Origin of the sequence: Bradyrhizobium sp. ORS 285 (assembly GCF_900176205.1) — a bacterium.
Classification (GTDB): Bacteria; Pseudomonadota; Alphaproteobacteria; order Rhizobiales; family Xanthobacteraceae; genus Bradyrhizobium.
Map to the genome: position 1 here is coordinate 4,587,080 of NZ_LT859959.1, position 57,671 is coordinate 4,644,750.

Consider the following 57,671-nt stretch of genomic DNA (forward strand, 5'->3'; position numbering starts at 1 on the left):
TCGGTCCCTACGCCGAAGGCCAGTACGTCGCCTTCGTGCCCTGGGAGACCCTGAAGCCGTATCTCAGCCCCGAAGGTCAGGCGATCTTCGCCGGCAGCCGGCCGAAGGGAGACGCCGAAGACAACTAGCTGGCCGCGCCGTCTGCATCCGCTATAACGGACGCATGTCTTCCCGCTCCTCCGCTCCGCCCGGAATCACGACCTTGGCCGACGACATCCGCGCCGGCAGCCGCGCGGCCCTCGCGCGCGCCATCACCCTGGTCGAGAGCCGGCGCGGAGATCATCAGGCATCCGCACGCGAGCTGGTGCAGGCGCTGCTGCCGCAAACGGGCAACGCGTTCCGCGTCGGCATCACCGGCTCGCCGGGCGTCGGGAAATCGACCACGATCGATGCGCTCGGCATGCATCTGATCGCGCAAGGCCACAAGGTCGCCGTGCTCGCGGTCGATCCCTCCTCGGCGCGCACTGGCGGTTCCATCCTCGGCGACAAGACGCGGATGGCGCGGCTGTCGCATCATGAGGACGCCTTCATCCGTCCCTCGCCTTCCTCGGGCACGCTCGGCGGCGTCGCCGCCAAGACGCGCGAGGCGATGCTGTTGTGCGAGGCCGCGGGCTTCGACGTCGTGCTGGTCGAGACGGTCGGCATCGGCCAGTCCGAGACCGCCGTCTGCGACATGACCGACTTCTTCCTCGCGCTGATGCTGCCGGGCGGAGGCGACGAGCTGCAGGGCATCAAGAAGGGCCTGGTCGAGCTCGCCGACATGATCGCGATCAACAAGGCCGACGGCGACAACGTCAAGCGCGCCAACATCACCGCGGCCGATTATCGCGGCGCGCTGCATCTGCTCTCCCCGCGCTCCGAGCACTGGCATCCGCCGGTCGTGACCTATTCAGCCATGGCCGGCACGGGGATCGCGGAGCTCTGGCAGAAGGTGCTCGATCATCGCAAGGCGATGATCGCCTCCGGCGAGTTCGCCGCGCGCCGCCGTGACCAGCAGGTGAAGTGGATGTGGACCATGCTGGAGCAGCGCCTGATGGCGCGGCTGCGCACCGATCCCTCCATTCGCGCGAAGGTGAAGAAGCTCGAGACAGAGGTTGCCGAGGGCCGCGTCGCGCCCGCACTTGCGGCCGAGCAGCTCGCGGAGATGCTGTCGTGACCGAGCAGCTCCGCATTCTCATCACTGGCTTCGGCCCGTTCCCCGGCGCGCCGTCCAACCCGACCATGCCGCTCGTCAGGCGGCTGGCCGAGCTGCGCCGGCCGGCATTGGCTGATGTCGAGATCAGCAGTCACATCTTCCATGTTACCTACGCCACCGTCGATCGCGAGCTGCCGCAGCTGATCGCCGAGCGGCGGCCGCAGGCGCTGTTGATGTTCGGGCTTGCAGGACGAACCTCCTATCTCCGCATCGAGACCCGCGCCCGCAACGCCGTCACCACCACCTTCCCCGACGCGGACCGCCACATCGCCCGCAAGGGCGTCATCATGCCGGGCGCGCATCCGATGTCGTTCGGCCCGCATATGACGCGCCTGCTGCGCGCCGCCCGCGCCACCGGCATCGACGCAAGGCCGTCGCGCGACGCCGGCAGCTATCTCTGCAACTACCTGAGCTGGCGCGCGATCGAGGCGACGCAGAGCGAAGGCGGCCCGCGCCTCGCCGCCTTCATCCACATTCCTCCGCTGCCGCGCGCGGGAACGGCGCTGCCCCTAGGCAGCCCGCGCATCACGCTGGAGGCGCTGGTCGAGGCCGGCGAGGCGATGCTGATGCAGCTGGTGAAGCTCGCGCGGAGGAAGGCTTAGTCGAGCTCGACTACGCCCATCGCTTCAATTCGGTTGAAGCAATCGGACTTGTGAGTTGGAGCCCAGGCCCGCGCATCGCTGTCGGTGCGCTCCCTCTCCCCGTCCTTCACGGGGAGAGGGTTGGGGTGAGGGGCAGCCACGCGCACCGGCCTTGCGGAAAGCCCCCCTCACCCGGACTGCATCTTCGATGCAATCCGACCTCTCCCCGCAATCGGCAGGGCTATCGCATATGGAGATGCGGAGTTCTCCCGACGGTCGATCCTGTCGATTAGTTACTCCGTCATGCCCGGGCTTGTCCCGGCCATCCACCTCGTTCTTAGCATGCCGGCCGACGTGGATGGCCGGGACAAGCCCGGCCATGACGATGTGGAAAGAGGCGAGCACAAAGCTGTCACCGTCATATGCGATAGCCCTGCCGCAAGCGGGGCGAGGTTGCACCGAGTAAAGATTTAACCCTACCCGTAACAAACAGCGCTTGCGGCGCCGCGCCCAAGCCAGCCGTCAGCGCTTTCGCGTTATCTGATCAGCGAGAGCTGACCCACGCGAGCCCGACATCATGGACGTCAATCGCCGTAACCTGATCGGCGCGACTGCGGCCGGTGCCGCCGGCGCCCTGGCGCTACCCAGCGAGCCGGCGAAGGCCACCCCGCTCATTGCTTCACTCGGCCGCGACGCCACGCAATATGGCGTCAAGCCCAACAGTCCCGACGACCAGACCCGCGCGCTCCAGCGCGCGATCGATGAAGCGGCGCGCGCGCAGGCCCCGTTGGCGCTGCCGCCTGGCACCTACCGCACCTCGATGCTGCGGCTCGCGAGGGGCAGCCAGCTGGTCGGCGTCCGCGGCGCCACCAAGCTGGTCTTCACCGGAGGCGGTCCATCACTGCTTTCGGCCGAAGGCGCCGACGGTCTCGGCGTCACCGGCCTGTCGCTCGACGGCGGCGGCATCGCCCTGCCCCAGCGCCGCGGCCTGCTGCACGTCGCCGCTGGCAACGATGTCCGGATCCTCGACTGCGAGATCATCCGCTCCGGCGGCAGCGGCATCTGGCTGGAGCAGGTCTCGGGCGATGTCAGCGGCAACGTCATCACCGACATCGCGGTCACCGCGGTGGTCTCCTTCGATGCGCTCGGACTGATCGTGTCGCGCAACACCATCCGCGGCACGCGCGACAACGGCATCGAGATCCTGCGCACCGCGATCGGCGATGACGGCACGATGGTGCTCGACAATCATATCGAAGACATCAAGGCCGGTCCCGGCGGCTCCGGCCAGTACGGCAATGCCATCAACGCCTTCCGCGCCGGCAACGTCATCGTCAGAGGCAACCGCATCAGGAATTGCGACTACTCGGCCGTGCGCGGCAACTCCGCCTCCAACATCCAGATCGTCGGCAACAGCGTCACCGACGTCCGCGAGGTCGCGCTGTATTCGGAGTTCTCGTTCGAAGGCGCGGTCATATCAGGCAATACGGTCGACGGCGCCGCCTTCGGCGTCTCCGTCTGCAACTTCAACGAAGGCGGACGCATCGCGGTTGTCCAGGGCAACATCATCCGCAACCTGATCCCGAAGCGCCCGATCGGCACCGCGCCCGACGACGATGCCGGGATCGGCATCTATGTCGAGGCGGATTCATCGGTGACCGGCAACGTCGTGGAGAACGCCCCCTCCTACGGCATCGTCGCCGGCTGGGGCCGTTATCTGCGCGACGTCGTCATTTCCGGCAATGTGGTCCGCAACGCGCTCGCCGGCATCGGCGTCTCGGTCGTGCCGGGCGCGGGCACGGCGCTCGTCAGCGGCAACATGATCTCCGGCACGCCGCGCGGCGCGGTGATCGGGCTCGATCACATCAAGCCGGTGACGTCAGATCTCACGCAGGACGGCGCGCAGCGGTTTGCGCAGCTGAACGTCAGCGGCAACGCCGTGGTTCGATGAGGCTTAATAGGCCACGGCCAGTGCCGGATAGCGGCGCTCGATGGCATCGAGATCGACCACCGGCTCATCATACTCGGCGTCAGACTCGTCCATGCCGATGCTCAAAGCCTGCTCCAGCGCGGACATGTCGATCCGCGCCGGCGCCATGGTCAGATCGGGTGCAACGTCGGCTTCCACGTCGTCGGGTTCGATGACGAAGTCGGGCTCCGGATCATCCGCTGAAAGTTCGATCTCGGGCTCGACGACGATCTCGGACTCCGCAAGCACGGTTTCGAGCGAGCGCGGCAGCGCAATCGGGCGATGCTCGACGATCGGCGTCGCGACCCGCGGCGTTTCCATCCTTTGCGTTTCGATCCTTGCCGTTTCGATCCTTGGCGTTTCGACGGGCCGCTGCTGGATGTGATGAAGCGTGATCGGCTCCGGCTCGGCGAGGCGCACGGGCGCCGGCGGCGCGGCCAGTTTCGCGGCCGGCCTTTGGCTCGCCACGATGCTCCCCGGCTCTGGCTCGGCGCGACGCACCGGAGCCGGCGGCACGGCCAGCGTCGCAGCCGGGCTTTGGCGCGGCACGATGCTCACCGGCTCGGGCTCGGCGCGGGACAGCCCCTTCCAGGTCTGCACCGCAGCCTTGGCGTGCCGGAGGTCGTCGAGGAATGCCTGCTCGGTGTAATAGCGCCGCCAGCGGCCGCTATCGAACAGCTCGGTGAGATGATCGAGACGCCGTTCGGCAAGCGCGCACCAGCGCGCAGCCAGTTCGCGGCTGCAAGCCACGTCCAGTCGATGTGTCATAGGGGAGCCCGAAAAAAGGGGACGGACGCACTCGGCACGAATCAACGCAACGTGACGTGAATATTTTGTGGAAAAGGTTAACAAAGTCTAGCTAACGCCATCTTCTTTGGCGGCCAAACCGTAGTCGTGCGGACCTTTTGTCCGTGGTTTCGCGGGCTCGGCCGCGTCGAAACAACGCTGGCGCGTCCGCCGAGATCATCGCGCAACCCGAAGCTGTAGCGTGGAGCGGCAGTGATCCGCTCGTCGCGGCGCTCACGCATCCCAAATGAACACATCCCAAAATGAAAGAGCCGTCCGGGGGGACAACCGGACGGCTCGAGCCATATGGGCGCTTGGGGTGGATGGGCGCTCGCGCCTGATATAGCCGTGGGGAGGGGATCACCGCTCCCACGTACCATCTGTCGTGACCGCCCTAGCGCGCGTTCAAAGTCACAGCGGGAATTTTGGAGCATTCACGAAAACGTTGACGCTACTGCTGCGCCGGCCGAAGGGGGTCCGCAGGCGGTGCGTCGGTTGTCATATTTGTCGACATGGCCGAGGTCGAGGCTGGGCGCAGCTCGCGTGCGGGCTCCGGCTCCCGTCCCTTGTCGCCGGGCGACCCGGCCGCCGGTGCGGCCGACATTGCGGGCCGATCCTGCGGAGACAGCACGGCCTGCACGGCTGCCAGCGCGTCCGCCTCCCCTGCCCCGAACAGATCATCCTGCCCGGGCGAGCCGAGATCGCGCGCGGTCCTGGTCAGCACCGTGCGCACCGTCTCCGGCTTCAGTGACGGATTGCGCTCCAGCACCAGCGCCGCAAGGCCGCTGACATAGGCTGCGGAGAATGAGGTGCCGGAGATGATCTGGTACTTGCCGTCCGGCGCCGGCAGGAAGATGTCGGCGCCAGGCGCGGCGAGCGCGATGTAGTTGCCGCGGTTCGATGCCGGCAGCAATTGATCCCTTGTGTCGGTGGCGCTGACGGCGATGACGTTCGGATTGGCAGCGGGATAGAGCGGCGGCGATTTCGCCCCGGCATTGCCGGCGGCGGCGACCATGACGACCTCCTTCGCCGCGACGGCTGCGATCGCGCGCTCGATCACGGCATCCTTCGGGCCGGCGAAGCTCATATTGATGATCTGCGCCCCATGCAGTGCCGCGTAGTCCAGCGCCTTCAGGATCACATAGGAGCTGCTCTCCGCGCCGCCGCCTTTCTTGCCCACGCCGAACGCACGGATGGCGATGATCCGCGCATAGGGCGCGCTGCCCATCAGCCGCTTGTGCGAGACGATCACGCCGGCGATGCCGGTGCCGTGCACATGCGGCCCCTCGTCGCCCCCGAGCGCATCATACGTATCGAACGACGCATCGGCGAATTCGGGATGCTTGAGGTCGACCGCGGAATCGATCACCGCGATGGTCACGTTGGAGCCCTGCGCCAACTTATGCGCCTCCGGCAGCCGCAGCTTCGCCAGCGCGTATTGCGCCGGATCACCCTCCGCAGGCGTCGCGCTCTGCTGCAGGGCATAGCGATAATTCGGCTGCACCGCGCGGACGCTGCGATCGGCCGCAAAGGCGCGGCTGACCGCCTCGACGGAGCGGCGGTCGGTGATCCTGAACAGGCCGATGGTCGCGCCGATCAAGGGAAAATTCTGCGAGCTGATGCGCTGCAGGCCATAGCGCCGCGCCAGAGCGTCGGCCTGGTCGGTGGACAGGCTGCCGTCGATCTCGGCGACCAGCTCATTGGCGATGCTGCGCGGATCGCTTGCGGCCGCGGCGGCGGGCTCGCGCCGCTGCGCTGACTTCGCCGACTTGCCCCTGCCCGACGTCCCGTTCGCCGACGCCGCCTTGTCCGATCCGCCCTCGGCAGTCGCCGACGAGCGCCTCGCGCATTCTCCCGAGGTCGTGCGGTCGGGCGGGCTACAGGATGTCTGCAGGTTCGGTGAGAAGCGCGCGGTCGGCAGCGCCGGCCGGATGGCAATGCCGGGGTTCGGCGCCGGCGCCCGCATCGCCGCGCCCGGATTGATGCTCGGCACCCGGCTCGGAATGTTGATCGTGGGCGAGCGCATCATCGCCTGCGCCGATGCGCTGAGATCGCCGCTCGCCATGCCGAGCAGCACGCCTGCGCTGAACGCAGCGAGATGTCTTGCGGACCGCAGCAACGCGCGCAGCGACATGGAGCCTCCGAACGAGCTCTCGGACGGCGCAGCCTATTGGGCAGCCACCGCGAGGCTGACGATCTTCTCCCGCGACAGCCGGCCGATCAGGCCGTCGGCGTCCGCCCGCGACAGCGGCTGGTTGCCGAGCTGCAGCTTGAACAGCCCGCCCTGGGCGCCTCCGACGATCGAGGCCTGATAGCTGTCGAGCAGCGCGGTGATGTCGGCCATGCGCGCATCCGGCGCGAACCGCACCAGCGCGTAGACCGGCGCGGTCGATCCAGCGACCTGCGGGCCGAGCCCGCGGATCAGCGGCGCAGCCGGGGCCGGGGCTTCGGCCATGCGCTGGCGGGCCACGCTGCTGTCAGGCGCCCGTTCGGCCAGAGCCGGCGCGGCCGCGCTGGGCGGCGGCGGTGCTGCTGCCATCGGCCTGCTCACAGGCGCAGGAGCGACACTCTTCTCTTGGACAGCTTTGTCCTCGGCGACCGAGGCGGTCTGATAAGTCGCGGTCTGCGAGCGCATCAGCACGGCGCCGATGATGCCGGCCTGCGCCACCACCAAGAGCGCACCAAGGCTGACGGTCCACACCAAGGTGCGCGGCGACAGGCTCTCGAAGAACGCCATGATGCGCGCGCCGGCGCCGGGCAGCGCCTTGGGCGCCTGCTCCGGCTCGGCCTCGATCGCGGCGAACAGCTTCTGCATCGCGCGCATCGACGGCGCGCCGAGGCTTTCGTTCAGCGCGATGGTCTCGGCGTATTCCTTCTGGATCTCGGCATATTGCAGGGCGAGATCGGCATCCTGCGCCAGCGCCTCCTCGACTCGGCGCATATCGCGCGCATTCAGCGTGCCGGCGGCGTACCACGGCAACAGCAGCTCGATGTCACCGGGCTCTTGCTCCAGCATCTTCTTGCTCAAAGCCATCATGGCCAGCCTCTTTCAATGCCGGCCGCCTTCAGGAGTTCGGCCAATTTCTTACGCGCATAGAACAGGCGCGTCTTGACGGTGTTTTCCGGAATTCCGACAATCTCGGCCACCTCCTCCACGGACTTCTCGTGGTAGTAGACGAGATCGACGATCTCCCGGTGGTCAGGCGAAAGCGCGGTCAGGCACTTGCGCAGGGCTTCCCCGGTATTCTTCTTCTGCAACGCCACTTCCGGATCGTCGGACGTATCCTCGATCGCGTTGGCGGCGTCGTCCTCGAGCTCAACGTCCTTGCGGCGCCGAAGTGCCGAGAGCGCCTTGAATCGCGTGATGGCCAGCAGCCAGGTGGAAACGGCAGAGCGGCCTTCGAACTTGCCGGCCTGACGCCACACGTCGAGAAAAACCTCGCTGATGAGGTCTTCCGCGGCCTGTTCGTCCCGCACGAGCCGCAGCCCGAAACGGTACACCCTGACATGGTGCCGTCCATACAGCACCTGCATGGCGAGCCGGTCGCCTTGAGCGATCCGGGCAATCAGGGTTTCGTCTGACGCCGCTGCTGTCACGCTCAATGGCCGTCTCGCAAGATTGGTCTGGAGGAATGAGATTGCGGTTCGAATACAACCGCAAAATTCTTGAAAATACCGGAAAGATACGTCCCCGCGTGTGAGCTGGCGCACAGACACGCACATTTTGCTGCATCGCCCGGGGCAATCGCGCCCGGCGGGGTCCCGCCTACCATGTCACGTCCCTGACCAACTGCGCCCGAAAGCCGTAAATTCCCTGCCGCGGCATGCCGCAGCGTCACGTCGTCCCAGTTCCCCTAGATACCAAAGTTAAAGGCTTTCCCACGTAGATTTTCAGTTGAACCGGAACAAATTGCGCGCGCATGGGCACCACGGCACCGCCTTATTCCATTCCCGACGTTGCCGATGCTGACGGCCCGCGATCGCCCCCGGCGCGCGAGCTGCGCGTTCGGCGCGCGGGCCGGCGCCGGCAGATCCTGGCGATGATCGCCGGCTGCTACCTCACCGACGCGATCATCCTGTTCATCTACGCCCAGGCCGGCACCGTGCCGACCACGATCGCCCCGTCCTATGCGGCAATCGGCGTGCTCACCGTCGCTCTGTGGACGGTGCTGTCGGAGAGCGGGTTCAACGACCGCTTCCATGATCACTATCTGGTCGTGCCGCAATCGATCGTCAGCATGATGATGACGGTCGCGTTCTGCTACATCGCGCCGGAAGTCAGCATCGTCTTCCTGTGCACGCTGTATCTGGTGGTCGGCTTCAGCTCGCTGCGCGCCACGCCGCGGCAGACTGCGATCTGCTGGACGTTCCTGGCGCTCGGGCTCGCCGGCCTGTTCCTGCTGACCGACAAGCCGCTCGGCATGCCCACCGGCAGCCCGCTGGAGCGGCTCGCGACGCTCCTGGTGTTCGTGCTGACCATTGCCGGCTGCATGTTCCTCGGCATCTTCTCCAGCGCCCTGCGCGAGACGCTGTATCAGCGCGGCCAGAAGCTGAAGGAAGCCTATCGCCGCATCGAGGAGCTCGCCGAGCTCGACGAGCTGACCGGCGCGCTGAACCGGCGCTCGATCATGCACGTGCTGGAGGAGGAGCTGGCACGCGCGCGGCAGGCCGGCCGGCCCTGCTCGGTCGTGCTGATCGATCTCGACTGGTTCAAGCGCATCAATGACGAGCACGGCCACCCGACCGGCGACGACGTGCTGCGCACCTTCGCCATCACCATGTTCGCCAACATCCGCGGCAGCGACCGTTTCGGCCGCTATGGCGGCGAGGAGTTTCTGCTGGTGCTGCCCGGCGCGCCGCAGGACCCGGCCTGCCGGCTGGCCGAGCGGCTGCGCCAGATCATCGCCGAGCTCGACTGGAGCGCGTTCTCGACCGGCCTCCAGGTCACCTTCTCGGCCGGCGTCGCCACTGCGCGCGGCGACGAGACCACGGAATCGCTGCTGTCGCGCGCCGACCGCGCGCTCTACGAGTCCAAGGCGCAGGGACGCAATCGCGTCACCCGCGCCTGAGCGGTCCGGCATGACGACGAAGCCCAAGCCCAATGAGAGCCTGCTGGACGAGCTGGAGGACACGCTCGCGCACGGCACGGTGGCGCGGCGGGTCGAGACCCTGCGCAAGGTGACCGACCTGTTCGTGGACGGCACGTCGGACTTTGCCGACGACCAGGTGGCCCTGTTCGATGACGTGTTCGAATGCCTGATCGACCACATCGAGACCTCGGCACGCGCCCTGCTCGCCAGCCGGCTCGCGCCGCTCGACCGCGCTCCGCCGCGGACCTTGCACCGGCTCGCCGATGACGACGCCATCGAGGTCGCCGGCCCCGTGCTGTCGAAATCCGAACGGCTCGACGAAGCCGCGCTGATCCGCACCGCCCAGACCAAGAGCCAGGCGCATCTGCTCGCCATCTCAATCCGCCGCGTGCTGAGCCGCGCCGTCACCGATATCCTGCTCCGGCGCGGCAATGACGCGGTCGTGCACAGCACGGTCAGCAATCCCGGCGCGGACCTCTCGGAGCGCAGCTTCGACGCGCTGGTCGATCGCGCGGCACTCGACGAGAACCTCGCCGCATGCCTTGCTTTGCGGCCCAACCTGCCCCGCCCTCTCTATCTGAAGCTCGTCGCAAAGGCCTCGGCCACGGTGCGCGCGCGGCTCGAAGCGGCCAACCCCAAGCTGGCGCCGGAAGTCTCCTCCGCCGTGCGCACCGCCGGCCGGCGGGCGCGGTCGAGCGCGGTGGCGCTGACAAGCCAGACCGAGATCGCGCATGCGCTGGTCCGCTCGCTGCACGCCGATGGCCGGCTCGACGACCGCCTGCTGGTTCAGTTCACCGAGCAGCGCAAGTTCGACGAAGCCAATGCCGCGGTCGCCGCCATGGCCAACGTGCCGGTCGCGGTCGCCGAGAGCATCATGATCGAGAGCCGCGCCGAGGGCGTGATGATCCTCGCCAAGGTCGCAGGCCTCGCGTGGCCGACGGTCGAATCGATCATCCAGATGCGCGATGAGCTGGCTGGCGCCGCCGCCACCGATCTCGTCGCCTCCAAGGCGACCTATGAGCGGCTGCGGCGCTCCACTGCGCAGCAGGTGCTGCGTTTCCATCGCGTGCAGGACGGGGCGTCGGCGCAGGCCTGACCCATCGCCGAGCGCAATCTCAATAGCGCAGCACCCGCCGGCCGATCAGCGCGCCGAGCCCGGCCACGACGACCGCTGCGATCGTGTACCAGGTGGCAACGAACAGCGGTGAATCGTCGGTGCAATGCGCGGCGTAGAGCGTCGCCGCAATTCCCGCAGACACCAGCCCCGCGATGCCTCCCGCGACCGCCGGACGTGACGGCGCACCATGACGCAGCCCGAACAGCGCGGCGCCCAGGATCGGCAGCGACAGCACCGGGATCGCACTGACGCACAGCATCGAATTATGCCCGACCAGCCGCGCCATCATCGGCGCCCGCTGCGGCAGCATCATCTCGGCCGTCATGCCGCCGATCAGGACGACGATCGGCGCGATCAGCAGCCAGCCCCAGCCGTGCAGCGACGCTTCGGGCCGCGACAGATGCACGCTGATGATCAGCGCCGGGATCGCCAGCGCCGTGGTGACGACGAACTTCAAATCGAAGAACGGATTGCGCACCGCGAGCCAGATGTCCGGGCGGATGCCGAGCCCGATCAGCAGCATCGCGGTCGATACCGGCGTCGCAGCCATCAGGGCCAGCGCCATGATGATGCCGACCGGCAGCACGCGCTGCGCATTGTCGGCGGCAAGGGAGCGGATGAGCTGATCGGTGTCCATGATCATGTGTCCCGTAGCTTGGCCGTGAGCGTCGCAAGCGCCCGGTGCAGCGCCACCCGCACCGCGCCCTCGCTCATCGAGAACTTCTGCGCCGTCTGCTTGATCGAGGCAGCGTCGACCGCGATCGACTGCAGCACGTCGCGCTGACGCTGCGGCAGGGTCTTCAGCTGCGCCTCGACCTCGCTGGCCGGGACGCTGGGTGCCGGCGGCTCGTCGGCCAGCGTCTCCGAGAAATCATCGATGTCGACGAACACCCGCCGCCCGCGCCGGCGCAGCATGTCGATCAGCTTGTTGCGGGCGATTGCGAACAGCCAGGGCGCGAACGGCGCATTGACGTCCCAGGTGTGCCGCTTGAGATGAACCGCCAACAGAATTTCCTGCACGATGTCCTCGGCCTGGTCGGGCGGCTGGCCGGCGCGCGCGAGGCCCCGCCGCGATGCTGCGCGCAGCACCGGCGTGATCGCCTTCAGCAGACGATGATAGGCCTCGTCGTCTCCGGCGACGGCCTGGCGCATCCAGCCCGTCCACTCGTCGTCACGCTCGCGCACCTGCGCTCCCACCCGACAATTCGCCCTGGACCCGCACTTTGTTACTCGACCACCGAACTGATCACAAATTCGTGATCAGTCGCTCGGCCTCGGAACAATCCGAGTTGCGCCACACGGAGAGCACGCCAGCGGGCAAATCTCGGAACCGCTCCATAGCACCAAATCGATCTGCGTAAGATCGGTTTGTGGACGACACCGCCAAGGCCGCCGCCGACGCGCTCGGCGTCGCCTCCGTTTTGCCGTGAGCGGCAGGAAGATACCCATTTTCTGCCCCGTTCTCGACATCTGTCGGGGTCTCACTCCGTCATGGGCTGGCAGGGTGGGGAGAAAGCCAACATGACGATCCAAGCCAGTGGACGTACAGCATTCATCATCGCCGCCGCGTTCGTCCTGAGCCTCGCCGGGACTGGTTTGGCACCCGCGGCCGAACAGCAGACCTACAGTCCGTTCCTGCCGGTCGGTTCCGACACCGCGCAGGCCGCCAAGCAGGACGTGTTTCCGGCGCCGATGGCGACCGAGGCGCAGGCGGCGCCCGCGACTCAAACAGCCGAGAGCGAATCGGCGCCGGCCGAGCCCGCCACCGTCAACCTCGTCACTGTCAGCAATGACGACGGCTCCGGCTGGGACAAGGCCTCGATCATCGGCAAGATCTTCATCGCCTGCGGCACCCTGCTCACTCTGGGCTCGGCCGCGCGGATGTTCATGATCTGACGTCCGGCCTCTCCACCCTACTTGATGCGCGGCCGAGCAGCGGGCAGATTGCCCGCTGTTTGATTTGCGGGGTGGAAACATGAGCGTTTACGAGCACATCATCGTCGAGGGCAAAGGCGCGGTCGGCGTCATCACCTTGAACCGGCCGAAGATGCTCAACGCATTGTCGTTCGGCGTCTTCCGCGAGATCGCCGCCGCCGTCGACGATCTCGAGGCCGACGACGCCATCGGCTGCATCGTCATCACCGGCAGCGAGAAGGCATTCGCGGCCGGCGCCGACATCAAGGAGATGCAGCCCAAGAGCTTCATCGACATGTTCTCGAGCGACTTCACCGCGATCGGTGGCGACCGCGTCGCACGCTGCCGCAAGCCGACCATCGCCGCGGTCTCGGGCTATGCGCTCGGCGGCGGCTGCGAGCTCGCGATGATGTGCGACTTCATCATCTGCTCCGATACGGCGAAGTTTGGCCAGCCGGAAATCACGCTCGGCACCATCCCCGGCATCGGCGGCACCCAGCGGCTGACCCGCGCGATCGGCAAGGCCAAGGCGATGGACCTCTGCCTCACCGGCCGGATGATGGACGCGGCGGAAGCCGAGCGCGCCGGCCTGGTCAGCCGCATCGTTCCGGCAGACAAATTGATGGAAGAGACGATGGCCGCCGCCGAGAAGATCGCAGCGATGTCGCGCCCCGCGGCCGCGATGGCCAAGGAGGCCGTCAACCGCGCCTTCGAGACCCCGCTCTCTGAGGGCATGAACGTCGAGCGCAACCTCTTCCACGCCACCTTCGCGCTCGAAGACCGCGCCGAGGGCATGGCCGCCTTCATCGAGAAGCGCAAGCCGGTCAACAAGAACCGGTGAGCGGTACTGAACGATTCTCTCTGAAGTAGTTCGAGTCTCACCGCACGTCAGGTGCGCTCCCTCTCCCCGTTCTTCACGGGGAGAGGGTTGGGGTGAGGGGCAGCCACGAGCACTGACCGTGCACAGAGCCCCCTTACCCGGATTGCATCTGACGATGCAATCCGACCTCTCCCCGCAAGCGAGGCGCGGTGCCCTGAGCGAATCGCAACAAGCTTGCAATTAGCTGACGCGATTCGCGGCGCAGACCGCAATCGCCGCCGCCACTCACTCACCCGCCTACCGCGCGGCCGTCCCGCTGCTCCCGCTGCACTGCGCCTGTGGCGCGCCCGCCACAACAAACCATGGAAAAGCCTGCCGGATTCCACATCCGCGGTTTGTGTGTGGCCGCGCTCCGCCGTAAACAGGTAAACGATTGGTTAAGACAGTGAGACGCGGCGGAGTCGGATGGTGGGTCGAGCCAAGACATTTGGCGTCGGCAAGGTGCATGCATGGCGGATCGGCTCTGGCCTGATCCTCGCCGCCGGCCTTGTCGCTGTCAGCTCGCCGGTGCGCGCCGAGGATCTCGCCGCCGCGCTGGCCAAAGCCTATCAGACCAACCCGACGCTCAATGCCGAGCGCGCCCGGCAGCGTGCGACCGACGAGAACGTGCCGCAGGCGCTCGCCGGGTATCGCCCGCAGCTCATCGCGAGCCTCAGCGCCGGCCTGCAGGCGGTGCGCAATCTGCTGCCGACCAATGCGATCCAGAGCCAGACGCTGAAGCCCTGGACCATTGGCCTCACCGTCAACCAGACCCTCTTCAACGGCTTTCGCACCGCCAACAGCGTCCGCGTCGCCGAGCTGCAGGTGCAGTCCGGCCGCGAGGCGTTGCGCAATGTCGGCCAGGGCGTGCTGCTCGATGCCGTGACCGCCTATACCAACGTGCTCGCCAACCAGTCGCTGGTCGAGGCGCAGCGCTCCAACGTCGCCTTCCTGCGCGAGACGCTGTCGGTGACGCAGCGCCGCCTCAATGCCGGCGACGTCACCCCGACCGACGCCTCGCAGGCCGAGGCGCGGCTGTCGCGCGGCCTGTCCGACCTCAACGCCGCCGAGGTCAATCTCGCCATCAGCCAGGCCACCTACGCGCAGGTGATCGGCATGACGCCGAGCCAGCTGCGCGCCGCCGATCCGGTCGACCGCCTGCTGCCGCGCTCGCGCGAGGATGCGATCGCGCTCGCCAACAAAGAGAACCCGGCGGTGGCCGCGGCGAGCTTCGACGTCGACGTCGCCGCGACCTCGATCAAGGTGGCCGAGGGAGCGCTGCTGCCGACCGTGACCTTGCAGGCCGGCGTCAGCCGCAGCCGCGATTCGGACCAAACGCTCGGCACCTTCGGCACCGACCAGGCCTCGGTGGTCGGCAGCGTCGCCGCCCCGATCTACGATGGCGGCACCGCATCATCGCAGACCCGCCAGGCCAAGGAGGTCGCGGCGCAGAGCCGCCTCGTGCTCGACCAGGTCCGCAACCAGGCGCGCACCGCCGTGGTCAGCGCCTGGGTCGCCAATGAAGGCGCCAAGGTCGCCGTCAGCGCCTCCGAGGCCGAGGTGAAGGCCGCGACCGTCGCGCTGCAGGGCGTCTCGCGCGAAGCGCAAGGCGGCCAGCGCACCACCGTCGACGTTCTGAACTCGCAGGCAGATCTGATCCAGGCCAAGGCGCGCCTGATCGGCGCCCAGCGCGACCGCGTCATCGCCTCCTACACCCTGCTCAGCGCCGTCGGCCGCCTCGACGTCAAGAACCTCAATCTGAACACGCCGGACTATCTGCCCGAGGTCCACTACCACCAAGTCCGCGACGCCTGGCACGGCCTCCGCACGCCGTCGGGGCAGTAGGAGCATCATCAGCCGATCAGTTCGCGACGGAGCCGGACACCCACCTCTCCCGGAGGGAGAGGTCGGATTGCATCGTCAGATGCAATCCGGGTGAGGGCTTACGGTCGATCGAGGAAACTGCGCCCCCTCACCCGCGCCTAGCGGCGCGACCTCTCCCCGCTGGGGAGAGGTGAAACCGTGCCGCACCCGACCTGCACGCCTCACCAACACGCGAGGAATGCCCGCGCTGTTCGCTCTTGCCCCCTACTGCGCCCCGGTCCACGCTGATGGCCGAAACCACGCGCGTCACCCTCAACGCACGCGCGACATCCGGGGAGAACCATCATGTTGAACCGCCGCAGCCTGCTGCTGGCCTCGCTCGCCGCCGGAGTGACGATGACCACGACAGCCCGCGCAAAACCCTCGCAGCCCGCCACGCCGGTCGATTTCGAGGTGCCGGCCGACGCCTGCGACTGCCACACCCACATTCACGGCGATCCCGAAAAGTTTCCGTTCGCCGTCAGCCGCGTCTACACGCCCGAGCCGGCCCTGCCGGAAGAGATGGCCGCCCTGCACAAGGCGCTGCACATCCAGCGCGTGGTGATCGTGACGCCGAGCGTCTACGGCACCGACAATTCCGCGACGCTCTACGGCATGAAGGCCAGGGGCAACGATGCCCGCGGCGTCGCCGTCATCGACGACAAGACCACCGAGGCGCAGCTCGATCAGATGAATGCCGACGGCTTCCGCGGCATCCGCCTCAATCTCGCGACCGGCGGCATCAACGATCCCACTATCGGCCGCGCTCGCTTTCAGGCCGCGGTCGAGCAGATGAAGGCGCGCGGCTGGCACGTCCAGCTCTACACCAACACGCCGATGATCGCGGCCATCAAGGACCTCGTGATGCAATCACCGGTGCCGGCCGTGTTCGACCATTTCGGCGGCGCGCAGGCCGAGCTCGGCCTCGAGCAGCCCGGCTTCTCCGACCTCATCGAACTCGTCCGCAGCGGCAAGGCCTATGTGAAAATCTCGGGCGCCTACCGCGCCTCGACGAAGGGTCCTGACTACACCGATGTCATCCCGTTTGCGAAAGCGCTCATCGCCGCCAACCCCGACCGCATCGTCTGGGGCACCGACTGGCCGCACCCGGATTCCTCGCCGCATCCGGAGCTGAAGGTGACGGATGTCAGGCCGTTCTATCAAATCGACGACGGCCGCCTGATGAACCAGCTCCCGGTGTGGGCGCCGGATGAAGCGATCAGGAAGAAGATCCTGGTCGACAACCCGGCAAGGCTTTACGGGTTTTGAGAGGCGGTCCATCCACGAGCACAGCCGGTAGGGCGGGTTAGCGCAGCGTAACCCGCCGCAACACCTCTTCGGCATCACGGCGGATTACGCTGCGCTAATCCGCCCTACTCGCTACTTGCCACGTCAGCCACCGCGCGATTCTCGCTGCGCACCGTCGTGAACATGTCCCAGATCGCGATGAACATCGCCGCGATGACAGGGCCGATGATGAAACCGTTCAACCCGAACACCTCGATGCCGCCCAGGGTCGAGAGCAGCACCACGTAGTCCGGCATCTTCGTGTCCTGTCCGACCAGGATCGGGCGCAGCAGATTGTCGACGAGACCGATGACGAGCGCACCATAGGCCATCAGGATCACGCCGCGCCAGATCGACCCGGTGGCCAAGAGATACAGCGCGACCGGAAACCACACGATGCCCGCGCCCACCGCGGGGAGCAGCGACATGAACGCCATCACCACCGCCCACAGCAGCGGCGCGGTGATGCCGAGAAACCAGAAGATCAGCCCGCCGAGCGCGCCCTGCGCTAGCGCGACCACCAGATTGCCCTTCACCGTTGCACGGATGACGATGATGAACTTTGAAAGTAGCGCATCGCGTTGCTCGTCGCGCAAAGGGATGGCGTCCGCGATGCGTCGCGACAACGTCTCCTCGTCGCGCAGCAGGAAGAACAGCAGATAGAGCATCAGGAAGAGGCTGACGAAGAACTCGAACGTGCCCTGCCCGATGTTCAGCGCCTGGCCCGCAATGACCTGACTGCCTCGCAGCAGCAGTGCGGACAGCCGGTCCTTGAGACCCGCGAAGCTGCCGAGCCCGGACCGATTCAGCAGGTCGACGATCCAGGCGGGCAGCGCATCCAGCATCTTCTGGAAATACTGCGTGACGTCCAGCTGGCCGCCCTGCACCTGCCCGTACACACCTGCCGCCTGCTGCGCCAGCGCCGTGCCGATCAGCGACAACGGAAGAATAACGATCAGGATCACGAGCAGCACGACGATCGCCGCCGCCCCCCCATCTCGGCCGTTCATCAACTGTGACACCCGACGATGCAGCGGCGCGAACACGATCGCACCGACCACGCCCCACAGCAGAGCACCATAGAACGGCAGCAGGATCCAGCCGAGCGCGAGCGTGATCACAGCGAGCAGGAACAGCAGAACTCGGTCTTCGAAACTGCGCATCTGAACTTTCCAGTCTGGCCGCGACATCCGGTCACACGCCTAGGTCTGAGGGACTCGTGCCGGACATCGCCGCATCCATCAGCCATCAACGCGCGAACACGCCAATCGTGCTCCACTTCGGTTCGGGATCAAGCGACCCGATTTGCGACATACACGATCGTCGCGCAGCTCATATCACGCTCAGCATGAGGACACACACCGCCTCCCCATCGTCATTCCGGGGCGCGCGCAGCGCGAGCCCGGAATCCATAACCACGACTGTCTGAAGGGGACCGAGCTGCATGTGGCCTCGTCTCGCCCCACAACTGCTGTCCGTGAGTATGGATTCCGGGCTCAGCCGCTTGGGCGGCTGCCCCGGAATGACGGCGGAGAGCGTGGCGACCTTTTGCGCCAAAACACAGATTTCGGCCACGCGATCAACCACAAAGCCCGTTTTAAGAGCCCTCGCGAAAAATAAATCACTTCCGAAAATCAGCAAATCATGTCTATAACTCCCGCGTTCCGGTCCGGATGAGGGGCGTACGCGTCGTCACGACACGTTGGGCCGGCAATGCGGTGGACGTGAGGGCATCGGCGCGCGTGATGTGCGGACGAGCGATGTCCTGACGTACGTGAAGTCGCGTGGTCCTGGCCTCCCGGTGCTGAGGCCAAGGTGTGCGGAGGTCTGACGAGCTCCGCGGCCGACGGGGTCAACCAGCCGGTCCCCGAGGAGAGCGCGTATAAGCGTGAAGCCCATCGCGCAGGGAATGCCGGAACGTTCGGCTGACCTGTGGTGACTGCCGCCTGCTTTTTTCTTGCAGGCGGGCCATGGGTGCGGCCAGCGCCCGGCATTCCCTGCGCCCTCATCATCGACGAGGGCCCGCCATCCGGATCAACTCGGGCGCCCAGCGCCGCGGGATCGAGAGCGCGCGCCGGCTGTTTGACGAGTCGTCGTACGAAGGAGTCTCGCAGTTGCCGCTCCACACTTGCCGAGGCAAACGATGTCCGATGATGAGATCGCTCGCGCAGCAATCTCATCCACCCTCCCCTGGAGGGGGAGGGTCGATCGCACGCGAAGCGGGCGAGCGGGGTGGGGTGAGCCACACAAAGACCGCCCATGGGGCTCACCCCACCACGTCTCACATTCGCTCCGCTCATGTGAGACGACCCTCCCCCTCCAGGGGAGGGTGGCAGCGGTTCCGCAGCGAAGCGTGAGCAGAGGGTGTACGAGTTCGGATTCCGACATCGCCCTGCCCCGTTGCCAACCGCTCGCCGAGTGGCAATAAACAGCGCTTTCCGAGCCGGCCGCGCCGGCCCGTCGACCTGGAGGCATGATGATGACGACGAGACCGGCCGCAAAATCATCCGACAAGGATGTCTGGCGCGTCGGCGTGCTGTTCTCGCGCAGCGGCCTGATGCAGGTCACGGAGTCCGAGCACTTCTTCGGCACCGCGCTCGCAATCCAGGAAATCAACACCGAAGGCGGCGTGCTCGGCCGTGAGATCGAGGTCATCGCCTATGATCCGGGGTCGCAGCCCGAAACCTTCCGCAAGCTCGCCGATCGCCTGCTGACCGAGGATGGCGCCTCCGTGATCTTCGGCTGCTCGACCTCGGCGGAGCGCAAGGCCGTGCTGCCCGCGATCGAGCGCCGCAACGGTCTGCTGTGGTATCCCTCGCTCTACGAAGGTTTCGAATATTCGCCTAACGTGATCTACACCGGGCCGGCGCCGAACCAGAATGCGTTCCAGCTCGCCGAATATATCGTGCGCAAGCATGGCCCGCGCGTCTATCTGATCGGCTCCGACTACATCTATCCGCGCGAATCCAACCGCATCATGCGCGACCTCGTCGAGTCCTATGCCGGCCGCGTCGTCGGCGAGCAGTATGTGACGATGGAAGCCACCGATGCCGAGCTGACCCGCGGCCTCGATGCGATCAGGGACGCGGCGCCCGACGTCGTGTTCTCGACCATCGTCGGCCGCACCGCGCAGCGCTTTTATCGCATGTATGCGCAGGCTGGCTTCGATCCGAAGCGGCTGCCGATCGCGAGCCTCACCATGGCCGAGGGCGAGGTGCGCGCCATCGGCGCCGAATATTGCGCGGGCCATCTCACGGCCGCGAGCTATTTCGGCACGCTGGCGCGCGACAGCAACGACCGCTTCAAGGCGGCGTTCGCGGCCACCTTCGGCGCCGACACGCCGGTCAGCATGTGGAGCGCCTCGGCCTATGCGCAGATCAAGCTGTTCGCGCGAGCACTCGAGCAGGCCGGCAGCCTCGATACGCAGAGGCTGGTGGAAGCCGCGCTCGGCCTGAGCCTCGAAGCGCCGGAGGGACCGATCCGGATCGATCCCGACAACAACCACGTCTGGACCACGCCGCGCATCGGCCGCGTCCGCGCCGACGGCCAGTTCGACATCGTGTGGGAGAGCAAGAGTCCGATCAAGCCCGATCCGTATCTGTCGGTGTCGCCGATCGGCGGCCGCTGGCTGAGCGAAGAGGCGCTGTCAGCATGAGGCCGGATGACCGCATGAAGCCCGGCGTGCGCCGCCTCATCGAGGAGCTGCGCGGCGCCCGCGTGCTGGTGATCCATCCGCGCGACGCCGAGGGCGACGCGCTGATCGACCAGCTCAAGCGCATCGGCTGCAACGTCCGCGGCGTCTGGCCGCCGCCGGCCGCGATCCCGCACGATATCGACACGGTGTTCCAGCTGATCGAGACCTCCGACGAGATGATCTTTCCGGAAGGGACCACCGAGCATCCGCTCACTTTCATCGCCATCGTCGACTACGAGAATCCGACGATCCTGAAGCGCCTGCTCGACAGCAATGCGCATGGCGTCGTCAACAAGCCGATCCGCTCGTTCGGTATTCTATCCTCACTGGTGCTGGCGCGCTCGCTGCGCGGCTATACGCGCCGGCTCGAAGGCAAGGTGCAGAAGCTGGAGGAGACGTTGAAGGCGCGGCGCGACGTCGACAAGGCGGTGAAGATCCTGATGGGGTTGAAGCAGGTCGGCGAGGTCGAGGCCTATGAGCTGATCCGCGCCCAGGCGACGCAGAAGCGGGTCGCGATGGCCGACATCGCGATCTCGATCATCAATGCACAGGAGACATTGGGTGGATTGGGGGTGCTGGATGCGCCGGTGTCCCGCTAGACGCCTGCCGCGCCCACGGGTTGGGCAGCGACGGCCTCAAATTTTTGCAAGCGACGGCGTTGACTTCGCTTCGCGCATTTGAGTTACTTAGGGGTAGTTGCGGACATCGCATGTCCGCCAATGGCCGGTCGGCCATTTCACATCAGGCTATGCAGCCCTCGTATTGCGCCGCAAGGCGCAGTCGGGGGCTTTTTGTTTGGCGCGCGCGAACCTCGCGAACGCAACGGAGACTCGTGCCTTGACGACGGATGACGACAGCAAACTGCGGATCGCCTGCATCCAGATGCAGCCGATGGTCGGCGAGTTGGAAACCAACCTCGCCCACAGCCTCGATCTGATCCAACAGGCGGTGGCGCAAGGCGCCAAGCTCGTGGTGCTCCCCGAGCTCGCCTCAAGCGGCTATGTGTTCAAATCCCGCGAGGAGGCCTTCGCCGCCTCGGAGACCATTCCCGGCGGCCCCGCCGTGACCGCCTGGAGCGAGATCGCCGCCAGGCACGGCCTGCATCTCGTCGCCGGCATCTGCGAGCGCGAGGGCGACCGCCTCTACAACAGCGCGGTGCTGATCGGGCCGAAGGGCTACATCGGCACGTTCCGCAAGGTGCACCTGTGGAACGAGGAGAACCTGTATTTCGAGCCCGGCAATCTCGGCTTCCCCGTCTACCACACCGAGATCGGCCGCATCGGCATGGCGATCTGCTACGATGGCTGGTTCCCGGAGAGCTATCGTCTCAACGCGCTGCAGGGCGCCGACATCGTCTGCGTGCCGACCAACTGGGTGCCGATCCCCGGCCAGGCGCCGGGACGCGAGGCCATGGCCAACATCCTGGCGATGGCGGCTGCCCATTCCAACTCGATCTTCATCGCCTGCGCCGACCGCGTCGGTGTCGAGCGCGGCCAACCCTTCGAGGGCCAGAGCCTGATCGTCAGCTACACCGGCTGGCCGGTCGCCGGCCCCGCGAGCCGCGACAAGGAGGAGATCGTGATCGCCGATGTGGCGCTCGGCGAAGCCCGCCGCGCCCGCAACTGGAACGCCTTCAACCAAGTCCTGCGCGACCGCCGCTCCGACGTCTACGACGAGATGCTCGGCAGCGAGGTCAAGCGCGGCTGGTACTGACAATTTCGCCTTTCTGTTTCGACCATTCACGGAGGACCATCGATGACATCCCGTTTGCTCACCACCTCACTGGCGCTCGCCCTTGCGGCGACCGCACTTTCGTCAGCCTTTGCCGCCGATCCGATCAAGATCGGCGTTCCCGTCGGCCTGTCCGGCGCCAACTCCGTCGTCGCGCCCTCGGTGGTGCAATCGGCCGAACTCGCGGTTGAGGAGATCAACGCCAAGGGTGGCGTGCTCGGCCGCAAGCTGGAGCTCGAGGTCGCCGATGACGCCTCGGGTGCCGCCGGCGCGCAGAAGGCGTTCGACGCCCTGATCTTCCAGAAGAAGGTCAACGTGCTGATATCGATGGAGACCAGCGCGGCGCGCAACGCCGGCCTGCCGATCGTCGCCCGCGGCAAGACGCCCTACATCTACACCTCGTTCTACGAGGGCAAGTCCTGCAGCCCCTATCTCTACGTCAACGCCTGGGTGCCGGACCAGCAGGTGCCGCCGATCGTCGACTACTTCAACAAGGAGAAGAAGGCGAAGAACTACTTCCTGATCGGCTCCGACTACGCCTTCGGCCGCGGCATGCTCGCGTTCACGAAGATGTATATCGAGAAGACCGGTGGGAAGGTCGTCGGCGAGGAGTACCTGCCGATGGACGGCTCCGACTGGACCTCGATCATCTCCAAGCTCAAGGCCTCCGGCGCCGACGCGCTGATCACTTCCACCGCGGGCGGCGCGCCGAACGTCACCCTGACCAAGCAGCTGCGGGCCGCCGGCGTGAACCTGCCCTACGGCAACCTCGCCGTCGACGAAGGCACCGCCAAGGGCATGGGCGCTGACGCGGCTGGCATCTATCTGTCCGCCTCGTACGTGACCGGCATCGATACGCCGGCCAACAAGACCTTCCTGGCCTCGATGGCCAAGAAGTTCGGCGGCGAACTGAAGACCCCGAACGATCTCTCGGTCCCGCAGTATGAGGCCGTCTACGCCTACAAGGCCGCGGTCGAGAAGGCTGGCAGCACAGACCAGGACAAGGTGCTCAAGGCGCTCGCCGAGGTCTCGGTCGATGGCCCGCGCGGCACGATCAAGATGGACAAGCAGCGCCACGCGCCGCTGACGATGTATCTCGGCCAGGTCCAGCCCGACGGCAGCGTCAAGGTGATCCAGAGCTTCAAGGACGTCGATCCCGGCGCGCAGTGCCCGGGCAAATCGTGAAACAGCACGCCTGATCGCGTATGATCCCGCGGGGCGGACGACAGCCCGCCCCGCTTCTCTCAAGTGGAAGTGACCATGCTGACCGTCGCCCTCGATGCCGTCACGACGGCCGCCATGCTCTTCATCATCGCCGCCGGTCTCCTGATCGTATTCGGCGTGATGAAGATCATCAACTTCGCCCACGCCGCCTTCCTCACCGTCGGCGCCTACTCGGCCCTCGTCGGCGCGCAACTGGGCCTGCCTTGGTTCCTGGTTCTGCCGCTGGCCTTCATCGCCGGCGCCATCTGTGGCGGCGTCACCGAGATCATCATCGTTCGCCGTCTCTACAAGCGTCCGCTCGATGCGATCCTCGCCACCTGGGGCCTCGGCATCGTGCTGGGACAGCTCATCACCCTCATGTTCGGCCGCGAGGTGCAGTTCGTGCAAGCGCCGATCTCGGGCACGGTGCATCTGTTCGGCGCCGATTATTCCGCCTACCGGCTGGTCATGATCGTCGCGGCCATCGTCGTCGGTTTGCTCTTTACTGCCCTGCTCAACGGCACACGGTTGGGCCTATCGACTAAGGCCGTGATCATGAACGAGATGCTGGCGCAGGGGCTCGGCGTCGACTCCTCGCGCGTCCGGCTCATTACTTTCGCGCTCGGCAGTGGCCTCGCCGCGCTGTCCGGCGCGCTGATCACGCCGCTGTCGAGCGTCGATCCAAACATGGGCGTGCCCTGGTTGATCGGCGCGTTTATGCTAGTGATGGTGTCCGGCGGCTCGCTGCTGGCGTTGGCCGGTTCCTGCGCCGTGCTGGGCACCCTGCAGGTTCTCGTCTCCACTTTCGTCAACCCGATCCTGGGTGGCCTGACCATCGCGATCTGCGCCGCCATTGTGCTGCGGATCCGGCCGGAGGGTTTTGCCCGTGCCTGACGCGCGCCCCCTCGCCTCTCCTGCAATGTCCCCAACGAAGCGCGCCATGCCGCGCCTGATCGTCCCCGCGTTGCTGGTGTCGCTTGCCGCCGGTGTGATCATCGTGGCGCCGCTGCTGCTCGATACCTACCTCGTGAACATCCTTGTGCGCGCCTGCTTCGTCGCGATCGCGGCGATCACCGTCGACATCATGTGGGGTTATTGCGGCACGCTGACCTTCGGCCAGTCCGCCTTCTTCGGCATCGGCGCCTACGCGCTCGCGATCATGTTCACCGAATATGGTTTCGGCACGTGGCAGATCTTCGCGGCGATCGGCGTCGCGGTCGCCGTTGCGGGCGCGGTCGCCGCCTTCACCGGCTGGCTGTCGTTCTACCCCGGCTCGACACCGCTCTACGCCTCGGTGATCTCGCTGGTCGTGCCGATCGTGCTGGTGCAGATCCTCTACTCCGGCGGCACGTTCACCGGTTCGTCGAGCGGCCTCGTCGGCTTCGAGAGTTTTGATCTGGAGATCGAGACCTGGCTGCGCCTCGCCGGACTTGGCCTGCTCGCAACCGCGGTGCTCGCCCTGGTCGTCATGCGCAGCGACACCGGACGTCTGCTGTCGGCGCTGCGCGACAACGACTCGCGCTGCACCTATCTCGGCATCGACACCTCGCGCCTGCGCATCGTCGTGCTGGTGCTGTCCGCGATCGTCTCCGCGCTGGCCGGCTTCTTCTATGCCGGCTTCGGCGCAGTCGCCGCGCCGGAAAATGCCAGCTTCACCTTCGGCACCAACCTCGTGATCATGGTCGCGCTCGGCGGCCGCGGCACCGTGATCGGCCCTGTCATCGGCGCGCTGTGCATCGAGGTCGCCAGTGCCTATCTCGCCAACAGCCTGCCTTACGTCTGGGAGCTGATCGTCGGGCTGGCGCTGATCGTGGTGATCCTCGTGTTTCCCGATGGCTTGCTCGGCGCAGTGATGCGTCTGGTCAAGCGCGGGCGTTCGGCAGGCGCCGCGACAATTCTGCAGCCCGCCGCAGCCGCCACCGCTGTCAGCGATCCCGATGCCGTCGCGATCGAAGTGCGCACGCTCGGCAAGCATTACGGCAGTCTCGCCGTGCTGGATGGTGTGCAGTTCACGGCCTATCGCGGCGAACTGCTGAGCTTGGTCGGTCCCAACGGCGCCGGCAAGACCACCCTGATCCGCTGCCTGTCCGATGGACGGGAACGCTCGACCGGCGAGGTCGCCATCGCCGGCCACGACATTGCCAAGCTGCCGCCGGATCGCGTCGTGCGTTTCGGCCTGGGGCGCAAGTTCCAGACGGCGTCGGTGTTCGAAACGCTGACCGTCGCCGAATGCTTGCGCGTGGCGCGGACGCATGCCGATCCGCCCGCCCTCACGTCGCGCTCGGATACCTTGGCGCTGCCGCCCGCGGCGATGTCGGTCGTCGAACGCTCCGGGCTCGGCGAACGGCTCGACGAAGAGGCGCGCAATCTCAGCCACGGGCTGAAGCAGGCGCTCGAGCTCGCGATGGTGCTCTCGCTCGAGCCGGACGTGCTGCTGCTCGACGAGCCCACCGCGGGCCTCACCCGCGCCGAGCGGCAGGGCTTTGCCGACATCCTCACCACCCTCGCGCGCCGCGACCGGCTCTGCATTCTCCTGGTCGAGCATGATCTCGACTTCGTCCGCGAGATCTCCTCGCGCATCATCGTCCTGCACCAGGGCCGCCTCGCGCTCGACGGGTCGGTCGACGAGGTCGTCAACAGCGAGCTCGTCCGCGAGATCTATACGGGTCAGCACGTGGCGCATGCGGAGGTGCCGGCATGAGCACGACGCTCGAAGTCAAAGAACTCGCGAGCGGCTATGGCTCCTCGGAGGTGATCAGCAATGTCGGCTTTGCGCTGGCAAGGGCCGAGACGCTGGCGATCGTCGGCAAGAACGGCATGGGCAAGACCTCGCTGCTGAAGGCCATTCTCGGCTTCCTGCCGGCATGGCGCGGCAGCGTCACGCTCGCGGGCAAGGATGTCACGCGGATCGCGCCGCATCTGAAGCGCAAGATGGGGCTGGTCTATGTGCCGCAGGAGCATGCGCTGTTCCAGGACCTGTCGGTGCGCGACAATCTCAGACTCGGCCTGCTCTCGGACAAGGACATCGACGCATTGTTCGAGCAGGTCGGCGGCTGGTTTCCGGTGTTGACAAAACGGCTTGGCCAGCGCGCGGGAACGCTGTCCGGCGGCGAGCAGAAGATGCTGATCGTGGCGCGGGCCTTGATGGCCAAGCCGGACGTGCTGCTGCTCGACGAGGTCACCGAAGGCCTGCAGCCCTCCGTCGTTGACCGCCTGTCCGAGGTGCTGGTGCGAGTCCGCCGCGAGATCGGCACCTCCATGATCGTCGTGGAGCAGCATCTGCCTTTTGCACTCTCGATCAGCGACCGCTACCTCGTGTTCAAGCGCGGCGAGATCGTCGATGCCGGCGCCGTCGATGCCGGTGCAGCCGCGCGGATCGACGAGCACATGCGCATCTAGCGGACCCTCCGGCGGGAGAACAGCGAGATCAGCACCGGCAATGTGATCAGGATGACCATCGGCGCCAGCATCATGCCGGTGACCACGACGATCGCGAGCGGCTTCTGAACCTGCGAGCCGATGCCGCTCGACAGCGCCGCCGGCAGCAGGCCGATGCCGGCGACGACGCAGGTCATCAGCACCGGGCGCAGCTGCAATTCGCCGGTGCGGATGACCGCCTCGATGCGGTCGACGCCCTCGTCGATTAGCTGGTTGAACTGCGACAGGATGATGATGCCGTCCATCACGGCGATGCCGAACAGCGCGATGAAGCCGATCGCCGCCGACACGCTGAACGGAATGCCGGTCAGCACGAGGCCGACGACACCGCCGAAGATCGCCATGGGGATGACGCTCATGGCCAGCAGGGTGTCGGCCATCGAGCCGAAATTGAACCACAGGAGCACGCCGATCAGAGCCAGACTGATCGGCACCACGATCGACAGCCGCTTGATCGCGTCCTGCAGATTGCCGAACTCGCCGACCCACTCCAGATGCGATCCGGGCGGCAGCTGGACCTGGTCGGCGACCTTCTGCTGCGCCTCCTGAATGGCGCTGCCGAGGTCGCGCTCGCGCACCGAGAACTTGATCGGCAGATAGCGCTCCTGCTGCTCGCGATAGATATAGGCCGCGCCCGACACCAGCTTGATGGTCGCGACCTCGCTGAGCGGAATCTGCGTGATGCCGTTCGGTCCCTGCGCGCCGATCCGCAAATTCTCGATCGCCTCGGCGCTCTTGCGATATTCCGGCGCGAGGCGGACCATGATCGGGAAATGGCGATCGGAGCCCGGCTCGTAGAGATCGCCCGCGGTGTCGCCGCCGATCGCGACCTTGATAGTGGCGTTGATGTCGCCCGGCGCGAGCCCGTAGCGGGCAGCCTTGGCGCGGTCGATATCGATCTGCACGGTCGGCTGGCCGAGCGAGGTGAACACCGCGAGATCGGTGACGCCCTGCACCGTCGACAGCACCTGCTTGATCTTGTTCGCGGTGTCGGTCAGCGCCTGCAGGTCGTTGCCATACAGCTTGATCGAGTTCTCGCCCTTCACGCCGGACACGGCTTCGGAGACGTTGTCCTGCAGGTATTGAGAGAAGTTGAACTCCACGCCGGGGAAGCGGTCGTCGAGCTGCTTCAGCAGCTCGGCAGTGAGCTGGTCCTTGTCCTTGGTGCCGGGCCAGTCCTTGACGGGCTTCAGGGGCGCGAAGAACTCAGCGTTGAAGAAGCCGGCCGCATCGGTGCCGTCGTCGGGACGGCCATGCTGCGAGACCACCGCCTCGACCTCGGGACGCGCGCGGATCATCTTGCGCATCTCGTTGACGTAGGAGTTGCCCTCCTGCAGCGAGATCGTCGGCGGCAGGGTGGCGCGGATCCAGAGATTGCCCTCCTCCAGCTTTGGCAGGAATTCGAGACCGAGCAGCCGGCCGACCACCACGGTCAGCAGCACGAGGCCGATCGCGCCGGTCATCACCAGGTTGCGATTTCCCACCGCCCAGCGCAAAACCGGTGCATAGATCGCGTGCAGCATCCGCATCAGCCGCGTCTCGGTCTCCTCGACATGCGCCGGCAGGATGATGGCGCTGAGCGCAGGCGTCACCGTGAAGGTCGCGAGCAGACCGCCGGCCAGCGCATAGGCGTAGGTCCGCGCCATCGGCCCGAAGATGTTGCCCTCGACGCCGCTCAAGGTGAACAGCGGCAGGAAGGCCGCAATGATGATGGCCGCGGCAAAGAAGATCGAGCGCGACACGTCGGCCGCGGCCGACAGGATCGCGTGGCTCTTCATGCCCATCATCGTCTCGGGCGAGATGTGGCTCTCCTCCGCCTCGGACAACGGCGTGGTCTGTGTCAGGCGGCGGAAGATCGCCTCGACCATGATCACTGTCGCGTCGACGATGAGGCCGAAATCGATCGCGCCGACCGACAGCAAGTTGGCGGACTCCCCGCGTAGCACAAGGATGATGACGGCGAAGAACAGCGCGAAGGGAATGGTGGCGCCGACGATCAGCGCGCTTCTGAGATTGCCGAGGAACACCCATTGCAGCAGCACGATGAGGCCGATGCCGACCACCATGTTGTGCAGCACGGTGTGGGTCGTGGTGTCGATCAGATCCTTGCGGTCGTAGATGCGCTCGATGCGCACGCCTGGGGGCAGGATGGTGGAGCTATTGATCTGATCGACCAGCTGCTCGACGCGCGCGATGGTCGGCGAACTCTGCTCGCCGCGCCGCATCAGCACGATGCCCTGGACGATGTCGTCGTTGTTGTTGAGGCCGGCAATGCCGAGCCGCGGCTTCTCCGCCACCGTGACATTGGCGACGTCCTTCACCAGCACCGGGTTGCCGCCGCTCTGCGACACCATGGTGTTGGCGAGGTCATCCATCGAGCGGATGAGGCCGACGCCGCGCACAACGGCCGACTGCGTGCCGATCTCGACCGTGTTGCCGCCGACATTGATGTTGGAATTGCCGACCGCCTGTAAGAGCTGCGGCAAGGTCAGGCCGTTGGCGACCAGCTTGTTGAAGTCGACCTGGATCTCATAGGTCTTGGTCTTGCCGCCCCAGCCGGTGACGTCGATGACACCAGGAACGGCACGGAAGCGCCGCTGCAGCACCCAATCCTGCAAGGTCTTGAGGTCGAGCACGCTGTAGCCGGGCGGACCACGCAGCCGGTAGCGATAGATCTCGCCGACCGCGCTCAAGGGCGAGATCTGCGGCGTGACGTTGCCGGGCAGCGGCGACAATTGCGACAGGCGGTTCAGCACCTGCTGCAGAGCTTCATCATAGGTGTAGTCGAACGAGAACTGCAGCTTGACGTCGGAGAGCCCGTACAGCGAGATCGTGCGGATGGTGCGCAGGTTCTTGATGCCGGCGACCTGGGTCTCGATGGGGATCGTGATGTAGCGCTCGATCTCCTCGGCCGACAGGCCGTTGCTCTGCGTCACGATGTCGACCATCGGCGGGGTCGGATCGGGATAGGCTTCGATGTTGAGCTGGCGGAAGGCGATCAGGCCGCCGATCAGGACGGCGACGAACATTCCAACCATCAGGAAGCGCCGCTGGACGGCGATGGAGACGAGGCGGTCCATTCAGATCGGAGCTTTCAGCAGGGCAGGAAGAGAACCACGTCAGCTGCCGGAGGCAGCGCGATCGATGAACAGGCTGCCCTTGGTCACGATCTGCTCGCCCGCGTTCAGGTTGCTTTCGACCGCGACCTGATCGCCGTTGATCAACCCGGTCTTGATCTTGCGCAGCTCGATCGACTTGTCGGGACGCGCGACCCAGACGCGGACCTGATTACCTTCGTAGATCAGGGCCTGCCGCGGCACGGCGACGGCGGGCTGCTCACCCGGCGAATAGATCGTCACGTTGGCGAACATCTCGGGCTTGAGAAGGCCGTCCTTGTTGTCGATGGTCGCGCGGACCAGCAGCCGGCGCGTCGCCGGGTCGATCGAGGCGGCCACGTAGTTGATGCTCGCCTTCAGCGGACGGCCCGGCAGGGCGAGCACGTTGACGAGGATCTCCTCGCCGACATTCACAAGCGCCGCATCGCTCTCGCGCACGAAGGCGGTAAGCCAGACGGTCGAGAGATCGCCGATCACGAAGACGGGATCGCTCGCACCGGAGTTCACGTACTGGCCGGGGCCGACCTTGCGCTGCACGACCGTGCCGCCGATCGGCGCGTAGATCGTGATCTCGCGGTCGATCACGCCCTTGCTCTGGAAATTGCCGATCGCGGCATCGGTGAAACCGAGGATCCGCAGCTTGTTGCGCGCGGCCTCCAGCGCCGTCTGCGAAGACCGCATGTCGTTCTGGGCCTGAACGGAGGTCGCCTCCGCCTGCTGGAAATCCTTCAGCGGGATCGCCCGGCCTTCGAACAGATCCTTGGCACGCTTGTACTGGATGTCGGCGAGGTCCAGCGCCGACTTCGCCTTGTTCATCGAGGTGATGGCGGTGATGAAATCATTCTGGGCCTGCACCGTGTCGGCGGCCTCGATCACGAACAAAGGCTGACCCTGGCGGACGGTCTCGCCCGGGCGCGCCAGCAGCTTGGTCACACGGCCGGCATAGGGCGAGAACACCGGCGTCGAGCGATCCTCGTCGACAGCCACCTTGCCCTCGGTGATGTGCTCGGCGCGGAAGATTTTTTCGCATACCGGCTCGATCGTCAGGGTCGCCCATTCCGCGGCCGAGGGCGTGAAGGTCGTGCCATTGCGCTTCGACTGGCTGGACAGCTCGATGTTGTCTTTGGACGCCGTCGAGGATCCCAGCTGGGTGTAGCCGTAGGCGCCTGCGCCGGCGATCGCCAGCACGGCCAAACCCATCACCAGCCGCTTGGTGCTGATCATCTGCGGAAGTGAGTTCGTGTCAGGCGCCATGGCTGTTTATGACTGGCTCGTTTGATCCGTCGACGATTCCGGCATTGGCGGGCTCATCGCTGCGCTAATAGTGCGGAACTGGAGCTTTAAACAACCTAAAAATCGCCAAAGTCGCCTCTGTCTTGCTTTAAAAATTTGAAAGTTCAACGACAGCCGTTCAGCTTGCATTCAGCTCATTTTCGGCAATCGTCATTTTCTTCGGTGCCGCACCATGACGTCATGCTGCCGTAATGAATCGCCGGGACGATGTAGCGGCCTCAACGGCCAACCTGCGCGGGTATGCATCTGTTCCAGCCCACTATGTTCCATATCTGCGCTGTAGATCCGACTGGCCATTGAGCCTTGAGACATGCCTGGTCACCGCGGATCTTAGACATCACAGCCTGTGAGACGAACATAGGAAAGCTGCCTCGCGGCGCAGATGCGTCCGAGTTGTGCTGATCATTTCACCCTCTCGTGAGGAGGGCGCAGGGAAGGCCAGGCGCCGACTGACGCCTGCGGCCCGCCTGCGAAAAAGAATGCAGGCGGCAGGTACCACAGGTGCAGCCGAGATCACCCGGCCTTCCCTGCGCGACGGTCTTAACGTTTATACGCAGTCTGCCTGGTGCGCCGGGCTTGTTGGCCACCATTGCCCGCGCGGCGCGCAAGCGCCGTCGCGAACGTAGCACCAGCATCGGGGTGCCAGCACGCTGCGACTTCACGTCCGCACGTTGCCGTTCGTCCACATGCCAAAGCACGCTGCGGCAACACCACGGCCATCGCTCCCCGCCCCGCGTGTCGTGACGATCGCGCGCTACGCCCCTTCTCGATGGGACGGGATGCGCGAGAATAGAACATGAATTCGGAAAAATGTAAAGCGTTTTTCTTTGGGGGGCGAACGGCGTTGCCAACCTCGGTTGATCTACTTCTCATTGGCCAGTGACCTCACCTCGAGCTCGCGGCGGGCCACCGGCTCGTTGACGTAGCGCGCGATGGCCTGCGAGAGCAGCGTGGCGTCGATCAGATATTGCTGGGTCGGAATGGCGATGTGAGCGCCCATGAGGGCTTCGGATCGGCCGATCTGCTTGAGCGCGTCCACATATCTTGCGGGCGGGGTCACCGCGACGGCATCGGGTTGATGCAGCCGGATGCACAGGAAGGGATTGCGGTTCATTTCCGCCACCGCCAGATCCGCGATGTTGTCGAAGGCAACGACATAGGAGAAGCCGCGGCAGCCGAAGGTGATCCCGGTCTCGTCGAATTGGATGAAGGTGCTCGGCAGCCAGCCGATCAGCACGGCGGCCAGCAGATAACAGCCGAAGATCAGCGAGGCGATCGACAGGCAGCGAAACACGATGCCGTAGGACCAGCCAAAAACGGTCAGGATGACGCCGAGCGCTGCTAGCCAGGCCCCGAGACCGCCGATCAGCACGCGCGACGGACGCATGGGGACACCGCCAGTGATCATGACCCGCTCAGCCGTCGGTGCCGAGCGTCGTTTGCGGATGATGATGCTGGCGGCGAGCACGGCGCCCGATCCGAAGAACGCGATGGTGACAATTCCGACATCCGGTTTCGACCGCAGCACGAGCACGCCGATGACGACGAACACCATGTTCAGGATGAAGAGAGAGCGATCGGATAATTGCATGGGGAGAGGCTTCGTGGCGTGTTGGACGACGAGAATTGATATCGTGGCGATGAAGGCCACAAGATGGCCCGTCTGCCGACTTGGAGCGGAGCAGCCGTAGGGTGGGCAAAGGCACGGCGCGCATGCGCGACGTGACGTGCCCACCGTTCTTGCTTGGCGATCGAGTTCTTGCTTGCGAGCCGGCGATCTCCCTCACAGCGGCTACACGTCCATCGCGCCTGCGGCCGGTGGGCACGTCACGTCGCGCGAGGCGCGCCGTGCCTTTGCCCACCCTACGAAGCGAGGTTCGATCCTACAAACTAACAAGCCAGACTGTGGGCGTCGTACTTATCTCGTCACGTTGAAGGGATCGTGCAGCAGCACGCGCATTTTCCGCTGGGCCGTCCTCGAATGCAGATTGTCGAGCCTCAATCGTCGAGCACTCCAAACGGCTGCCGCCCGTCTCGATGGATCTTCGGTTTGCATTGGGGGTTGGGCCGGGGCTGGCCTGACCGCTACGGACCCGTAGGTGCCGGGGAGACTCTCCGACCGACAGCAGCCAGGGGGACGCACTCGGCAGCGGCGCGCGCTCCGGCCCATAACAGCTCTAAAAATTGCGCAAATTGCGCAAATGTCGTTTGCATTCTGCGCATTTTGCGCTTATTTGACCAAAGCGCGCATCTTCTTCTCAAGAGATTGCGCAAAATACGTAGAATTTGACGTTGTCAGGGAAGGACGCGGGACATGCAGGTGCCCATCAAGGAGACGATCGAGAAGGTGCCGGGCGGGATGATGGTAGTGCCGCTGCTGGTCGGCGCGCTGATCGCGACGTTCTTCCCCGAGACGCCGAAATTCTTCGGCTCCTTCACCGGCGCGCTGTTCTCGGGATCGCTGACCATCCTCGCCGTGTTCTACGCCTGCATGGGCGCCAGCATCGACTTCCGCGCCACCCCCTACATCGTCAAGAAGGGCGGCACCTTGCTGGTCGTGAAGGTCGGCGTCGCCGTGATCCTCGGCGTGATCTTCGGCCGCCTTCTCGGCGAGACGCCGGTGACCTCGGGCATGTTCGCAGGCATCTCGACGCTCGCCATCGTCGCTGCGATGAACGACACCAATGGCGGCCTCTACATGGCGCTGATGGGCCAGTATGGACGGCCGCGCGACGTCGGCGCCTATACGATCATGACCCTGGAAAGCGGCCCGTTCTTGACCATGCTGACGCTCGGCGTCGCCGGTCTGTCGGCGTTTCCGTGGCAGGCGCTGGTCGGCGCCATCCTGCCGCTGGTCGTCGGCATGATCATCGGCAATCTCGATCGCGAGATGCGCGCCTTCCTGAGCCGCGCGATCCCGGTGATGATCCCGTTCTTCGCCTTCGCGCTCGGCGCCGGGCTTGACCTGTCGAAGGTCTGGCAGGCCGGCCTGCTCGGCCTCGGCATGGGCGTCGCGGTGGTGATCGTGACCGGCATTCCGCTGTTCCTCGCAGACCGGATCACAGGCGGCACGGGCGTCGCCGGCGTCGCCGCGGCCTCTACCGCAGGCAATGCGGCGGCCGTTCCGGCCATCGTGGCCGCGGCCAATCCGGCCTATGCTCCGGCGGCAGGCCCTGCCACCATCCTGATCGCAGCCTGCGTCGTCGTCACCGCCATCCTGACGCCGCTGCTGACCGCCTGGGTCAGCCGCAAGGTCGGCCCTGGGGTGGACACGGAGAGCGAGGACGAGGTGGCGACCGCCGCTGCACTGACACCCACGCCACGTCCGGCAGGTCACTGATCCCATGGCAGGCTGGCTGATCGTCGCGGACGACCTCACCGGGGCAGCAGACTGCGCGATCGCCTTCGGCCGGCGCGGTCGCGCCGCCGCGGTGACCTGGGGAGAGGACGCGTCCGATCGCCGGCTGCCGGTGCTCGCCTATGACGCGGCGAGCCGCGGCCTTTCGGCCGAGGACGCCGCCCGCCGGCACACGCACGTGCTGGCGCGGCTCGCCCGGCCGAGACGGCGACTGTTCAAGAAGATCGACTCGACGCTGCGCGGACAGCCGGCAGCGGAGACGGCGGCGACGATGGCGCATCTCGCGCAATCGGGGCCGGCCTTCGGCGTGTTCGCCCCCGCCTTCCCGGCGACCGGCCGCACCACGGTGAGCGGACGCATCCTGGTGCAGGGACGGCCGCTCGAACAGGCCGAGGTCTGGCAGCGCGACCACACCTATCCGACCGCCGATCTGGCCGAGGTGCTCGGCACGGCGGGAGTGAGGTCCGAGAAACTCGCCCTCTCCACGGTTCGCGGTACCGAGCTAAAAGGCACGCTGGCCCGGCTCGCGGCCGAGGGAAATATCGTCGGGATCTGCGATGCGGAGACCGAGCACGATCTGCATCTGATCGCGGCCGCAAGCAGCGACGTCTCTCCGGCGCCGTTCTTCATCGGCAGCGCCGGCCTCGCGCATGCGCTGGCCGGCATCGAGGCCGAGGAGACCGGCGAAACATTGCGGATTCCCGCCAGCGCCTGCGGCACCCTGATCGTGGTCGGCTCGCTGGCGGGCGCCTCGCGCAGTGCGGCCCGCGAACTGCAGGCGAGCGGCACCGTAAGGCATTTTCCGGTCGCACCTGAGATGCTGCTCGGCCAGGATGACGACGCCCGCGCCGCGCTCGCCACCGACGTGACCGCGCATCTCGGGCAAGGCCGCGATGCCCTCGTCGAGATCACGATGAACGATCACCCGGACATGCGGCTGGGCGCACAGCTTGCGAACGCTCTCGCCGACGCGCTGCAGACGGTCGCGCCCGCCCTCGGCGCTTTCGCCGCAACCGGCGGCGAGACCGCGGCCGCCCTGCTCGCGCGCTTCGGCGTCAACGGCATCCGCCTCGCCGACGAGATCGAGCCGGGCGTGTCGCTCGGCCTCACGCTCGGCCAGATCGCCGTTCCCATTGCCACCAAGGCCGGCGCGTTCGGCGACGCGCACAGCCTGATCCGCATCAGCGAACGGCTGCGCGCGATCAGAACCAGAGGAAGCTTTTCATGACCCGTCCGACCATCGCAATCACCATGGGAGATCCGGCCGGCATTGGGCCCGAAGTGATCATGAAGGCGCTGGACCATCCGGAGACCCGCGCGATCTGCAACCCGCTGGTGATCGGCGACACCACGCGCCTGCGCAAGGCGGGCCGGATCGTTGGCACCGCCCGAGGAGTCGATGCGATTGGCGAGGCCAGCGAAGCCAACTTCGCCGCGGACGCCGTGCAGTGCGTCGACCTGAAGCTCGTGCCGGACGATCTGCCGTTCGGCCAGGTGTCGCCGGTGGCCGGTGAAGCCGCCTATCGCTTCATCGAGAAGGCCGTCGAGATCGTGCAGGCGGGAACCGCGCAGGCGATCTGCACCGCGCCGCTCTCCAAGGAGGCGCTGCATGCGGCCGGGCACAAATTCCCGGGGCATACCGAATTGCTGGCGCATCTCACCGGCACGCCCGAAGTCTCGATGATGCTGGTGTCGCCGAAGCTGCGCGTCATCCATGTCACGACGCATATCGGCCTGCTCGACGCGATCGAAAAGATCGAGCCGGGCCTCGTCGAGCGCGTGATCACGCGAGGGCATGACGTGCTGGTGCGCGCCGGAATCAAGAATCCGAAGATCGGCGTCTGCGCGATCAATCCGCATGCGGGCGAGAACGGCTTGTTCGGCCGCGGCGAGGAGGCCGCCAAGATCACGCCGGCCGTGGAAGCCTGCCAGCGCAAGGGCTGGGACGTGCGCGGCCCCCTGCCCGCCGATACGCTGTTCTTCCTGGCCGGCCGCGGCGACTACGACATGGTGGTGGCGATGTATCACGACCAGGGCCACGGCCCGATCAAGGTGCTGGGGCTGGAGGCCGGCGTGAACATCACGGTCGGGCTGCCGGTGATCCGCACCTCGGTCGACCACGGCACGGCGTTCGATATCGCCGGCAAAGGCATCGCCGACGAGCGCAGCCTGATCGAGGCGCTGCGCCAGGCGGCGGATCTCGCGCCGAAGCAGGCGGCCTGACGGATTGCGCAGCCGCGCCGGCATGCTATGGCGTCCGCTCATCAACCGGCGCCAATGAGCATGGCGCGGCAGTGAGGGTGAGAGGCCGATGTCGATGCGCAGCAAGGAGCGGCATGCCCGCCTCCTCGAAGCCCTGAACGCCGGGGAAATCGATGTCGACGATCTCGCGCGGCGCTTCGACGTTTCCGCCTCGACCGTGCGCCGCGACCTGCAGCATCTGTCGAAGAGCAACGCCGTGCGCCGCACCTATGGCGGCGCCATCCTCACCGGCCACGTCGCCGAGGCCACGCTGGAGCAGCGGCTCGCGGTGCAGGGCCGCGAGAAGCAGGCGATCGCGCGCGCGGCCGCCGAGCTGATCGAGGACGGCGACACGCTCATCCTCGACGCCGGCTCGACGGTCGCCGCCTTCGGCCGGCTGCTGCTGCAGCGGCGGCTGCGCATCATCACCAACAATCTCGCGCTGCTGCCCTTTCTCGCCAAGGCGCCGGCGATCGAGATCGTGGTGCTGGGCGGCGCGTTGCGCACCACCAGCATGAGCACGATGGGTCCGCTGGCGAGCGATGCGTTGCGGCGGATCACGGCGGACCGCGCGGTGATGAGCGCCGACGGCCTGGTGAAGGGCCGCGGCCTGTGCGAGGCCGATCTCGACCAGGTAGCGCTGAAATCGCTGATGATGCAGCAGGCCCGCGAGCTGATCGTGCTCGCCGACGCCGGCAAGCTCGGCCGCGCCGAACAGGACGCCTGGGCCCCCCTGCCGCCGCGCTGGACCCTGGTGACGGATGACGGCGCATCCGAGGCGCAGCGGGCGGCGTTTGCGGAGGCAGGCGCGCGGGTGATCGTCGCGCGTGCTGGATGACGAGGTCTTCGCGTCGCTTTGCCCAGATTACGTTGAGTCTCGATCGCGGCCGGTGGGCACGTCGCGACGCGCGTTGCGCGACGCGCCTTTGCCCACCCTACAATCTGTGGCGCCGGTCTATCGACTAGCAAGAACCGTAGGGTGGGCAAAGGTGCTTCGTGCGATGCGCAGCATCGTACGAAGCGCCGTGCCCACCGTCTTCACTCACCATACGACCCAGCGGTCGCTTTGATATCTCCTCCCCAATCAGGAGCGAGCCATCCGCGTTCGACGAAGCGATGGAAACTGCTGTGTGGCCAATCGGCAACGCGTGACACATGACCATGCTTGACCGGGTTGAAATGGATATAGTCGATATGGCGTTCGAGATCCGTCTCGTTGCGGATGGCGTGCTCCCAATAGCGCCGTTGCCAGATCCCCTTCTCGCGCTTCGTCACAAGGCTTCGTGATTGCGTCAGAGTCTTCAGACCACGAGAGAAGCTGCTCTTGATCATGCTCCAGCGCATCGGATAGTCGGCATCATCCTCCGGCAAAGCCCAGATCGCGTGGAGATGGTCGGGAAGGATGCAGATCGCGATCGTTTCGAAGGGGAGACGCTCGCAGGCAAGGCGGTAGGATGCCTTAAGGCGCTCGATCTGCTCTAAGAGAAGATGGCTGCTTCGATCCTCCAGAACAACGGTGAAAAAGAACACGCCGCCCTTGATGGATGCTCTGCGATAGTTCGGCATCATCACCCCCATCGCGCTCGTGGCCGGTGGGCACGTCGCAACGCTTCGCGTTGCGTCTTTGCCCACCCTACAGCTCGTGGTTTCGATCTTACCAACTAACAAAGAACCGTAGGGTGGGCAAAGGCAATTCGGGCGATGCGAAGCATCGTCCGAAGGGCCGTGCCCACCGTGTCACCACGAGTCCACGCCTCAATGAAAATCGCGCGAGCGTGGCAGGATGCGGACGTTGCGGGGGTGGCTGACGCGCTGGGAGGGATTATCCGGATGGTCGCGGCGGTCGTCGTTGAGCGGCTCCGCGGGCATCGGACCTTGCGGGATGGCGCCGAGGCGGTCGTCCGACAGCAGCGCGAGATCGGCGGTGCGGTCGACCAGGCGCTCGGCGACGAGATGCACGACCTTCTCGGGGCTGCTCTGGATGCGGCCTTCGACCAGCACCAGGCGCGCGCCCATCACCTCCTTGCGGAAGGTCTCCATCACCTTCGGCCAGACCACGATGTTGGCGATCCCGGTCTCGTCCTCCAGGGTCATGAACACGACGCCCTTGGCGCTGCCCGGTCGCTGCCGCACCAGCACCACGCCGGCACAGCGGATGCGGCGGCGATCGTTGGAATCGTTGACGTCGCGGCAGGCCAGCACGCCCTCGGCGGCAAAACGCCGGCGCAGGAACTCCATCGGGTGGCCCTTTAGCGACAGGCGGATGGTCTGATAGTCCGCGACGACGTGCTCCGGCAGCGGCATCTCGGGCAGCGGCTGCGCGCCCTCGTCCGGCTGCTCGCGGGCGATCGCAGCCTCGAACAGCGGCAGCGGCACATCGTCGGGCAACCGGCGCACGGCCCACAAGGCGGCGCGGCGGTCGAGCCCGAGTGAGCGGAACGCATCGGCATCGGCCAGCAGCAGCAGCGCGCGCTTGGGCAGCGCGGTGTCGCGGGCAAAGTCCTCCAGCGAGGTGAAGGGACGGCGCTCGCGCGCGCGGATGATGCGGTCGGCCCAGTCGTCTTCGCGGTCGGCGGTTTGAAGCGAAGAGGCAGTCTGTTTGTCGTTGTCATTACGGGGCGACGCATTTGCGTCGTGCGCTCCAAATGCACCAAGCGTTTGCGAGTGAGAAACGCTCCTCTCCGCGCCGTCATTCCGGGGCGCCCGGAGGGCGAGCCCGGAATCCATAACCACGATCGGGAGTATGGATTCCGGGCTCGCGCTACGCGCGCCCCGGAATGACGATGAGGAGAGAGCCTGCCCACCACCTGGGGTTGAAGATGTGGGAGCAGCTAGCGTCTCCCTCCGCAACGCCTCCGACAATTTCCTGATCCGCTCCTCGTCGCGGTCGATCCAGCGGAAGCCGTCGATCTGGCGGAATCCGAGGCGGACGGCGCAATATTTCCCGTCGGTTTTTTCCAGCGTGTTGTCGGCAAAGCTGTGGGAGACATCGATGTCGCGGATCTCGACGCCGTTCTTGCGGGCGTCGCCGACGATCTGCGCCGGCGCGTAGAAGCCCATCGGCTGCGAGTTCAGCAGCGCGCAGCAGAACGCATCGGGATGAAAGTATTTCAGCCAGGACGAGACATAGACCAGCTGCGCGAAGCTCGCGGCATGGCTTTCCGGAAAGCCGTAGGAGCCAAAGCCCTTGATCTGGTCGAAGCAGCTCTTGGCGAACGCCGGGTCATAGCCGCGCGCGATCATGTTCGAGACCATCTTCTCCTCATAGGAGCCGATGGTGCCGACATTGCGGAACGTCGCCATCGCGCGGCGCAGGCCGTTGGCTTCCTCCGGCGAAAATTTTGCGGCTTGAATCGCGATCCGCATCGCCTGCTCCTGGAACAGCGGCACGCCGAGCGTCTTGTGTAGAACTTTGTAGAGCTCGTCGGCCGGGCCGTTCGCAGGCGCCGGATAGCTGACCTTCTCGAGGCCGTTCCGGCGGCGCAAATAGGGATGCACCATGTCGCCCTGGATCGGCCCCGGCCGGACGATCGCGACCTCGATGACGAGATCGTAGAAGGTGCGCGGCTTGAGGCGCGGCAACATGTTCATCTGCGCCCGGCTCTCCACCTGGAACACGCCGAGCGACTCGCCCCGCTGCAGCATCTGGTAGACTTCGTTGTCGTCCTCCGACTTGATATCGGCGAGCACGTAGCGCCTGCCCTTGTGATCGGCGATCAGGTCGAAGCTCTTGCGGATGCAGGTCAGCATGCCCAGCGCGAGCACGTCGACCTTCATCATGCTGAGCGCGTCGACATCGTCCTTGTCCCATTCGATGAAGGTGCGGTCGTCCATCGCGGTGTTGCCGATCGGGACGTAGCTGTCGAGCCGGTCCTGGGTCAACACGTAGCCGCCGACATGCTGCGACAGATGGCGCGGAAAGGTGATCAGCTCCGAGGCCAGCTCCACGGCGCGGCGGATCATCGGATTGGTGGGATCGAGCCCGGCCTGGCGCACCTGCATGTCGGACAGGCCGTCGCCCCAACTGCCCCACACGGTGTCGGCGAGCACGGACGTGACGTCCTCGGTTAGCCCCAGCGCCTTGCCGACGTCGCGGATGGCGCTGCGCGGGCGATAATGGATGACGGTGGCGATGATCGCGGCGCGGTGACGGCCGTAGCGGCGATAGACATATTGCATCACCTCCTCGCGCCGCGAATGCTCGAAATCGACGTCGATATCCGGCGGCTCCAGCCGCTCCTTGGAGATGAAGCGCTCGAACAAGAGATCGATCTTGGTCGGGTCCACCGAGGTGATGCCGAGCACGTAGCAGACGGCCGAATTCGCCGCGGAGCCGCGGCCCTGGCACAGGATGCCTTGGCTGCGCGCATAGCGCACGATGTCGTGGACGGTGAGAAAATAATGCGCGTAGTTGAGCTCGGCGATCAGCGCCAGCTCCTTGTTGAGGACCGCGCGCAATTTGTCATCGAGATGCTCGCCGAAATAGGTCTTGGCGCCGGCCCAGGTGAGGTCCTCCAGATGCCCCTGCGCGGTCTTGCCTGAAGGCACCGGCTCGTCGGGATATTGGTATTTGAGCTGGTCGAGCGAGAAGCTGATGCGGTCGGTGAAGCGCAGCGTCTCGGCGATCGCGTCGGGATGATCGCGGAACAGCCGCGCCATCTCATGGCCCGGCTTGAGATGGCGCTCGGCATTGGCCTGCAGACGGCGGCCGATGCTCTCGATCGAGGCCTTCTCGCGAATGCAGGTCAGCACGTCCTGCAGCATGCGCTGGCTTGGATGGTGATAGAGTACGTCGTTGGTGGCGATCAGCGGCACCCTGGCTGACGCAGCGAGACGCGCGAGCCGCGCCAGCCGGCGACGGTCGTCGCCGCGGTACAGCAGGCTGCCGGCGAGCCACACGCCTTCGGCGGGGCTGTCCTTCAGACGCGCCAGGATTGCGCCCAGCGCGTCCTCGTCGAAGCGATGCGGCGGCATCAGCACGAGGAGCTGGCCTTCGATGAACTCGAACAGGTCTTCGAAGCTCAGGCGGCAATCGCCCTTGGCGACCTTGTCGAGATCGCTGCCGCGCTTGCCGCGGGTGAGCAGCTGGCACAGCCGGCCGTACGCCGCGCGGTCGCGCGGATAGACCAGGATGTCCGGCGTGCCGCAGGTGAAGACGAGCCGCGCGCCGTAGAGCAGTTTTGGCTTGTAGCTCAGCTTGTCGTTACTCAGCTCGCTATAGGCGCGGACGATGCCGGCCAGCGTGTTGTGATCGGCAATGCCGATCGCGGTGAGGCCATATGCAGCGGCTTGGTGCACATAGGCTTGGGGGTGTGAGCCGCCGTGCAGGAAGGAGAAATTGGTGGTGATGCCGATCTCGGCGTAGGCGACGGGGGTCATGGCGCGGCTGCGGAGATTGGGGCGGCGCGATGTCCCTGCGATGCGAAAGACAGCCACTCAGCAAGCGGCTTGCACAGCTGCCCACCCTTCCCTGGAGGGGGAGGGTCGACGCGCGCAGAGCGCGCGGCGGGGTGGGGTGAGCCCAGCAATCGGTCGTCATCGCGTCGACTAATCGTAACGACAAGCGTCTCCGCTCCGGCGAAAATCAGCACCGCAAACGCGGATGGTCTGTCACCCCACCCCGGCTCGCATGCGCGCATGCGAGCCGACCCTCCCCCTCCAGGGGAGGGTGAGCAGCGCGCTTGCCGTGCGATCGCCCTGCCTCTCATGCGAATAGTCCGTGCATGTACCAGAGGGGCTGAACCGGCGGGCCGTTCTCCGGCTGCTCCAATTCACGGTCGTACAGGCCATCGCGGTAGAGCCAGAAGCGCAGGCCGTGTTCGTCTTCGACACGGAAATAGTCGCGCGTCAGGCCCTGGCCGTCGGGGCGCCACCATTCCATGGCGATGCGCTCGGGGCCCTCGGCGCGCACCACCGCATGCGCGGCGCGGCGCCAGACGAAGCGCGCGGGCGGGCCGTCGGGGATGCCGGCGATGACCTGGATGGCCTCGGGGCGTGCGAACAGACGCAAGGGGCGCAGCGGCGGCTCGCCGTCGTGGCGTTCGGGCCAGTTGGCGGTGCTTGTGGCCGCGAGATTGTGCTGCGCCGGCAATGGCAGCGCCGCGCGTTCGGGGAGATGGGTATCGACCGGCAGGTGCACAACGACACGCTTCCCACCGATGCGCGCGGCGATGCGGTCGATCAAGGCCGACAGTTCGTCATTGTCGTGGACATGGGCGTCGAGATCGCGCTGCTGCTGCACCACGATCTCGCTGCGGCCGGCGGCGAGGCGGATCATGTCGAATCCGAAGCCGGGATCGAGCGGGTCGTTCAGCGCTTCCAGCCGCTCGCGGAAAAGCCGGTCGATGACGGCGGCGTCCGTCACAGGCTGGCCGGTGTCGACCGCGATGACGCGCACCAGCCCGTCGGTGCGGAAGAAGCAGGCCTCCAGCCGCCGCGCGCCCTTGCCCTGCTGGGCCATCGCCGCCACCAGCATCGTGGCGAGACTGGAGAGGCTCGCCGCGATCACCGTGTCGGTCGCCACCGGCTCGGCGAAGCGCTTGTCGACGATGTAGTCCGGCGGCACTTTGCGCGGACTGATCGGCGCATCGGCTTCGCCCAGCGCCTGGGCCAGCACGCGGGTGAAGGCGGCGCCGAAGCGGGCGGTGATCTCGTTGCGACCGCGCGAGGCGACGTCGCCGATGGTCTTGAGGCCGGCGCGGCGCAGGCCGAGCGTGATCGCGTCGCTGCCGCCGAGCGCAGCCACCGGCAGCGACGCGACCGCCGCCGCCTCTTCGCCATCCGGCACGATGCGGCCGTGAACCTGCCGGTTCAGCGTGCGCGCGCACACCGCGTTGGAAGCGATCGCCGCCGACACAGTGAGGCCGTGCGCGGTCAGCGCATCGCACACCGACTGCATCAGCTTCGCCTCGCCGCCGAACAGATGCACGCAGCCGGTGATGTCGAGCGACAGCCCCTGCGGTGGATCGAGCGCCACCAGCGGCGTGAAGCGGTCGCACCAGTCGGCGATGCTCTCCAGCAGCTTGGCATCGGCGGCGAGATCGGCCTCATGCGCGACGAGATCGGGACAGACCGCGCGGGCATTCGCCAAGGGCTGGCCGAGCGATACGCCGTGACGCGCGGCCGCCTCGTCGAGCGAATGGATCAGCAGCGCATTGGCGTCCTTGATGACGACGACCTGCGGCTTGCCTTGCTCAAGCGGATCGGCGCTGCGGCTCCGCTTGATGCGCTCGATGGGCAGGCGCGGCAGCCACAGGCTGAGGATCCGCCGCCGGTTCGCTGAAACGGCACGCATCGGGCATCCACTCCATGATCCATTGTCCGGTCTGGCCGTGACGGTTGCGAATGAGCTCGGCATCGAGGCGCGGTGCGCCCCACGCCATCCATGGCGCCACCACAGGCGACGGCGCGGTGCGCACCATCCAGCGCGTCTCCGCGGTCGAGGGCTCCGGCGTCGCGGCGACGCGCAACAGCAGCGCGGTCACGCCGGACTCCTGCGCCGCCAGGGTCAGCTTGCGGCTGGCGACGAGATCGAGCTTTGGCGTCTCGCCCCACACCTCCAGCATCACACCGCCCAGCGCATCGCAGGCGAGCGCATCGGCGGCGGTGCGCAAAGCGTGATCCAGATCGGGCGCGCGCACGACCACGAGGCGGCGCGGATCGAGGCCGAGCTCGGCGAGCCCGCTCATCGACAGCGCGCCGGCCTCGCGTTCGGCAAAGTCCTGCCGGATCCAGATCAGCGGCCGGCGCGCGGCGACACGCGCCGCCAGGCCGCACACGAAACCGGTCGCGGCCGCCGCCTGGCGGCCGCCTTCCGCGAACACCTCGTGCAGCGCGCCGGTGGCGAGCCCGCCCTGCAGCACCGCGTCCGCCTCGTCATGGCCGAGCGCGACTCGGCGCAGATCATGCGCGCCATCGGCCGCTTCGAGACGGGCAATGCGGCCGCGCAGACGCGCGAGCGTATCCATGCGTGCGCCGGTCATCCGTCGCCGCTCCTTTCATCCATCGTGCGGGTGCTGCCGTTCTCTTTGTGAACGCAGGCAATGAACCCGCGACGATCTCCTTTGTTCATGATACGTTCTAATATAAAGCTAACGCGTCAAAGAGAGTCAATCGGGATTGACCCGGTCCGGATTCAACGAGTGGAATCAAAGGGATTCAAAAGCATGGAGCTGCTGCGCAAACTGGAGATCCTGGCCGATGCCGCCAAGTACGACGCGTCCTGCGCCTCCAGCGGTACGGAGATGCGGGATTCCCGTGACGGCAAGGGCCTCGGCTCGACGTCGCCGGGCATGGGCATCTGCCACTCCTATGCGCCGGACGGACGCTGCATCTCGCTGCTCAAGATTTTGCTCACCAACGCCTGCAACTTCGACTGCCTGTATTGCGTCAACCGCGCCTCCTCCAACGTGCCGCGCGCGCGATTCATGGTCGACGAGGTGGTGAAGCTCACGATCGACTTCTATCGCCGCAACTACATCGAGGGACTGTTTCTGTCGTCGGGCATCATCCGCAGCCCGGACTACACGATGGAGCAGGTCGTCAGCGTCGCGCGCAAATTGCGCGAGGAGCATCGCTTCCGCGGCTACATCCATCTGAAGACGATTCCGGAAGCCGACGAGGCGCTGATCGCGGAGGCCGGCAAATATGCCGACCGGCTCAGCATCAACATCGAGACGCCGCTCGAGGACAGCCTCACCAAGCTGGCGCCGGAGAAGGACCAGCGCGCGATCCGCCGCACCATGGGGCGCCTGCGGCTCAAGCTCGACGAGACGGCGGAGGCGAAGAAGACGGTGCGCCGCGCCAGGCCGCCGCGGTTCGCGCCGGCCGGCCAGAGCACGCAGATGATCGTCGGCGCCGATGCCGCCAACGACCGCACGATCCTGTCGACCTCCGCCAATCTCTACGGCGCCTACAAGCTCAAGCGGGTCTATTACTCGGCTTTCAGCCCGATTCCTGACGCGAGCCGCGCGCTGCCGCTGCAGGCCCCGCCGCTCGTGCGCGAGCACCGGCTGTATCAGGCCGACTGGCTGATGCGGTTCTACGGCTTCGATGCGGAGGAGATCGTCGAGGAGAACGAAGGCATGCTGCCGCTCGACATCGACCCCAAGCTCGCCTGGGCACTGCGCCACCGCGACCGCTTCCCGCTCGACATCAACAAAGCCAGCCGCGAGGAACTGCTGCGCGTGCCCGGCTTCGGCGCCCGCACCGTGCAGCGCATCCTCGCCACCCGACGCACCACGACGATCCGCTTCGCGGATCTGGCCCAGCTCAATGTGATCCGGAACAAGGCGCTGCCGTTCATCGTTTTGTCAGACCACCGGCCGTCGCCGTCTTTGCTGGACGGCGCCAGCCTCAGGGCCCGGCTGCGGCCGAAACCGCAGCAGCTGGGATTTGGATTCTAGCCACGTCGTCATTGCGAGGGGCGAAGCCCCGAAGCAATCCAGGGGCGACACGACGACTCTGGATTGCTTCGTCGCTGCGCTCCTCGCAATGACGTGAGGAGACAAATGCACGTCGTAACCCTCGACAGCGACACCGATTTCGACGGCTGGCGCAAGGCGGCGCGGGCGCTGGCGATGAACGATGTCAGGGCCGCCGATGTGAGCTGGCGGGTGAAGGGCGCCGCGGCTGATCTGTTCGACGATCAGTCGGAGACACGGCTGCCCGACGTCCCCAAGGGCGCCTTCTCCGTGCCCACGAGCTTCATGGAGCTGGCCGAGAGCGCGATCCTGCACAGCGATCCCAACCGCTTCGCCCTGCTCTACCGGCTGCTGTGGCGTCTGCGCACCAACCACGACCTGATGGACATTGCGACCGATCCCGATGTCGCGCAGGCCAATGCGCTGGCCCGCGCCGTCCGCCGCGACGTCCACAAGATGCACGCCTTCGTTCGCTTCCGCGAGGTCGGTAGGGAGCGCGAGGCGCGCTACGTCGCCTGGTTCGAGCCCGAGCATCACATCGTCGAGCGCGCCGCTCCCTTCTTCGCCCGCCGCTTCGCCGACATGCCCTGGTCGATCCTGACGCCGGAGCTCTGCGCCCATTGGGACGGCAGCCGCGTGTCGTTCACGCCCGGTGTGAGCAAGGCTGAAGCGCCGACTGAAGACCGGCTCGAAGAGGTGTGGCTGCGCTATTACGCCAGCATTTTCAATCCGGCACGGCTGAAAGTGAAGGCGATGGAGAAGGAGATGCCAAAGAAATATTGGCAGAACCTGCCCGAGGCGAAGCTGATCCAGCCGCTGATCGCGGAAGCCAGCCGGCGCACATCGGTGATGATCGCCGATGAAGGCACCGAACCGCACAAGCCGCAGAAACGCGTCGAGGAGACCGCGATGACCCGCAAGCCGAAGGCCCACGCGCCTGCCGCTGCTCACACCTCACGTGATGTCGAGGCGACCGATCTTCAGACCTTGCGTGAAGAGGCCGCCGCCTGCCGCGCCTGCCCGCTGTGGAAGGACGCCACCCAGACAGTCTTTGGCGAAGGCCCGGAGCATGCGCCCCTGATGCTGGTCGGCGAGCAGCCCGGCGACAAGGAGGACCTCGCCGGCCACCCCTTCGTCGGCCCGGCCGGCCAGATGCTCGACCGCGCGTTGGACGAGGCCGGCATCGACCGGACCAAGGTCTACGTCACCAACGCGGTGAAGCACTTCAAGTTCGTGCCGCGCGGCAAGATCAGGCTGCACCAGAAGCCGGCGACGCCGGAGATCAAGGCCTGCCGGCAATGGTACGAGCGCGAGCTCGCCGCCGTCCGGCCTGCTCTGGTGGTGGCGATGGGCGCAACCGCCGCGCAGGCGGTGTTCGGCAAGATCACCCAGGTCACCAAGAACCGCGGCCACATCGTCGACCTGCCCGAGGGGTCCAAGGCGATGATCACCGTGCACCCGTCCTATCTGCTCCGCCTGCCCGATGCCGACGCCAAGGCGCGGGAATATGAGCTGTTCGTGAAAGATCTGAAGATCGCCGCCGCCGCTCTCAAGCGCGCGCACGCGGCCTGACACTGCGGCGAAAAACGCAAATGGCCGGGTCGGGCCCGGCCATTCGAGGAGAGCGTTACTGGCCGAAGCTCACGCCGCCAGCGTGTTCTCCACCACCTTGATGAAGAACGAGGTGCCGTAGACGATCGCCTCGTCGTTGAAGTTGTAGGCGGGGTGATGCAGGCCGGCCGAGTCGCCATTGCCAACGAAGATGAAGGCGCCGGGACGGGCTTCGAGCATGTAGGCAAAGTCCTCGCCGCCCATCATCGGCGGCATCTCGTGGACGTTGGCGTCGCCCGCGACCTCCTTGGCGGCACGGATCGCGATCTCGGTCTGCTCGGCGTGATTGACCACGACGGGATAGCCGCGGGTGTAGGCCAGGTCGATCTTGGCGCCGGTCATCTGGGCGACGCCGGACACGACCTCGCGCACGCGCTTCTCCATCAGCTCGCGGACCTTCGGCGTCAGCGTGCGCACGGTGCCGCGCAGCACCGCGCTCTGCGGGATCACGTTGCGGGCATTGCCGGCGTGGAACTCGCAGATCGACAGCACCGCCGCCTCCAGCGGATCGACGTTGCGCGCCACGACCTGCTGCAAGGCCGTGACGAGCTGGGCGCCGACCATCAGCGAGTCGATGCAGTTGTGCGGCTTGGCGGCATGGCCACCATGGCCCTCGATCGTGATGTCGACCGAGTCGGTCGAGGCCATCAGCGGCCCCTGGCGGATCGCGAAGGCGCCGACCGGCAGGCCCGGGCCGTTGTGCATGCCGTACACCTGGTCGATCTTGAAGCGGTCGATCAGGCCGTCCTTGATCATCGCGTCGGCGCCGCCGCCGCCCTCCTCGGCCGGCTGGAAGATCACGGCGACCTCGCCGGCGAAGTTGCGGGTCTCGGCGAGATAGCGCGCGGCGCCCAGCAGCATCGCGGTGTGGCCGTCATGGCCGCAGGCATGCATCATGCCCGGGGTCTTGGAGGCATAAGGCAGGCCGGTGATCTCCTCGATCGGCAGCGCATCCATGTCGGCGCGCAGGCCGAGCACCTTCACGTCGCCATTGCCAGGCTTGCGGCCCTTGATGACGCCGACCACGCCGGTCTTGCCGAGACCCGTCACCACCTCGTCGCAGCCGAACTCGCGCAGGCGATCGGCGACGAAGGCCGCGGTCCGGTGCACCTCGTAGAGCAGCTCGGGGTGCGAATGGATGTCACGCCTCCAGGCCTGGATATCGGGCTGCAGATCGGCGACGCGGTTGACGATGGGCATGGGGGACTCTCGTAGCTCCAGAAAGGGTCGTTGAGCCGTTCTAGCATGCAAAAGTCGCACCGCCCAAGATCTAGCCAGATCCGGGCTGCGGCTCGTTCATGGCTCGGTCAACCAGCCATGAACGAGGCGCTTGTCCCGAGCGCTGCCCGCTGACTAAAAGCCTCCCAAAGATTGGGAAGGGAATGCCGATGGGACGCCAGCTCGAGGGGGAATACGACTACATCGTGGTGGGCGCCGGCACCGCCGGCTGCATCCTCGCCAACCGGCTGTCGGCCGATCCGAAGAACCGCGTGCTGATTCTCGAGGCCGGCGGCCGCGACAATTGGATCTGGTTCCATATTCCGGTCGGCTACCTCTTCGCGATCGGCAATCCCCGCTCCGACTGGATGTTTCGCACCGAGGCCGAGCCGGGCCTCAACGGCCGTTCGCTGGCCTATCCCCGCGGCAAGGTGATCGGCGGCTGCTCGGCGATCAACGCCATGATCTCGATGCGTGGCCAGGCGGCCGACTACGACCATTGGCGCCAGCTTGGCCTCTCCGGCTGGTCCTATTCCGACGTGCTACCGGTGTTCCGGCGGCTGGAGGACCATTTTCTCGGCGAGAGCGAGCACCATGGCGTGGGCGGCGGCTGGCGGATCGAGGCGCCGCGGCTGTCCTGGGCCGTGCTGGATGCCGTCGGCGACGCCGCCGAGCAGATGGGCATCCGCCGCATCCCGGATTTCAATACCGGCAACAATGAGGGCATCAGCTATTTCCACGTCAACCAGAAGCGCGGCCGGCGCTGGTCGTCGGCGCGCGGCTTCCTCAAGCCGGCGCTGAACCGGCAAAACCTCCGGCTGGAGACCAACGTCCATGTCGATCGGCTGATCGTCGAGAACGGCCGCGCGGTCGGCGTCCGCTTCCAGCAGGACGGCGAGACCATCGAGGCGCGGACCAAGGGCGAGGTGATCCTCAGCGCCGGCTCGATCGGCTCAGTGCAGGTGCTGCAGCGCTCGGGCATCGGCCCGGCCGAGTGGCTCGGCGAGCTCGGCATCGATGTCACCATCGACAAGCCGGGCGTGGGACGCAATCTGCAGGATCATCTGCAACAGCGCGCGATCTACAAGGTTTCAGGCGTGAAGACGCTGAACGAGACCTACTACTCGCTGGTCAAGCGCGGCCTGATGGGTCTCGACTACGCGGTCCGCCGCCGCGGACCGCTGACCATGGCGCCGTCGCAGCTCGGCATCTTCACGCGCTCGGATCCAAGGCGCGATCGCGCCAACATCCAGTTTCACGTGCAGCCGCTGTCGCTCGACAAGTTCGGCGATCCGCTGCATCGCTTCCCCGCGATTACGGTGAGCGCCTGCAACCTGCGCCCGACCTCGCGCGGCACGGTGCGGATTCGCTCAGCGAAGATCGACGAGGCGCCGTCGATCGCGCCGAACTATCTGGCGACCGAGGACGACCGCCAGGTAGCCGCCGACGCCATCCGCGTCACGCGGCGGCTGATGAAGCAAAGTGCGTTGGCAGCCTACAGGCCGGAGGAATATCTCCCCGGCCCTGCGGTCGGCGACGATGACGCGGCGCTGGCCAAGGCGGCCGGCGACATCGGCACCACGATCTTCCACCCGGTCGGCACGGCGAAGATGGGCACGGCTGATGATCGGATGGCGGTGGTCGACGAACGGCTGCGCTTCCGCGGCCTCGCGGGCCTGCGCATCGCCGACGCCTCGATCATGCCGACGATCACCTCGGGCAATACCAACACGCCGACGGCAATGATCGCGGAAAAGGCGGCGTCGATGATCCTGGAGGATGGACGGTGAGCAGCTCCATGCCGCCCGCCTGTAGCGAGCGGCATGACGCGAGATCGAACTCCTGACGCTGCACGCGATGGGCTGTACGCTTACGCCGCGCGAACCGAGGGAAGTTCTATCGGCCCAAGCTGACACTTCTCTGACAACGCGCGGCGATAGGACGCGATGCCGGATAGCGGGAATAACGTCCGCACCGTCATCCGCCTGTCGTCACTTCATGCCGCGAAAACGTAGGGTGGGCAAAGCGACGCCGAAAGGCGGCGCGTGCCCACCGTCTTGCGGCAGACTCCGCGGCAAGATGGTGGGCACGGCGCGCGCGAGTTCATCGCGAACAGCCGACATCACGGCGCGCCTTTGCCCACCCTACAGATCATCGCACGACCTAGATGATCCGCGCCACCAGCGGCACTCGCCGCAGCAGTGCCGCCGCTCCCCAGCTCACCGCCAGCGTCCCCACCAGCACGATCGCGAATTTCACCGCGGCTGGCCATGCCGGATCGAACACCAGATATTGCAGCCAGAGCAGCGGCAGGAAGTGCAGCAGATAGATGCCGTAGGCCGACGGTTGCATGCGGTCCATCAGCGCCAGCGGCGCACGCGCCCAGCGCAGGAAGAAGGTCGGCACGCCGAATGCCATCGAGGCGCAGAAGCTCGCGACGGCGCTGCCATAGGCCGCGCGCCACCACAGCGGCGGGGACTCGAAATCGGCGATCCAGTTGTGATGCGCGTAGGCGAGCAACAGGATCATGCCGTAGCAGCCATAGGACAGACCGAACCAGATCGCCCAGGGCTGCACCAGCGCGCTCTCCTGCGCGAATGGTCCACTGCGCAAGCCCGCTGCGCCGATCGCGATGCCGGCGATGAAGAACGCCGGATAGAGCAGCGCGCGGCTCGCCTGCAGTGGCAGCGGGAAGTGCCCGGGCATGAACCACAGCCCGTCGCCGAAGCCGAGATGCGGCGGCAGATAGGCCGCGTTGGCGATGACGAGGAAGACGAGAAAGCCTGTGAGCGGAGCACGCAGCAAATTGCCGGCCCAACGTCCGAGCACATCGATCAGCTGTGGCGCGAACGCCCAGGCGAGCGCGGCTACGAAATCGAAGATCAAGAGCACGCCGAGAAACCAGGCCGAGCCCGATGGCCACGGACCTTCGCTGATCATCCGCCACCACACCGTCGTGAACTGGTCCTCCGCCACGTAGTAGCGATAGTAGGCGATCGGCATGATCACGAAGATCGAGACGATGTAGGGCACTCCGAGTCGCAACGCGCGGCGGCCGAGATAGCCGGACGCGCCCCTGCGCTCCAGGCTCGCCGGCACGAACAGGCCGGAAATGAAGAACATGCAGGACATGAAGTAGCTGTCGTTGAACAGCGCGACGAGGTCGAAGCCGAGCCAGTGCATGCGGTCGCCGCCCTGGCCGAAATAGGTGTAGTTGATCGCGGAATGATAAAGCACGACCGAGAGCGTGATGAAGGTGCGGGCGCGGTCGAGCGCCGCGACCCGGCCGCCGGCCGCCTCGGTTCGCGGCGGAGTTGGATTTACGCGCTCATGCATCAACGTCGGATCCAGGGATCAGCCATGCCATGAGGTTCTTTATACCGTGCAGACTCCAGAACGGATGACATCCTGCTTGAACAATCCGCGCCTTGCCGCCGGGCCGCGCGATCACGAACGCGTCAATGCCGAGCCGGATGTGAGACGCCGGGAATAAACCCGCCGCGAAACCGCTCTCCTCACCCGCAAGCCCATGAGGGCCACGGGAGAGAACGATGAGCTTCGACAATCATGATGACGGCGGTCACAGCCGCCGCAAGGTTCTGGAATGCATGACGTGGGCCGGCACCGGCGTGCTCTGGACGCTGACCGGCGGCGTGCCGCGCTCGCTCGGCCTCGTCGACGCCGCGCGCGCGGCCGAGCAGAAGGTCTCCGGCCTCACCTTCCTGCAGATCAGCGACAGCCATGTCGGCTTCGACAAGCCGGCCAATCCCAATGCGATCGGCACGCTGGAGGAAGCCGTCAACCGGATCAAGGCGATGCCGGTGAAGCCGGCCTTCATGATCCATACCGGCGACATCTCGCACCTGTCGAAGGCGGCCGAGTTCGACGATGCCGACCGCATCATCTCGCAGACGCGGCTCGACGTCCACTACGTACCCGGCGAGCATGATTTCCTCGACGAGGACGTCAAGCTCTATAAGGAGCGCTACGGCAAGGGGACGCGAGGCGCCGGCTGGTATTCGTTCGACGCAGGCGGCGTGCACTTCATCGGCCTCGTCAACGTCGTCGATCTCAAGGCCGGCGGCCTCGGCAATCTCTGCGCCGAGCAGCTCGCCTGGCTTGAGCAGGATCTCAAGGGCCGCTCCAAATCGACGCCGGTCGTCGTGTTCGCGCATATCCCGCTGTGGACGGTGTATCCGCAATGGGGCTGGGGCACCGAGGACGGTGGGCGCGCGCTCGACATGCTCAAGGGCTTCGGCTCGGTCACGGTGCTGAACGGCCACATCCATCAGGTGATGCAGAAGGTCGAGGGCAACGTCACCTTCCACACCGCGCGCTCGACCGCGTTCCCACAGCCGGCGCCGGGCACCGCGCCCTCGCCCGGCCCGATGAAGGTCGAGGATGCCAGGCTGCGCAGCCTGCTCGGCATCGCCAGCATCGACTTCAAGCTCGGCAACGAGCGCCTCGCCATCATCGACACGCCGCTGGCGGGCTGAGGATCGATCGCATGACCCTGTCAGCATTGTTGCGGCGAAGCGCTCGCCTCGCCCTCGGCGCCGCCGTGCTCGGCCTCGCGCCGCTGCACGCCGAGACCATCAAGGTGACGATCGACAACTTCACCTTCGCACCGGCGCAAGTCACGGTGAAGGTCGGCGACACCGTGACCTGGACCAATCACGACGACATTCCACATACGGTGGTGTCGGCCGGCAAATACAGGTCGAAGACGCTCGACACGGACGACAGCTTCTCATTCACCTTCACGTCCAGCGGCGACTACAAATACTTCTGTTCGCTGCATCCGCACATGACAGGGATGGTCAAGGTTGAGTAGCCTCACGAACCAGGGCATGAGAACAGCGTCATGGCCGGACCGGCAGCGAGCCGCCGCTCCGGCCGTGATGCGGCGCCCCGAACCGGAAAGGATGCCGGTGAGCACATCGCCTGATGATCCTGAGCAGGCGCGACGCTTCCGCGAGGCGGCGCTGCCCTATCTCGACGACGTCTACACGCTGGCACGCTATCTGCTGCGCAACCCGGCCGACGCCGAGGACGCCGTGCAGGAATGTTATCTGCGGGCGCTGAAGCACTTCCACACCTATCGCGGCCCCGCGATGAAGCCGTGGCTGTTCGCGATCCTGCGCAATGTCTGCCATGCCGAGTTTGCGAGGCGCGCCGTCGCGTCGGTCAAGACGCTCGACGATGCGCTAGAGGCTGCCGAACAGGCGCCGATCTGGCAGGAGAACGCCGAGACGCCGGAAGGCGCCGTGCTGCGCGAGCGCGACGCGTCTGCCATCCAGCAGATGATCGCCACGTTGGCCGAGCCGTTTCGCGAGACCTTCGTGCTGCGCGAGATCAACAATTTGTCCTATCGCGAGATTGCGGAGGCCGCCGGCGTGCCGGTCGGTACCGTGATGTCCCGCCTCGCCCGCGCCCGCGCCATGCTGCGCGCCGCCTGGCTCGCGCAGGAGGAGCCACGATGATGACCTGCGACGAAGCGGAGATCCTGATCCACGCACTGGCTGACGGCGAGCTCGACGCCGGCCACGCACGCGAGGTCGAGGCCCATGTGACGAGCTGCCCGCGCTGTGCCGCCGAGCTCGCAGCGCTCAGGCAGATGAAGCAGGCGCTGGCGAGCACCGACTTGAGCTTCAAGGCACCCGCCGCCCTGCGCCAGCGCATCGAGGCTGCGCTGCCGGCGGTGCAGCCGTCGAACGTGACGCCGCTCGTTGCCGCGCCGAGCCGTCGCTCGTTGCTGAGGGGCTTCGCTATGGGTTCAGCCGTGTCGGCACTCGCTGCCACCGGCCTCGTCGCGATCGTGCTGCGCAATGACGACCAGCAGCGCATCGAGGCGGAGATGGTCTCGGCACATCTGCGCTCGCTGCAGGCCGGCCATTTGACCGACGTGATCTCGACCGATCAGCACACCGTAAAGCCCTGGTTCAACGGAAAGCTCGACGTCGCGCCGCCGGTGATCGATCTGACCGCCGAGGGATTCACCCTGATCGGTGGCCGGCTCGACTACGTCGACGCGCGCGCCATCGGCGCGGTGGTCTATCGCCGCCGCCAGCACGTGATCAATCTGTTCGTCGCGCAGACGTCCTCGACCGAGCGCCGCGCACCGCGGCTGGACACGCTGCAAGGCTTCAACATCCGCTCGTGGCGCGACCGCGGGCTGAGCTACTGGGCCGTGAGCGACATCAATGTCGAGGAGCTCAACGAGTTCGGCCAGCGCTTCGAGCGCGCGATGGGTGGGTGAATAGAAAAGGATGGGCAGTATCGAGACAACTCGTCGTCGAGACGCACTAAGCGTGAAGGAGACGATCAAACGCGGTGTCAGTGAATGCGCCCTCTCCCCTTGCGGGGAGGGCATGTAGGACGGTTCAGCAAGCTCGGTTAGGTGAGGGGTATGTTTCCACACGCGTCGCTCGCGGAGAGATACCCCTCACCTCATCGAGAACTTGGATGAGCCGGCGATGCCCTCTCCCGCAAGGGGAGAGGGCGCTGCATCGAGCAGCGCAAACCCGGCCGGCTATCAGCTGTTGTCGCTGAGGATGGGCGAAGCGAAGCGTGCCCAGGGCAACGAGAGATCAGACGGTGGGCACGGCGCTTGGCGCCTTTGCCCACCCTCCATATTCACCGGCTCACGCCGATTTGCGGATCGCGTTGTCGACCAGGGTCTTGCCGAGCGACCAGATCGCGCCGGGGACCTTGTGGCTCTGGGCGATGACGTCGTCGAAGGCGCGTTCGATCCAGCTGCAGTCTTCTTCGGTGATGGTCAGCGGCGGCAGCAGCTTGATGGTGTGGAGGCCGTGGCCGGCGACCTGGGTCAGGATCTTGTGATCTTTGAACAGCGGCACCGTGATGAGCTGGCAGAACAGGCCCTTGTTGGCGCTCTCCAGCATGGTCCAGGAGGCCTTCAGACGCAGCGATTTCGGCGGGCCGAACTCGACGCCAATCATCAGGCCCTTGCCGCGGACTTCCTTGAGCAGCTCGTAGCCTGGCACCATCCGCGTCAGCGCCAGACGCAGCTCGGCGCCGCGCTTGGCGGCGGCCTCGACCAGCTTCTCCGCCTTCATCACCTCGAGGGTCGCGATACCAGCGGCCATCGCGAGGTCGTTCTTGGCGAAGGTCGAGCCGTGCACGACGGCACGATCCATGCGGTTGAAGATCTTGTCGAAGATCGCCTTGCGCGTGAGCAGCGCGCCCACCGGGACGTGACCACCCGACAGCGCCTTCGACAGCAGCACCATGTCGGGTTCGACGTTCCAATGTTCCACGGCGAGGAACCGCCCCGTGCGGCCCATGCCGGTCTGGATCTCGTCGGCGATGAAGATCGTTCCGTACTTCTTGCAGAGCGCGGCGGCGCCCGGCAGGAACTCGTCGGAGGGCATGTTGACGCCCTTGCCCTGGATCGGCTCGACGATGAACGCTGCAATTTCGCGTGATGAGAGCGCCTGCTCGAGCGCGGCGAGGTCGTTGAACGGGATGGCGGTGCATCCCGGCAGCAGCGGCTCGAAGCCGGTGCGGAAGTTCGAATCATCCGTCAGCGACAGCGCGCCGTAGGTGAGGCCGTGATAGGAATGCCCGCAATAGACGATGCCCGGCCGTCCCGTGGCACCCCGCGCAAATTTGATCGCCGCCTCGACGGTCTCTGCGCCGGAGTTCGCGAAGAACACCTTGTCCAGATACGGGACATATTCCAGCAGCCGCTCGGCCAGAACGCCCGCGAGCGTGGAGACGTCGAGCTGAACGAGGTTCGGCAAATCGCTGTCGAGAACGCTTTTCAGCGCATCTCGCAGGGTCGGATGATTGCGCCCGATTGCAAAGACGCCAAAACCGCTGAGTAGATCGAGGTAACGGGCGCCATCGCGATCGTAGAGATACTGCCCTTGTCCCTTTTGGAACCCGACATCGTATCCAATCGTCTTCAGGACGCGGACCAATTGCTCGTTCAGATGCCGAGAATGCATGGTGCTGCGCTGCGCCTGGCGCTCCACAAACATCTCGGAAACGTCTATATTGGGCTTTAGCATCGGCTACATACTTCGGTTGATGGACGTGACGTCAACTGAAAACGCGCAATGCGGCGTTTTGCCCTCATTCGCACCATCAAAGCAAGCACGGGTTTCTGCCAATGTTGCATCGCATTAGATCTCTCATGTCGACAACGATAGCATACTCCGCAGTGGTGTTCGCCGCAGGAATTTCTTCTGCGTTCGCGGCCGACCCCACCGGCGACTGGCGGGTGGCTGACGGGGTTGCGAACATCCGAGTCGCACAATGCAATGGCAGCATGTGGGGCGTGGTGGCCTGGGAGAAGACCCCGGGCGGGCGTGACGTCAACAATCCCGATCCGGCCCGGCAGAGCCGGCCGACTTTGGGCATGCCGATCCTGATCGACATGAAGAAGAAGCCCGGCGCTGAGGCCTGGGAAGGCCAAGTCTACAACGCCAAGGACGGCAAGCTGTACGCCTCGACGATCACGCCGACCGATCCGGATCACCTGGAAATCCAGGGCTGTGTGCTCGGATTCCTCTGCGGCGGCGAGACCTGGACACGTGTTGGTCCTCCGATCCCGTCGAGCCCTGTCAACAGCATGGCCAAAGGTACGCAAAAACCAATCGCGCCGGCCCCTGCTCCCGCGCACAAGACTACGACGACCGGCGTCGGTACTGGTGCCAT

At 66.2% G+C, this 57,671-nt stretch carries 46 protein-coding genes (2 of these 46 running past the window's edge); 29 read left to right on the forward strand and 17 right to left on the reverse strand.

Annotated features, from left to right (window positions below; genetic code table 11):
- From BRAD285_RS20765 to BRAD285_RS20780, 4 genes are all read left to right on the forward strand, one after another.
- Positions 1 to 128 carry the end of a DUF3298 and DUF4163 domain-containing protein gene (locus BRAD285_RS20765; protein ID WP_006614590.1) on the forward strand. It extends 649 nt beyond the left edge of the window, so only the last 128 of its 777 coding nucleotides appear in the window; its start codon lies off the left edge, out of view; the stop codon is at positions 126 to 128.
- Positions 129 to 163: 35 nt separating this feature from the next.
- Positions 164 to 1,156: a methylmalonyl Co-A mutase-associated GTPase MeaB gene (meaB, locus tag BRAD285_RS20770; RefSeq protein ID WP_006614591.1), complete on the forward strand. Its 993-nt coding sequence runs from the start codon at positions 164 to 166 to the stop codon at positions 1,154 to 1,156.
- On the forward strand, positions 1,153 to 1,797 hold the full coding sequence (locus BRAD285_RS20775; RefSeq protein WP_006614592.1) for a pyroglutamyl-peptidase I: 645 nt from the start codon (positions 1,153 to 1,155) through the stop codon (positions 1,795 to 1,797). The genes meaB and BRAD285_RS20775 overlap by 4 nt, the downstream gene beginning before the upstream one ends.
- Before the next feature lie 556 nt (positions 1,798 to 2,353).
- Entirely contained in the window at positions 2,354 to 3,727 is a 1,374-nt protein-coding gene (locus BRAD285_RS20780; RefSeq protein WP_006612970.1) for a TIGR03808 family TAT-translocated repetitive protein, read from the forward strand.
- Positions 3,728 to 3,730: 3 nt separating this feature from the next.
- Here BRAD285_RS20780 and BRAD285_RS20785 read toward each other — a convergent pair whose 3' ends face one another.
- From BRAD285_RS20785 to BRAD285_RS20800, 4 genes are all read right to left on the reverse strand, one after another.
- Positions 3,731 to 4,495, reverse strand: coding sequence for a TIGR03809 family protein (locus tag BRAD285_RS20785; RefSeq protein WP_035647104.1), 765 nt, complete (start codon positions 4,493 to 4,495; stop codon positions 3,731 to 3,733).
- 487 nt (positions 4,496 to 4,982) lie between these two features.
- The gene (locus BRAD285_RS20790) at positions 4,983 to 6,665 is read right to left on the reverse strand and encodes a S8 family serine peptidase (protein ID WP_006612968.1); all 1,683 of its coding nucleotides are present in this window, start codon (positions 6,663 to 6,665) and stop codon (positions 4,983 to 4,985) included.
- A gap of 33 nt (positions 6,666 to 6,698) precedes the next feature.
- Positions 6,699 to 7,568: a hypothetical protein gene (locus BRAD285_RS20795; RefSeq protein ID WP_006612967.1), complete on the reverse strand. Its 870-nt coding sequence runs from the start codon at positions 7,566 to 7,568 to the stop codon at positions 6,699 to 6,701.
- Positions 7,565 to 8,134, reverse strand: a complete 570-nt coding sequence (locus BRAD285_RS20800) for a sigma-70 family RNA polymerase sigma factor (RefSeq protein ID WP_006612966.1) — start codon at positions 8,132 to 8,134, stop codon at positions 7,565 to 7,567. Before BRAD285_RS20800 ends, BRAD285_RS20795 begins: the two co-directional genes overlap by 4 nt.
- Before the next feature lie 317 nt (positions 8,135 to 8,451).
- On the opposite strand from BRAD285_RS20800, the gene BRAD285_RS20805 reads away from it, so the two are divergent.
- Both BRAD285_RS20805 and BRAD285_RS20810 read left to right on the forward strand, forming a co-directional pair.
- Positions 8,452 to 9,600 carry a GGDEF domain-containing protein gene (locus tag BRAD285_RS20805; RefSeq protein ID WP_006612965.1) on the forward strand — a complete coding sequence of 383 codons (1,149 nt, stop codon included), beginning with the start codon at positions 8,452 to 8,454 and terminating at the stop codon, positions 9,598 to 9,600.
- Between the two features lie 10 nt (positions 9,601 to 9,610).
- Complete coding sequence (locus BRAD285_RS20810) at positions 9,611 to 10,717, forward strand: DUF2336 domain-containing protein (RefSeq protein WP_006612964.1); 1,107 nt, start codon at positions 9,611 to 9,613, stop codon at positions 10,715 to 10,717.
- A gap of 19 nt (positions 10,718 to 10,736) precedes the next feature.
- Here the strand turns inward: BRAD285_RS20810 and BRAD285_RS20815 are convergent, their stop codons facing one another.
- Both BRAD285_RS20815 and BRAD285_RS20820 read right to left on the reverse strand, forming a co-directional pair.
- Entirely contained in the window at positions 10,737 to 11,375 is a 639-nt protein-coding gene (locus BRAD285_RS20815) for an NrsF family protein (RefSeq protein ID WP_035647102.1), read from the reverse strand.
- A 2-nt stretch (positions 11,376 to 11,377) separates the two neighbouring features.
- Entirely contained in the window at positions 11,378 to 11,890 is a 513-nt protein-coding gene (locus tag BRAD285_RS20820) for a sigma-70 family RNA polymerase sigma factor (RefSeq protein ID WP_006612962.1), read from the reverse strand.
- Positions 11,891 to 12,259: 369 nt separating this feature from the next.
- On the opposite strand from BRAD285_RS20820, the gene BRAD285_RS20825 reads away from it, so the two are divergent.
- From BRAD285_RS20825 to BRAD285_RS20840, 4 genes are all read left to right on the forward strand, one after another.
- On the forward strand, positions 12,260 to 12,634 hold the full coding sequence (locus BRAD285_RS20825; protein ID WP_006612961.1) for a hypothetical protein: 375 nt from the start codon (positions 12,260 to 12,262) through the stop codon (positions 12,632 to 12,634).
- A gap of 79 nt (positions 12,635 to 12,713) precedes the next feature.
- Positions 12,714 to 13,493: an enoyl-CoA hydratase gene (locus BRAD285_RS20830; protein ID WP_035647100.1), complete on the forward strand. Its 780-nt coding sequence runs from the start codon at positions 12,714 to 12,716 to the stop codon at positions 13,491 to 13,493.
- Positions 13,494 to 13,937: 444 nt separating this feature from the next.
- A complete protein-coding gene (locus BRAD285_RS20835) occupies positions 13,938 to 15,356 on the forward strand; it encodes a TolC family outer membrane protein (protein ID WP_006612959.1) in 1,419 nt (472 codons plus the stop codon).
- Between the two features lie 324 nt (positions 15,357 to 15,680).
- Positions 15,681 to 16,643: an amidohydrolase gene (locus BRAD285_RS20840; RefSeq protein WP_006612537.1), complete on the forward strand. Its 963-nt coding sequence runs from the start codon at positions 15,681 to 15,683 to the stop codon at positions 16,641 to 16,643.
- Positions 16,644 to 16,747: 104 nt separating this feature from the next.
- On the opposite strand, the gene BRAD285_RS20845 is transcribed toward BRAD285_RS20840, so the two are convergent.
- The gene (locus BRAD285_RS20845) at positions 16,748 to 17,824 is read right to left on the reverse strand and encodes an AI-2E family transporter (RefSeq protein WP_035646809.1); all 1,077 of its coding nucleotides are present in this window, start codon (positions 17,822 to 17,824) and stop codon (positions 16,748 to 16,750) included.
- Between the two features lie 1,316 nt (positions 17,825 to 19,140).
- Between BRAD285_RS20845 and BRAD285_RS20860 the strand changes: the two genes are divergently transcribed.
- From BRAD285_RS20860 to BRAD285_RS20890, 7 genes are all read left to right on the forward strand, one after another.
- Positions 19,141 to 20,316 (forward strand): transporter substrate-binding domain-containing protein, encoded by a 1,176-nt coding sequence (locus BRAD285_RS20860; RefSeq protein WP_006613891.1) that lies wholly within the window; start codon positions 19,141 to 19,143, stop codon positions 20,314 to 20,316.
- A gap of 14 nt (positions 20,317 to 20,330) precedes the next feature.
- Complete coding sequence (locus BRAD285_RS20865) at positions 20,331 to 20,954, forward strand: ANTAR domain-containing response regulator (RefSeq protein WP_035647846.1); 624 nt, start codon at positions 20,331 to 20,333, stop codon at positions 20,952 to 20,954.
- 283 nt (positions 20,955 to 21,237) lie between these two features.
- On the forward strand, positions 21,238 to 22,068 hold the full coding sequence (locus BRAD285_RS20870; protein WP_006613889.1) for a nitrilase family protein: 831 nt from the start codon (positions 21,238 to 21,240) through the stop codon (positions 22,066 to 22,068).
- 42 nt (positions 22,069 to 22,110) lie between these two features.
- Positions 22,111 to 23,271: a substrate-binding protein gene (locus BRAD285_RS20875; protein WP_006613888.1), complete on the forward strand. Its 1,161-nt coding sequence runs from the start codon at positions 22,111 to 22,113 to the stop codon at positions 23,269 to 23,271.
- Positions 23,272 to 23,346: 75 nt separating this feature from the next.
- Positions 23,347 to 24,183, forward strand: a complete 837-nt coding sequence (locus BRAD285_RS20880; protein WP_035647844.1) for a branched-chain amino acid ABC transporter permease — start codon at positions 23,347 to 23,349, stop codon at positions 24,181 to 24,183.
- Between the two features lie 46 nt (positions 24,184 to 24,229).
- Positions 24,230 to 25,990 carry an ATP-binding cassette domain-containing protein gene (locus BRAD285_RS20885; protein WP_006613886.1) on the forward strand — a complete coding sequence of 587 codons (1,761 nt, stop codon included), beginning with the start codon at positions 24,230 to 24,232 and terminating at the stop codon, positions 25,988 to 25,990.
- Positions 25,987 to 26,688 (forward strand): ABC transporter ATP-binding protein, encoded by a 702-nt coding sequence (locus BRAD285_RS20890; protein ID WP_006613885.1) that lies wholly within the window; start codon positions 25,987 to 25,989, stop codon positions 26,686 to 26,688. Before BRAD285_RS20885 ends, BRAD285_RS20890 begins: the two co-directional genes overlap by 4 nt.
- On the opposite strand, the gene BRAD285_RS20895 is transcribed toward BRAD285_RS20890, so the two are convergent.
- From BRAD285_RS20895 to BRAD285_RS20905, 3 genes are all read right to left on the reverse strand, one after another.
- A complete protein-coding gene (locus BRAD285_RS20895; protein ID WP_006613884.1) occupies positions 26,685 to 29,807 on the reverse strand; it encodes an efflux RND transporter permease subunit in 3,123 nt (1,040 codons plus the stop codon). The two genes, BRAD285_RS20890 and BRAD285_RS20895, sit on opposite strands and share 4 nt — an antisense overlap.
- A 39-nt stretch (positions 29,808 to 29,846) precedes the next feature.
- A complete protein-coding gene (locus BRAD285_RS20900) occupies positions 29,847 to 31,097 on the reverse strand; it encodes an efflux RND transporter periplasmic adaptor subunit (protein ID WP_006613883.1) in 1,251 nt (416 codons plus the stop codon).
- Between the two features lie 901 nt (positions 31,098 to 31,998).
- A complete protein-coding gene (locus BRAD285_RS20905) occupies positions 31,999 to 32,727 on the reverse strand; it encodes a hypothetical protein (RefSeq protein ID WP_244422314.1) in 729 nt (242 codons plus the stop codon).
- Between the two features lie 723 nt (positions 32,728 to 33,450).
- Between BRAD285_RS20905 and BRAD285_RS20910 the strand changes: the two genes are divergently transcribed.
- The 4 genes from BRAD285_RS20910 (at position 33,451) to BRAD285_RS20925 (ending at position 37,573) form a co-directional block, all read left to right on the forward strand.
- Positions 33,451 to 34,476 carry a 2-keto-3-deoxygluconate permease gene (locus BRAD285_RS20910; protein WP_006613881.1) on the forward strand — a complete coding sequence of 342 codons (1,026 nt, stop codon included), beginning with the start codon at positions 33,451 to 33,453 and terminating at the stop codon, positions 34,474 to 34,476.
- A gap of 4 nt (positions 34,477 to 34,480) precedes the next feature.
- A complete protein-coding gene (locus tag BRAD285_RS20915; RefSeq protein ID WP_006613880.1) occupies positions 34,481 to 35,722 on the forward strand; it encodes a four-carbon acid sugar kinase family protein in 1,242 nt (413 codons plus the stop codon).
- On the forward strand, positions 35,719 to 36,717 hold the full coding sequence (gene pdxA, locus BRAD285_RS20920; RefSeq protein ID WP_006613879.1) for a 4-hydroxythreonine-4-phosphate dehydrogenase PdxA: 999 nt from the start codon (positions 35,719 to 35,721) through the stop codon (positions 36,715 to 36,717). The genes BRAD285_RS20915 and pdxA overlap by 4 nt, the downstream gene beginning before the upstream one ends.
- Positions 36,718 to 36,805: 88 nt before the next feature.
- Positions 36,806 to 37,573 (forward strand): DeoR/GlpR family DNA-binding transcription regulator, encoded by a 768-nt coding sequence (locus BRAD285_RS20925; protein ID WP_006613878.1) that lies wholly within the window; start codon positions 36,806 to 36,808, stop codon positions 37,571 to 37,573.
- 200 nt (positions 37,574 to 37,773) lie between these two features.
- Here the strand turns inward: BRAD285_RS20925 and BRAD285_RS20930 are convergent, their stop codons facing one another.
- The 4 genes from BRAD285_RS20930 to BRAD285_RS20945 all read right to left on the reverse strand — a co-directional run bounded on the left by BRAD285_RS20930 (position 37,774) and on the right by BRAD285_RS20945 (position 44,717).
- Positions 37,774 to 38,301: a transposase gene (locus tag BRAD285_RS20930; protein ID WP_050886933.1), complete on the reverse strand. Its 528-nt coding sequence runs from the start codon at positions 38,299 to 38,301 to the stop codon at positions 37,774 to 37,776.
- A 189-nt stretch (positions 38,302 to 38,490) separates the two neighbouring features.
- Positions 38,491 to 42,114 carry an error-prone DNA polymerase gene (locus tag BRAD285_RS20935; protein WP_006613876.1) on the reverse strand — a complete coding sequence of 1,208 codons (3,624 nt, stop codon included), beginning with the start codon at positions 42,112 to 42,114 and terminating at the stop codon, positions 38,491 to 38,493.
- Positions 42,115 to 42,439: 325 nt separating this feature from the next.
- The gene (locus tag BRAD285_RS20940) at positions 42,440 to 44,029 is read right to left on the reverse strand and encodes a DNA polymerase Y family protein (protein WP_006613875.1); all 1,590 of its coding nucleotides are present in this window, start codon (positions 44,027 to 44,029) and stop codon (positions 42,440 to 42,442) included.
- Positions 43,929 to 44,717 carry an ImuA family protein gene (locus BRAD285_RS20945; RefSeq protein WP_006613874.1) on the reverse strand — a complete coding sequence of 263 codons (789 nt, stop codon included), beginning with the start codon at positions 44,715 to 44,717 and terminating at the stop codon, positions 43,929 to 43,931. The genes BRAD285_RS20940 and BRAD285_RS20945 overlap by 101 nt, the downstream gene beginning before the upstream one ends.
- Positions 44,718 to 44,900: 183 nt before the next feature.
- Here BRAD285_RS20945 and BRAD285_RS20950 point away from each other — a divergent pair, with 183 nt between their 5' ends.
- Both BRAD285_RS20950 and BRAD285_RS20955 read left to right on the forward strand, forming a co-directional pair.
- Complete coding sequence (locus BRAD285_RS20950) at positions 44,901 to 46,139, forward strand: putative DNA modification/repair radical SAM protein (RefSeq protein WP_006613873.1); 1,239 nt, start codon at positions 44,901 to 44,903, stop codon at positions 46,137 to 46,139.
- A 105-nt stretch (positions 46,140 to 46,244) separates the two neighbouring features.
- Entirely contained in the window at positions 46,245 to 47,729 is a 1,485-nt protein-coding gene (locus BRAD285_RS20955) for a UdgX family uracil-DNA binding protein (RefSeq protein ID WP_006613872.1), read from the forward strand.
- Between the two features lie 69 nt (positions 47,730 to 47,798).
- On the opposite strand, the gene BRAD285_RS20960 is transcribed toward BRAD285_RS20955, so the two are convergent.
- Complete coding sequence (locus BRAD285_RS20960; RefSeq protein WP_006613871.1) at positions 47,799 to 48,968, reverse strand: M20 aminoacylase family protein; 1,170 nt, start codon at positions 48,966 to 48,968, stop codon at positions 47,799 to 47,801.
- A gap of 188 nt (positions 48,969 to 49,156) precedes the next feature.
- On the opposite strand from BRAD285_RS20960, the gene BRAD285_RS20965 reads away from it, so the two are divergent.
- Entirely contained in the window at positions 49,157 to 50,776 is a 1,620-nt protein-coding gene (locus BRAD285_RS20965) for a GMC family oxidoreductase (RefSeq protein ID WP_006613870.1), read from the forward strand.
- 373 nt (positions 50,777 to 51,149) lie between these two features.
- On the opposite strand, the gene BRAD285_RS20970 is transcribed toward BRAD285_RS20965, so the two are convergent.
- A complete protein-coding gene (locus tag BRAD285_RS20970; RefSeq protein ID WP_006613869.1) occupies positions 51,150 to 52,322 on the reverse strand; it encodes an acyltransferase in 1,173 nt (390 codons plus the stop codon).
- 215 nt (positions 52,323 to 52,537) lie between these two features.
- Here BRAD285_RS20970 and BRAD285_RS20975 point away from each other — a divergent pair, with 215 nt between their 5' ends.
- The 4 genes from BRAD285_RS20975 to BRAD285_RS20990 all read left to right on the forward strand — a co-directional run bounded on the left by BRAD285_RS20975 (position 52,538) and on the right by BRAD285_RS20990 (position 55,245).
- Positions 52,538 to 53,482 (forward strand): metallophosphoesterase, encoded by a 945-nt coding sequence (locus BRAD285_RS20975; RefSeq protein WP_006613868.1) that lies wholly within the window; start codon positions 52,538 to 52,540, stop codon positions 53,480 to 53,482.
- Between the two features lie 11 nt (positions 53,483 to 53,493).
- Positions 53,494 to 53,820 (forward strand): cupredoxin family copper-binding protein, encoded by a 327-nt coding sequence (locus BRAD285_RS20980; protein WP_006613867.1) that lies wholly within the window; start codon positions 53,494 to 53,496, stop codon positions 53,818 to 53,820.
- A 97-nt stretch (positions 53,821 to 53,917) separates the two neighbouring features.
- Complete coding sequence (locus BRAD285_RS20985) at positions 53,918 to 54,469, forward strand: sigma-70 family RNA polymerase sigma factor (RefSeq protein WP_006613866.1); 552 nt, start codon at positions 53,918 to 53,920, stop codon at positions 54,467 to 54,469.
- Entirely contained in the window at positions 54,469 to 55,245 is a 777-nt protein-coding gene (locus BRAD285_RS20990) for an anti-sigma factor (RefSeq protein WP_006613865.1), read from the forward strand. Before BRAD285_RS20985 ends, BRAD285_RS20990 begins: the two co-directional genes overlap by 1 nt.
- A 385-nt stretch (positions 55,246 to 55,630) precedes the next feature.
- Here BRAD285_RS20990 and hpnO read toward each other — a convergent pair whose 3' ends face one another.
- Entirely contained in the window at positions 55,631 to 57,022 is a 1,392-nt protein-coding gene (gene hpnO, locus BRAD285_RS20995; RefSeq protein ID WP_006613864.1) for an aminobacteriohopanetriol synthase HpnO, read from the reverse strand.
- A gap of 101 nt (positions 57,023 to 57,123) precedes the next feature.
- Here hpnO and BRAD285_RS21000 point away from each other — a divergent pair, with 101 nt between their 5' ends.
- Positions 57,124 to 57,671, forward strand: the 5' portion of a protein-coding gene (locus tag BRAD285_RS21000) for a DUF2147 domain-containing protein (protein ID WP_006613863.1). It continues 82 nt past the right edge of the window; only the first 548 of its 630 coding nucleotides appear in the window; it begins with the start codon at positions 57,124 to 57,126; the stop codon falls past the right edge of the window.

Excerpts from the sequence above, each read along its gene's own strand:
- meaB (WP_006614591.1), top strand. The coding sequence starts at position 164 with ATGTCTTCCCGCTCCTCCGCTCCGCCCGGAATCACGACCTTGGCCGAC.
- BRAD285_RS20780 (WP_006612970.1), top strand. The coding sequence starts at position 2,354 with ATGGACGTCAATCGCCGTAACCTGATCGGCGCGACTGCGGCCGGTGCC.
- BRAD285_RS20790 (WP_006612968.1), bottom strand. The coding sequence starts at position 6,665 with ATGTCGCTGCGCGCGTTGCTGCGGTCCGCAAGACATCTCGCTGCGTTC.
- BRAD285_RS20795 (WP_006612967.1), bottom strand. The coding sequence starts at position 7,568 with ATGATGGCTTTGAGCAAGAAGATGCTGGAGCAAGAGCCCGGTGACATC.
- BRAD285_RS20805 (WP_006612965.1), top strand. The coding sequence starts at position 8,452 with ATGGGCACCACGGCACCGCCTTATTCCATTCCCGACGTTGCCGATGCT.
- BRAD285_RS20810 (WP_006612964.1), top strand. The coding sequence starts at position 9,611 with ATGACGACGAAGCCCAAGCCCAATGAGAGCCTGCTGGACGAGCTGGAG.
- BRAD285_RS20815 (WP_035647102.1), bottom strand. The coding sequence starts at position 11,375 with ATGGACACCGATCAGCTCATCCGCTCCCTTGCCGCCGACAATGCGCAG.
- BRAD285_RS20820 (WP_006612962.1), bottom strand. The coding sequence starts at position 11,890 with ATGCGCCAGGCCGTCGCCGGAGACGACGAGGCCTATCATCGTCTGCTG.
- BRAD285_RS20825 (WP_006612961.1), top strand. The coding sequence starts at position 12,260 with ATGACGATCCAAGCCAGTGGACGTACAGCATTCATCATCGCCGCCGCG.
- BRAD285_RS20830 (WP_035647100.1), top strand. The coding sequence starts at position 12,714 with ATGAGCGTTTACGAGCACATCATCGTCGAGGGCAAAGGCGCGGTCGGC.
- BRAD285_RS20835 (WP_006612959.1), top strand. The coding sequence starts at position 13,938 with ATGGTGGGTCGAGCCAAGACATTTGGCGTCGGCAAGGTGCATGCATGG.
- BRAD285_RS20840 (WP_006612537.1), top strand. The coding sequence starts at position 15,681 with ATGTTGAACCGCCGCAGCCTGCTGCTGGCCTCGCTCGCCGCCGGAGTG.
- BRAD285_RS20845 (WP_035646809.1), bottom strand. The coding sequence starts at position 17,824 with ATGCGCAGTTTCGAAGACCGAGTTCTGCTGTTCCTGCTCGCTGTGATC.
- BRAD285_RS20860 (WP_006613891.1), top strand. The coding sequence starts at position 19,141 with ATGACGACGAGACCGGCCGCAAAATCATCCGACAAGGATGTCTGGCGC.
- BRAD285_RS20865 (WP_035647846.1), top strand. The coding sequence starts at position 20,331 with ATGAAGCCCGGCGTGCGCCGCCTCATCGAGGAGCTGCGCGGCGCCCGC.
- BRAD285_RS20870 (WP_006613889.1), top strand. The coding sequence starts at position 21,238 with ATGCAGCCGATGGTCGGCGAGTTGGAAACCAACCTCGCCCACAGCCTC.
- BRAD285_RS20875 (WP_006613888.1), top strand. The coding sequence starts at position 22,111 with ATGACATCCCGTTTGCTCACCACCTCACTGGCGCTCGCCCTTGCGGCG.
- BRAD285_RS20880 (WP_035647844.1), top strand. The coding sequence starts at position 23,347 with ATGCTGACCGTCGCCCTCGATGCCGTCACGACGGCCGCCATGCTCTTC.
- BRAD285_RS20885 (WP_006613886.1), top strand. The coding sequence starts at position 24,230 with ATGCCGCGCCTGATCGTCCCCGCGTTGCTGGTGTCGCTTGCCGCCGGT.
- BRAD285_RS20890 (WP_006613885.1), top strand. The coding sequence starts at position 25,987 with ATGAGCACGACGCTCGAAGTCAAAGAACTCGCGAGCGGCTATGGCTCC.
- BRAD285_RS20895 (WP_006613884.1), bottom strand. The coding sequence starts at position 29,807 with ATGGACCGCCTCGTCTCCATCGCCGTCCAGCGGCGCTTCCTGATGGTT.
- BRAD285_RS20900 (WP_006613883.1), bottom strand. The coding sequence starts at position 31,097 with ATGGCGCCTGACACGAACTCACTTCCGCAGATGATCAGCACCAAGCGG.
- BRAD285_RS20905 (WP_244422314.1), bottom strand. The coding sequence starts at position 32,727 with ATGCAATTATCCGATCGCTCTCTCTTCATCCTGAACATGGTGTTCGTC.
- BRAD285_RS20910 (WP_006613881.1), top strand. The coding sequence starts at position 33,451 with ATGCAGGTGCCCATCAAGGAGACGATCGAGAAGGTGCCGGGCGGGATG.
- BRAD285_RS20915 (WP_006613880.1), top strand. The coding sequence starts at position 34,481 with ATGGCAGGCTGGCTGATCGTCGCGGACGACCTCACCGGGGCAGCAGAC.
- pdxA (WP_006613879.1), top strand. The coding sequence starts at position 35,719 with ATGACCCGTCCGACCATCGCAATCACCATGGGAGATCCGGCCGGCATT.
- BRAD285_RS20925 (WP_006613878.1), top strand. The coding sequence starts at position 36,806 with ATGTCGATGCGCAGCAAGGAGCGGCATGCCCGCCTCCTCGAAGCCCTG.
- BRAD285_RS20930 (WP_050886933.1), bottom strand. The coding sequence starts at position 38,301 with ATGCCGAACTATCGCAGAGCATCCATCAAGGGCGGCGTGTTCTTTTTC.
- BRAD285_RS20935 (WP_006613876.1), bottom strand. The coding sequence starts at position 42,114 with ATGACCCCCGTCGCCTACGCCGAGATCGGCATCACCACCAATTTCTCC.
- BRAD285_RS20940 (WP_006613875.1), bottom strand. The coding sequence starts at position 44,029 with ATGCGTGCCGTTTCAGCGAACCGGCGGCGGATCCTCAGCCTGTGGCTG.
- BRAD285_RS20945 (WP_006613874.1), bottom strand. The coding sequence starts at position 44,717 with ATGACCGGCGCACGCATGGATACGCTCGCGCGTCTGCGCGGCCGCATT.
- BRAD285_RS20950 (WP_006613873.1), top strand. The coding sequence starts at position 44,901 with ATGGAGCTGCTGCGCAAACTGGAGATCCTGGCCGATGCCGCCAAGTAC.
- BRAD285_RS20955 (WP_006613872.1), top strand. The coding sequence starts at position 46,245 with ATGCACGTCGTAACCCTCGACAGCGACACCGATTTCGACGGCTGGCGC.
- BRAD285_RS20960 (WP_006613871.1), bottom strand. The coding sequence starts at position 48,968 with ATGCCCATCGTCAACCGCGTCGCCGATCTGCAGCCCGATATCCAGGCC.
- BRAD285_RS20965 (WP_006613870.1), top strand. The coding sequence starts at position 49,157 with ATGGGACGCCAGCTCGAGGGGGAATACGACTACATCGTGGTGGGCGCC.
- BRAD285_RS20970 (WP_006613869.1), bottom strand. The coding sequence starts at position 52,322 with ATGCATGAGCGCGTAAATCCAACTCCGCCGCGAACCGAGGCGGCCGGC.
- BRAD285_RS20975 (WP_006613868.1), top strand. The coding sequence starts at position 52,538 with ATGAGCTTCGACAATCATGATGACGGCGGTCACAGCCGCCGCAAGGTT.
- BRAD285_RS20980 (WP_006613867.1), top strand. The coding sequence starts at position 53,494 with ATGACCCTGTCAGCATTGTTGCGGCGAAGCGCTCGCCTCGCCCTCGGC.
- BRAD285_RS20990 (WP_006613865.1), top strand. The coding sequence starts at position 54,469 with ATGACCTGCGACGAAGCGGAGATCCTGATCCACGCACTGGCTGACGGC.
- hpnO (WP_006613864.1), bottom strand. The coding sequence starts at position 57,022 with ATGCTAAAGCCCAATATAGACGTTTCCGAGATGTTTGTGGAGCGCCAG.